General features: G+C 71.8%; 45 protein-coding genes (1 of these 45 running past the window's edge). 18 read left to right on the forward strand and 27 right to left on the reverse strand.

Annotated elements, in window-relative coordinates; translation table 11 throughout:
* Nucleotides 1-1,098: the 3' portion of a cytochrome P450 gene (locus tag ACIA8R_RS36530; protein WP_364090805.1), read on the forward strand. It extends 156 nt beyond the left edge of the window; only the last 1,098 of its 1,254 coding nucleotides appear in the window; the start codon falls outside the window, past its left edge; its stop codon occupies nt 1,096-1,098.
* Here ACIA8R_RS36530 and ACIA8R_RS36535 read toward each other — a convergent pair.
* Nucleotides 1,073-2,554, reverse strand: coding sequence for an FAD-dependent oxidoreductase (locus ACIA8R_RS36535; protein ID WP_397042290.1), 1,482 nt, complete (start codon nt 2,552-2,554; stop codon nt 1,073-1,075). The genes ACIA8R_RS36530 and ACIA8R_RS36535 overlap by 26 nt on opposite strands.
* A 51-nt stretch (nt 2,555-2,605) precedes the next feature.
* Between ACIA8R_RS36535 and ACIA8R_RS36540 the strand changes: the two genes are divergently transcribed.
* Nucleotides 2,606-3,292, forward strand: coding sequence for a TetR/AcrR family transcriptional regulator C-terminal domain-containing protein (locus tag ACIA8R_RS36540; RefSeq protein ID WP_397042291.1), 687 nt, complete (start codon nt 2,606-2,608; stop codon nt 3,290-3,292).
* Here ACIA8R_RS36540 and ACIA8R_RS36545 read toward each other — a convergent pair.
* Nucleotides 3,228-3,863, reverse strand: coding sequence for a TetR/AcrR family transcriptional regulator C-terminal domain-containing protein (locus ACIA8R_RS36545; RefSeq protein WP_397042292.1), 636 nt, complete (start codon nt 3,861-3,863; stop codon nt 3,228-3,230). The genes ACIA8R_RS36540 and ACIA8R_RS36545 overlap by 65 nt on opposite strands.
* 49 nt (nt 3,864-3,912) lie before the next feature.
* Here ACIA8R_RS36545 and ACIA8R_RS36550 point away from each other — a divergent pair, with 49 nt between their 5' ends.
* Nucleotides 3,913-4,317 carry an ester cyclase gene (locus ACIA8R_RS36550; RefSeq protein WP_397042293.1) on the forward strand — a complete coding sequence of 135 codons (405 nt, stop codon included), beginning with the start codon at nt 3,913-3,915 and terminating at the stop codon, nt 4,315-4,317.
* Nucleotides 4,318-4,347: 30 nt separating this feature from the next.
* Complete coding sequence (locus ACIA8R_RS36555; protein WP_364090790.1) at nt 4,348-5,205, forward strand: alpha/beta hydrolase; 858 nt, start codon at nt 4,348-4,350, stop codon at nt 5,203-5,205.
* Between the two features lie 86 nt (nt 5,206-5,291).
* Here ACIA8R_RS36555 and ACIA8R_RS36560 read toward each other — a convergent pair whose 3' ends face one another.
* Nucleotides 5,292-6,365: a methyltransferase domain-containing protein gene (locus ACIA8R_RS36560; RefSeq protein ID WP_397042294.1), complete on the reverse strand. Its 1,074-nt coding sequence runs from the start codon at nt 6,363-6,365 to the stop codon at nt 5,292-5,294.
* Between the two features lie 231 nt (nt 6,366-6,596).
* Here ACIA8R_RS36560 and ACIA8R_RS36565 point away from each other — a divergent pair, with 231 nt between their 5' ends.
* Complete coding sequence (locus tag ACIA8R_RS36565) at nt 6,597-7,838, forward strand: cytochrome P450 (RefSeq protein WP_397042295.1); 1,242 nt, start codon at nt 6,597-6,599, stop codon at nt 7,836-7,838.
* Between the two features lie 33 nt (nt 7,839-7,871).
* Here ACIA8R_RS36565 and ACIA8R_RS36570 read toward each other — a convergent pair whose 3' ends face one another.
* Entirely contained in the window at nt 7,872-9,509 is a 1,638-nt protein-coding gene (locus tag ACIA8R_RS36570) for a hypothetical protein (protein ID WP_397042296.1), read from the reverse strand.
* Nucleotides 9,510-10,055: 546 nt separating this feature from the next.
* Between ACIA8R_RS36570 and leuS the strand changes: the two genes are divergently transcribed.
* The gene (gene leuS / locus ACIA8R_RS36575) at nt 10,056-12,536 is read left to right on the forward strand and encodes a leucine--tRNA ligase (RefSeq protein WP_364090778.1); all 2,481 of its coding nucleotides are present in this window, start codon (nt 10,056-10,058) and stop codon (nt 12,534-12,536) included.
* 24 nt (nt 12,537-12,560) lie between these two features.
* Here the strand turns inward: leuS and ACIA8R_RS36580 are convergent, their stop codons facing one another.
* Complete coding sequence (locus tag ACIA8R_RS36580; RefSeq protein ID WP_357698660.1) at nt 12,561-13,529, reverse strand: TIGR03557 family F420-dependent LLM class oxidoreductase; 969 nt, start codon at nt 13,527-13,529, stop codon at nt 12,561-12,563.
* Nucleotides 13,530-13,578: 49 nt separating this feature from the next.
* The gene (locus ACIA8R_RS36585) at nt 13,579-14,001 is read right to left on the reverse strand and encodes a hypothetical protein (protein ID WP_397042297.1); all 423 of its coding nucleotides are present in this window, start codon (nt 13,999-14,001) and stop codon (nt 13,579-13,581) included.
* 156 nt (nt 14,002-14,157) lie between these two features.
* Between ACIA8R_RS36585 and ACIA8R_RS36590 the strand changes: the two genes are divergently transcribed.
* Complete coding sequence (locus ACIA8R_RS36590; protein ID WP_364090772.1) at nt 14,158-17,304, forward strand: PDZ domain-containing protein; 3,147 nt, start codon at nt 14,158-14,160, stop codon at nt 17,302-17,304.
* 57 nt (nt 17,305-17,361) lie between these two features.
* Here the strand turns inward: ACIA8R_RS36590 and ACIA8R_RS36595 are convergent, their stop codons facing one another.
* Together ACIA8R_RS36595 and lexA are read right to left on the reverse strand one after the other, a co-directional pair.
* Nucleotides 17,362-18,507 (reverse strand): MalY/PatB family protein, encoded by a 1,146-nt coding sequence (locus tag ACIA8R_RS36595; RefSeq protein ID WP_397042298.1) that lies wholly within the window; start codon nt 18,505-18,507, stop codon nt 17,362-17,364.
* 512 nt (nt 18,508-19,019) lie between these two features.
* Complete coding sequence (gene lexA / locus ACIA8R_RS36600; protein ID WP_352325993.1) at nt 19,020-19,727, reverse strand: transcriptional repressor LexA; 708 nt, start codon at nt 19,725-19,727, stop codon at nt 19,020-19,022.
* Between the two features lie 2,473 nt (nt 19,728-22,200).
* Between lexA and nrdR the strand changes: the two genes are divergently transcribed.
* Nucleotides 22,201-22,656 carry a transcriptional regulator NrdR gene (nrdR, locus tag ACIA8R_RS36605; RefSeq protein ID WP_103955744.1) on the forward strand — a complete coding sequence of 152 codons (456 nt, stop codon included), beginning with the start codon at nt 22,201-22,203 and terminating at the stop codon, nt 22,654-22,656.
* Nucleotides 22,653-25,463: a vitamin B12-dependent ribonucleotide reductase gene (locus ACIA8R_RS36610; RefSeq protein ID WP_364090763.1), complete on the forward strand. Its 2,811-nt coding sequence runs from the start codon at nt 22,653-22,655 to the stop codon at nt 25,461-25,463. Before nrdR ends, ACIA8R_RS36610 begins: the two co-directional genes overlap by 4 nt.
* 65 nt (nt 25,464-25,528) lie before the next feature.
* Here the strand turns inward: ACIA8R_RS36610 and ACIA8R_RS36615 are convergent, their stop codons facing one another.
* Together ACIA8R_RS36615 and ACIA8R_RS36620 are read right to left on the reverse strand one after the other, a co-directional pair.
* Nucleotides 25,529-26,413, reverse strand: coding sequence for a glycerophosphodiester phosphodiesterase (locus tag ACIA8R_RS36615; RefSeq protein WP_397042299.1), 885 nt, complete (start codon nt 26,411-26,413; stop codon nt 25,529-25,531).
* Between the two features lie 188 nt (nt 26,414-26,601).
* Nucleotides 26,602-29,163, reverse strand: coding sequence for a glycosyl hydrolase family 18 protein (locus ACIA8R_RS36620; RefSeq protein ID WP_397042300.1), 2,562 nt, complete (start codon nt 29,161-29,163; stop codon nt 26,602-26,604).
* A gap of 99 nt (nt 29,164-29,262) precedes the next feature.
* On the opposite strand from ACIA8R_RS36620, the gene ACIA8R_RS36625 reads away from it, so the two are divergent.
* Complete coding sequence (locus ACIA8R_RS36625) at nt 29,263-30,654, forward strand: MFS transporter (protein ID WP_364090753.1); 1,392 nt, start codon at nt 29,263-29,265, stop codon at nt 30,652-30,654.
* On the opposite strand, the gene ACIA8R_RS36630 is transcribed toward ACIA8R_RS36625, so the two are convergent.
* The 3 genes from ACIA8R_RS36630 to ACIA8R_RS36640 form a co-directional block, all read right to left on the reverse strand.
* Nucleotides 30,614-31,066, reverse strand: coding sequence for a pyridoxamine 5'-phosphate oxidase family protein (locus tag ACIA8R_RS36630; RefSeq protein ID WP_397042301.1), 453 nt, complete (start codon nt 31,064-31,066; stop codon nt 30,614-30,616). The genes ACIA8R_RS36625 and ACIA8R_RS36630 overlap by 41 nt on opposite strands.
* A gap of 62 nt (nt 31,067-31,128) precedes the next feature.
* A complete protein-coding gene (locus ACIA8R_RS36635) occupies nt 31,129-31,527 on the reverse strand; it encodes an ester cyclase (protein ID WP_364090747.1) in 399 nt (132 codons plus the stop codon).
* 29 nt (nt 31,528-31,556) lie between these two features.
* The gene (locus ACIA8R_RS36640) at nt 31,557-32,018 is read right to left on the reverse strand and encodes a hypothetical protein (protein ID WP_397042302.1); all 462 of its coding nucleotides are present in this window, start codon (nt 32,016-32,018) and stop codon (nt 31,557-31,559) included.
* 116 nt (nt 32,019-32,134) lie between these two features.
* Between ACIA8R_RS36640 and ACIA8R_RS36645 the strand changes: the two genes are divergently transcribed.
* Both ACIA8R_RS36645 and ACIA8R_RS36650 read left to right on the forward strand, forming a co-directional pair.
* The gene (locus tag ACIA8R_RS36645) at nt 32,135-33,340 is read left to right on the forward strand and encodes an amidohydrolase (RefSeq protein WP_364090741.1); all 1,206 of its coding nucleotides are present in this window, start codon (nt 32,135-32,137) and stop codon (nt 33,338-33,340) included.
* A 75-nt stretch (nt 33,341-33,415) separates the two neighbouring features.
* Nucleotides 33,416-34,501, forward strand: coding sequence for a PrsW family intramembrane metalloprotease (locus tag ACIA8R_RS36650; protein ID WP_364090738.1), 1,086 nt, complete (start codon nt 33,416-33,418; stop codon nt 34,499-34,501).
* A 56-nt stretch (nt 34,502-34,557) separates the two neighbouring features.
* Here the strand turns inward: ACIA8R_RS36650 and ACIA8R_RS36655 are convergent, their stop codons facing one another.
* Nucleotides 34,558-35,892, reverse strand: a complete 1,335-nt coding sequence (locus ACIA8R_RS36655) for an MFS transporter (protein WP_364090735.1) — start codon at nt 35,890-35,892, stop codon at nt 34,558-34,560.
* A gap of 54 nt (nt 35,893-35,946) precedes the next feature.
* Between ACIA8R_RS36655 and ACIA8R_RS36660 the strand changes: the two genes are divergently transcribed.
* Nucleotides 35,947-36,465: a helix-turn-helix domain-containing protein gene (locus ACIA8R_RS36660; protein WP_357698629.1), complete on the forward strand. Its 519-nt coding sequence runs from the start codon at nt 35,947-35,949 to the stop codon at nt 36,463-36,465.
* Between the two features lie 34 nt (nt 36,466-36,499).
* Nucleotides 36,500-37,120, forward strand: a complete 621-nt coding sequence (locus ACIA8R_RS36665) for a pyridoxamine 5'-phosphate oxidase family protein (RefSeq protein WP_364090732.1) — start codon at nt 36,500-36,502, stop codon at nt 37,118-37,120.
* Nucleotides 37,121-37,181: 61 nt separating this feature from the next.
* Here ACIA8R_RS36665 and ACIA8R_RS36670 read toward each other — a convergent pair whose 3' ends face one another.
* From ACIA8R_RS36670 to ACIA8R_RS36680, 3 genes are all read right to left on the reverse strand, one after another.
* On the reverse strand, nt 37,182-37,355 hold the full coding sequence (locus tag ACIA8R_RS36670) for a hypothetical protein (protein ID WP_364090729.1): 174 nt from the start codon (nt 37,353-37,355) through the stop codon (nt 37,182-37,184).
* Between the two features lie 170 nt (nt 37,356-37,525).
* Entirely contained in the window at nt 37,526-37,972 is a 447-nt protein-coding gene (locus ACIA8R_RS36675; protein ID WP_364090726.1) for a carboxymuconolactone decarboxylase family protein, read from the reverse strand.
* Between the two features lie 89 nt (nt 37,973-38,061).
* Nucleotides 38,062-38,535, reverse strand: coding sequence for a hypothetical protein (locus ACIA8R_RS36680; protein WP_397042303.1), 474 nt, complete (start codon nt 38,533-38,535; stop codon nt 38,062-38,064).
* A gap of 78 nt (nt 38,536-38,613) precedes the next feature.
* Between ACIA8R_RS36680 and ACIA8R_RS36685 the strand changes: the two genes are divergently transcribed.
* Entirely contained in the window at nt 38,614-39,720 is a 1,107-nt protein-coding gene (locus ACIA8R_RS36685) for an MFS transporter (protein WP_397042304.1), read from the forward strand.
* Nucleotides 39,721-39,799: 79 nt separating this feature from the next.
* Complete coding sequence (locus ACIA8R_RS36690; protein ID WP_357698615.1) at nt 39,800-40,051, forward strand: hypothetical protein; 252 nt, start codon at nt 39,800-39,802, stop codon at nt 40,049-40,051.
* 10 nt (nt 40,052-40,061) lie between these two features.
* Here ACIA8R_RS36690 and ACIA8R_RS36695 read toward each other — a convergent pair whose 3' ends face one another.
* The 8 genes from ACIA8R_RS36695 to ACIA8R_RS36730 form a co-directional block, all read right to left on the reverse strand.
* Nucleotides 40,062-41,165, reverse strand: coding sequence for a winged helix DNA-binding domain-containing protein (locus tag ACIA8R_RS36695; RefSeq protein ID WP_357698612.1), 1,104 nt, complete (start codon nt 41,163-41,165; stop codon nt 40,062-40,064).
* 187 nt (nt 41,166-41,352) lie between these two features.
* Nucleotides 41,353-43,047 (reverse strand): ABC transporter family substrate-binding protein, encoded by a 1,695-nt coding sequence (locus ACIA8R_RS36700; protein WP_357698609.1) that lies wholly within the window; start codon nt 43,045-43,047, stop codon nt 41,353-41,355.
* 19 nt (nt 43,048-43,066) lie between these two features.
* Complete coding sequence (locus ACIA8R_RS36705) at nt 43,067-45,097, reverse strand: dipeptide ABC transporter ATP-binding protein (protein WP_397042305.1); 2,031 nt, start codon at nt 45,095-45,097, stop codon at nt 43,067-43,069.
* Entirely contained in the window at nt 45,094-45,993 is a 900-nt protein-coding gene (locus ACIA8R_RS36710) for an ABC transporter permease (RefSeq protein WP_364091052.1), read from the reverse strand. The genes ACIA8R_RS36705 and ACIA8R_RS36710 overlap by 4 nt, the downstream gene beginning before the upstream one ends.
* Complete coding sequence (locus ACIA8R_RS36715) at nt 45,993-46,976, reverse strand: ABC transporter permease (protein WP_364090709.1); 984 nt, start codon at nt 46,974-46,976, stop codon at nt 45,993-45,995. Before ACIA8R_RS36715 ends, ACIA8R_RS36710 begins: the two co-directional genes overlap by 1 nt.
* Nucleotides 46,977-47,059: 83 nt before the next feature.
* A complete protein-coding gene (locus ACIA8R_RS36720) occupies nt 47,060-49,408 on the reverse strand; it encodes an AAA family ATPase (protein ID WP_364090705.1) in 2,349 nt (782 codons plus the stop codon).
* A 64-nt stretch (nt 49,409-49,472) separates the two neighbouring features.
* Nucleotides 49,473-50,369: a haloalkane dehalogenase gene (locus tag ACIA8R_RS36725; RefSeq protein WP_364090702.1), complete on the reverse strand. Its 897-nt coding sequence runs from the start codon at nt 50,367-50,369 to the stop codon at nt 49,473-49,475.
* 15 nt (nt 50,370-50,384) lie between these two features.
* On the reverse strand, nt 50,385-52,124 hold the full coding sequence (locus tag ACIA8R_RS36730) for a hypothetical protein (RefSeq protein WP_397042306.1): 1,740 nt from the start codon (nt 52,122-52,124) through the stop codon (nt 50,385-50,387).
* A 246-nt stretch (nt 52,125-52,370) separates the two neighbouring features.
* Here ACIA8R_RS36730 and ACIA8R_RS36735 point away from each other — a divergent pair, with 246 nt between their 5' ends.
* Nucleotides 52,371-53,900, forward strand: a complete 1,530-nt coding sequence (locus tag ACIA8R_RS36735; protein ID WP_364090693.1) for an MFS transporter — start codon at nt 52,371-52,373, stop codon at nt 53,898-53,900.
* A gap of 35 nt (nt 53,901-53,935) precedes the next feature.
* The gene (locus ACIA8R_RS36740) at nt 53,936-54,628 is read left to right on the forward strand and encodes a DoxX family membrane protein (RefSeq protein ID WP_397042307.1); all 693 of its coding nucleotides are present in this window, start codon (nt 53,936-53,938) and stop codon (nt 54,626-54,628) included.
* On the opposite strand, the gene ACIA8R_RS36745 is transcribed toward ACIA8R_RS36740, so the two are convergent.
* Entirely contained in the window at nt 54,614-55,552 is a 939-nt protein-coding gene (locus tag ACIA8R_RS36745) for a DMT family transporter (protein ID WP_397042308.1), read from the reverse strand. The two genes, ACIA8R_RS36740 and ACIA8R_RS36745, sit on opposite strands and share 15 nt — an antisense overlap.
* Before the next feature lie 51 nt (nt 55,553-55,603).
* Nucleotides 55,604-57,019: a Si-specific NAD(P)(+) transhydrogenase gene (sthA, locus tag ACIA8R_RS36750; protein WP_397042309.1), complete on the reverse strand. Its 1,416-nt coding sequence runs from the start codon at nt 57,017-57,019 to the stop codon at nt 55,604-55,606.
* Nucleotides 57,020-57,067 lie beyond the last annotated feature (48 nt).

Raw genomic sequence — 57,067 nt, forward strand, 5'->3', positions numbered from 1 at the left:
CACGCCCTCGTGCGGCACGCCGACGTGACCGAGGCCAGCAGGAACGCGGCCGTCTTCAGCAGCGAGCCGTGCTCCAACAGCATCCCCGACATGCCGCGCTGGCTCAGCGTCTACTTCGGTTCCATGATCAACATGGACGACCCCCGCCACGCCCGCCTGCGCAGGATCGTCTCCAGGGCCTTCACCCCGCGCATCCTGTCCAAGATGGAGGAGGACCTGGCCAGGGCCGCCGCCGAGATCGTGGACGAGGCGATCGAGCGGGGGCCGGACGACTTCGTGGCGCAGGTCGCCGCCCGGCTCCCCGTACGGGTCATCTGCGACATGATGGGCATCCCGCCGAAATTTCATGACCTCGTGTTGCGGCGGACCAACGTCATCCTCGGCAACGCCGACCCCGAGTACACCGGCATCGCCCCGAACTTCAGCCGCGTCAACGTCGCCCGCGGCCTGGCCAGGCTGCTGCACGCCGGCTACTCGCTGAACCGGATGGCCGCCCGCCTCGGCGACGAGCGCCGCAGACGGCCGACCGGCGACCTGGTCAGCCTGCTCGTGGGCGGCGAGGAGCGGCTCAGCCCGCAGGAGCTGGGCTCGTTCTTCATCCTGCTGGTGGTCGCCGGCAGCGAGACCACCCGCAACGCGATCGCCTACGGCCTGAAGCTGTTCACCGACCATCCCGGCCAGCGCGACCTGCTGCTGGCCGACTTCGACGCGCGCATCGGCAAGGCGTGCGACGAGATCGTGCGCTACGCGACCCCGGTGATCCAGTTCCGCCGCACGCTGACCCGGGACCACGAGCTGAACGGCGTGCCGTACAAGAAGGGCGACAAGGTGCTGCTCTTCTACAACTCGGCCAACCGCGACGAGTCCGTCTTCACCGACCCGGACGTCTTCGACATCACCCGCGACCCCAACCCGCACGTCGGCTTCGGCGGCCCGGGGCCCCACTACTGCCTGGGCGCCCACCTGGCACGCAGGGAGATGAGCGTGATGTTCCGCGAGCTGTTCACCCGCCTGCCCGGCATCCGGACGGCCGGTGAGCCCGACTTCCTGCTGTCGAACTTCATCAACGGCATCAAGCACCTGCCGTACACGTTCTGACCGCCTCGGCCAGGGCGTCGTCCTCGCCGCGCCAGGCCACGAACCCGTCCGGCCGCACCAGCACGGTCCCGTACGGCCAGCGCTCGACCACGTGCACCGGGACGCCGGGATCGGGCACCGGCGTCCCGGTGAACACGCTGAAATCGGGGCCGACCAGGTCGAGGGTGGAACGCTCGCCGATCCACACGTGCGGCAGCCGTGAGCCGGGCGAGCCGTCGAGGCAGAGCGTCACGTCCTCGGTCGAGGGCAGCCCCTCGGCCGCCGACGGGCCGCCGTAGCGGTAGCCGAGATGCACGATCGGGGCGTTGACCGCGCCCGCCGCCGCCCTGAGCCGGGCGGCCTCCGGGCCGTGGCCGAAGTGCATCCGCAGGTCCCGCATCCGCAGCAGCGACTGCTCCATCGCCAGCAGCGCGACCGGCCGCCGCTCGTCGTGGTAGCTCTCCAGCAGCGCGGGCGCCGACCAGCCGGACAACACCCGGGCCAGCTTCCAGGCCAGGTTGTGCGCGTCGGCGACCCCGGTGTTCAGCCCGAACGCGCCCGTCGGCGGCACGGCGTGCGCCGCGTCGCCGGCCAGGAAGACCCGCCCCTCCCGGAACCGGTCGGCGATCTGGCCGCGGGCCCGCCAGCCGAGCACGCTGACGATCTCGACCTTCAGCCCCGGGTCGCCGATCGCGGTCCTGAGCAGGTCGGGGCTCGGTTCCTGGGCGGTGTGGAAGACCCATTCGGTCGCGCCGTCGATCGCCATGAGCATCCCGGGCGCCTCAGGGTTGGTGATCTCGGCGAGCGCGAAGCCGTACTCGCCGGTCAGGTGGCTCAGGTCGGCGTGGAACATGACGTTGTGCAGCTCGGGGCCGAGCGCGCCGGGGCCGGTCACGCCGATGCCGAGCGTGGCGCGCACTCCGCTGCGCACGCCGTCCGCGGCGATCACGTAGCGGGCGCGCAGGGTGCGGGTGCCGTCCGGGCCGGACACGACCGCCGTCACGCCGTCGGCGTCCTGCTCCAGGGAGAGCAGCTCGGTGTCGTACGCGACCCGCGCGCCGCGCTCGCGGGCGGCGTCGAGCAGCACCCGGTCCAGCCGGTTCTGCGGGCAGACCCCGCGCAGCCGGGCCGGGGTGTAGGTCATCGTGTCGAACGCCTGCGTACGGGTGGGCAGACCGGCCGCGATCGCGGCGAGGTCGGCGGCGGCCAGGGTGTCAACGGTGATCTTGCCGAGGGTCGCGACGGACATGTCGACGGCCACCTCGTTCACGGCCTGCTCCAGGCCCGCCTCGCGGAGCAGCTCGACCGTCCGCGGGCCGAGGCCGGTGGCGCGGGGGTGCGCCCGTGGGCCTGGCTCGCGCTCGACGACCAGGGCGCGCACGCCGTGACGGGCGAGGAACACGGCCGCGCTCAGTCCGACGCTGCCACTGCCGACGATCAGGACGTCATGCGTTTGTGGGAACACTGTTTCCGTCATGGGAACACTGTAGCCACAGGCGTACGATGAAGGCCAGAGGGGGGGAGCCGGATGTCACTGGTCTGGAGTCGCGAGCCGTACGCGCCGAAGCGTCGGGCCCTGAGCGTCGAGGCGATCGTGCGGGCCGCGATCGCGGTGGCCGACGCCGAGGGCCTCGACGCGGTGTCCATGCGCCGGGTGGCGACCGAGGTCAAGTCGGGCACCACCTCGCTCTACCGCTACCTGGAGAACCGCGACGAACTGCTCGACCTGATGGTCGACGAGGTGTGGGGCGAGGGCGCTCCTGGCGAGCTGACCGGCGACTGGCGGGCCGACCTGGCCGGGGTGGCCCGTGACCAGCGCGCGGGCGTGCTGCGCCATCCGTGGCTGGCCGCGCTGATGACCAGCAGGCCGGCGCTCGGGCCCAACTCGCTGCGCCGGGTGGAGCACGCCCTGTCCGCCGTCCGGCCGCTGACCTCCGACATCACGCGGGCCGCCGCCGTGATCGGGGTGATCGGCGACTACGTGCTGGGCGCGGTGGCCAAGGAGCTGGCCGAGCAGGAGGCGCGGCGCCGTACGGGGTTGTCGGAGGAGGAGTGGCGGGCCGCGATCGGCCCCTACGTCCGCGAGGTGATGGCCGGTGGCGCCTATCCGGAGTTCAACCGGCGGGTGGCCGAGGCCGACGACCTGAGCTTCAGCGAGCAGTTCGAGTTCGGGCTGGCGTGCCTGCTGCGGGGGTTCGCGGAGCAAGTCCGCTGAGCAGGGCCTCGACGGCCAGGTCGAAGCGCTCCCGGTGGTCCTCGGGCGTGCCGAGGCCGTCGGCGACCGCCCGCGCCAGCACCGGATAGTCCGCCAGGTCCAGGTCGGGCTGCTCCGGGCTGTCCGGGCCCGCCTCGGCCAGCGTGTGCCCGATCACGAACGTGGACACCGCGTTGATCACGTGCAGCGCCTCCTTGGCGGTGAATCCCGCACGGGTCAGCGCGGCGGCGGCGCGTTCGACCATGCCCAGGGCGCCCGGCGTGGCCACCGGCCTGATCGCCACCACCGGCATGAGCGCGGGATGCCGCAGCAGCTCGGCCCTGATCGACTCGGCGAACGCCTTCGCCCATACCCGCCAGTGGCCCGACGGCTCGACGGTGACGCGGGAGAGCACCAGCTCGACCAGCCCGTCGAGGACCGCGTCCTTGTTCGGCACGTAGTAGTAGAGCGTCATCGCCTCCACGCCGAGCTCCTTGCCCAGCTTGCGCATCGACAGCCCGGCCGCGCCCTCGCGGTCGATGAGGTCGAGCGCCGCCTCCAGCACCCGCTCCCTTGACATCCGCTCTCTCATACACCGTAAGATACTCCCGTCTTACACCGTAAGAGAGAGGGTTCCGGTCGTGATCGCCGAGTTCTTCGCCGCCGTCAACGAACGCCGCCTCGACGACCTGGGCGCCTATCTGGCCCCCGACGTCGTCGACCACAACAAGATCATCTTCGGTGAGCCGGACGAGCCCGGCGCCGCCTTCGAGGGCATCCGGATGCAGCTCGACGCGTTCGACCCGTTCCACATCGAGGTCGAGGAGGTCGTCGCCGAGGGTGAGAAGCTGGTAGCCAGGATCCGCATGACCGGCACGCACTCCGGCACCCACCCGCGCATGCCCGTCCCCACCGGGCGCAGCTTCGAGGTCGAGGCGATCTTCCTGGTGACCCTGCGCGAAGGGCGCATCAGCGAGATCCGCGCGGTCAGCGACCGGCTGGGCCTGTTCCTCCAGCTCGGCTGGGACTGGCCGGAGGTCGACTGACGCCCACTTCTCCCCGCCGGAAGAGGGCGAATGCTAGGTTTCGCATTCATGGAGATCAGGACGATCCACGCCAACGGTGTGGAGTTCGCGTATCTGACCGTGGGGGAGGGGCCGCTGGCCCTGTGCCTGCACGGGTTCCCCGACACCGCCCACACCTGGCGGCACCTGATGCCCGAGCTGGCCGAACGCGGCTACCGCGCGGTCGCGCCGTTCAGTCGCGGCTACGCGCCCACCGAGGTCCCGGCCGACGGCGCGTACGAGGAGGCGGCCCTGGTCGCCGACGTGCGCGCGCTGCACGAGGAGCTGGGCGGCGGCGACGACGCCGTCATCGTCGGGCACGACTGGGGGGCCTTCCCCGCCTACGCCCTGGCCGGGCGCTTCCGCAGGGCCGTCACGCTCGCGGTGCCGCCGCCGGGCGCGCAGCTTCCCGGGCTGCTGGCCTACGAGCAGCTCAAGCGGTCGTTCTACATCTTCCTGTTCCAGACCGTGCTGGCCGAGAGCGCCGCCGCCGACCCGGCCTTCCTCGAACGGCTGTGGCGGGACTGGTCGCCCGGCTACGACCCGGCCGAGGACCTGGAGTTCGTCCGGCGCAGCCTCGGGGAGCCCGCCAACCTGGCGGCGGCCATCGGCTACTACCGCGCGGCGCTCGGCACCACACCCCCCTCGGGCCGCTACCCGGACGTCGACCCGGCCACCGCGGGCCCGGTCCTCTACCTGCACGGCGAACGGGACGGGTGCATGGGCGTGGAGATGGCCAAGGACGCGGCCGGGAGCCTGCCGCCGGGATCGCGGGCCGAGCAGGTGGCGGACGCGGGCCACTTCCTGCACCTGGAGCGGCCCGCGGAGGTCAACCGCCTCATCCTCGACTGGCTCGGCCCCGCCTCCTGAGCGCGGCGGTCACCGCGTGCCGCCCCGACAGGCTCATCCGGCCCGTCTCCTGAGCACGGCGATCACCGGGTGCAGCCCCGACAGGCTCACCTGGACCGCCTTCTGAGTACGGTGATCACCGGGTGCAGCCCCGACAGGCTCACCTGGACCGCCTCCTCGACCCCGAATCCGGCCGGCGTCCCACCGCCGGCGCCGGGATCGTCGTGGAGCAGCGCCACGGCCAGGCCGCCGGGTTCCAGCACCCGGCGCAGCTCCCGCCACAGCGGGTCCAGGCCGTGCCCGAGCAGGCCGCGCGGCGGCACCTGCCGTCCCCACGGCGGGTTCACCAGCACCCGCCGCACGCTCCCGTCCGCGACCGGGAGCCGTCCGGCGTCGGCGAGCCCCCAGCGGAACGGGCCGGGAGCGGTGGCGGGCAGGACCGCCCGCGCGTTCGCGGCCGCCGCCGCTACGGCGGCCGGATCGCGGTCGAACCCGGCGAGCCCGGCGTGCGGCGCGAGCGCGTGCGCCTCGATGAGCGTCGTTCCCGCACCGCAGCAGGGATCGAGCACGACGCCCCGGAAGTCCGCCGCGTCCAGCCCGGCCAGCCGGGCCATCGCGGCGGCCAGCGGCGGGTGCAGCGTGCCCGGGATCGAGGACGTCTTGTACGGCCTGCGGTGCAGCGGCCGGTCCCCGGCCCGCCGGGCGATCACCGCCAGGTCGCCCTCGATCGTCACCCGCCAGGCCATCGCGCCCGACGGCGGCCGGCCGCCGCCCCGCCGGGAGTGGTAGCGCAGCCGCCACGACCGGGCCAGCTCGTGGCCGACGGCGTCCTCGATGTCGTACCTGGTGTAGTTGCGGCGTCCTGCGAACGAGGCCGACACCTCCATGCCGGAGACGCCGGAAGAATCGGAAGGTCCGGACCCGTCGGGGGCGATCCCGCGGGCCGCCCGCGCCAGCCGGGCGAGCGCGGAGCGGCCGTGGCCGACCCCGTCCACCACGGCCGCGGCCAGCAGCACGTCGTCCGCCGTGCGCAACCCCAGGAGCCCGGCTCCGGGCCTGGTCTCGAACCACACCTCCCGACGACGGACGCCGACGACCGCCCCGAGACGGGTACGCCTGATCTCCGCCGCGACCAAGGGCTCGGTGCCACGCACCGCCCTGGCCACCGCCAAGGTGAGCAACTGTTCTTCTCCCACGTCGCGACCCGGGACGGCGACAGGCCGCCCCGCATCACCGGCGGTGGGTCAGCCCACGGCCCGCCGGCGGATCGCTAGCCGAGGAGGAAGAAGAACGTCATGCGCGGAACCCTACAAAGTCCCCGGCCCCAGGAACCACAGGTTTTTCCGGTGCTGCCACGTACGGTGTACGTGACAACCATTGACGTAAGTGGTCGCTTTCCGAATGATGGCCCTATGACCGTCCTGGACTTCGACCTTTCGGACCGGAACTTCTGGGCCAGGCCCATGAGCGAGCGCGAGGCGGCGTTCGACCGGTTGCGCGCCCGACAGACGCCGGCCTTCTTCGAGGAGATGGAGATGGCTGTCGCGCCCAAGGGGCCCGGCTACTACGCGCTGGCCAGGCACGCCGACATCCTGGAGGCGAGCCGCAACCCCGAGGTCTTCTGCTCCGGCGACGGCGGCGCGACGAACATCCCCGACATGCCCGCCGAGTTCACCGAGTACTTCGGCTCGATGATCAACATGGACGACCCCCGGCACGCCCGGCTGCGCAGGATCGTCTCCCGCGCGTTCACCCCCAAGATGATCAAACAGTTCGAGTCGGACGTCGAGGCCGCCGCCGTACGGATCGTCGACGACCTGGTGGCCGCCGGTCCCGGCGGCGACTTCGTCACCGACGTGGCCGCGCGCCTGCCCTTGAAGATCATCTGCGACATGATGGGCATCCCCGAGCGCGACTACCGGTTCGTCTTCGACCGCTCGAACATCATCCTGGGCGGCTTCGACCCCGAGTACACCGGCGACGACCTCGACCAGCTCGCCACCCGCCTGCTCACCGCCGGCATGGAGCTGCAGCAGCTCGTCCAGGACCTCGCCGCGCACCGCACCGCCAACCTCACGAACGACCTGACGTCCTCGCTGGTCAACGCCAACATCGACGGCGAGCGGCTGACGATGCAGGAGCTGGGGTCGTTCTTCATCCTGCTGGTGGTGGCCGGCAACGAGACCACCAGGAACGCCATCTCCTACGGCCTGCGCCTGCTCACCAAGAACCCCGACCAGCGCGCCCTGTGGCTGGAGGACGTCGAGGGCCGCGCCCCCGGGGCCGTGGAGGAGATCGTCCGGCTGGCCTCGCCGGTGAACTTCATGCGCCGCAAGGTCACCCGCGACCACGAGATGAACGGCCACCTCTATCGCCGGGGCGAGAAGGTGGTGCTGTTCTACTGGGCGGCGAACCGGGACGAGCGGGTGTTCGCCGACCCGTACCGCTTCGACATCACCCGCCACCCCAACCCGCACGTCGGCTTCGGCGGGCCCGGGCCGCACTTCTGCCTCGGCGCCCACCTGGCCCGGCGGGAGATCACGGTGATGTTCCGCGAGCTGCTGCGGCGGGTGCCGCAGATCGAGGGCGGCCGGCCCGACCGCCTGCACTCCTCGTTCATCAACGGGATCAAGCATATGGAGTGCACGTTCTGACCCGGGCGCCGCGGCGACGCCCGGGGCCCAGCGTTACTGCGCGCTCAGCTTGAGCTGGTTCATCACCGTACGGATGTCCGGGAGGAGCTGCTTGCCCTCGTCCGGGATCGACACGAACACGATCGCGGGCACGTCGCCGCCGGTGTTGACCGCCATCGTGACGATCGTGGCCTTGGCCGTGCCGGAGGTCATGGCGTACGCGATGAGGCGGCCGGTCGCGGTCCCGACCTTGATCGGCTGCTGCGCGATCTTCCTGACCTTGTTGCCGGCGGGGTAGAAGTCCTTGCGGGCCTGGAGCACCATGCGCTTGATGACCGGCTCCAGGTCGTCCTCCTGGTAGAGGGAGGACAGGTTCGCCGGGAGCGGCCCCGACATGACCTGGGCGAACTTCTCGGGCGCGACCTGCACGTACTGGCGGGTGTCGTAGCCGAAGGTGGACTTGACCGTGGCGCGCTGGTCGAGCTGCCAGGTGCCGCCCAGGCGGGGCAGGGAGACGCCGGCCGCCGCGTCCTCCACCCGCCCGGTCACCGGGGACGCCTTGCCCGGGTACTTGGGCAGGGCGGGGATCGTGGTGGACGGCTTGCCCGTGCCCCCCTTCGTGGGGCCGGCCGAGGCCGCGGGAGAGGAGGCCGTCTTGCTCTCCGGCGTGTCCTCGCCGGCCAGCGGGCCCGCGAGGAACGCCCACAGCAGCGCCGCGATCAGGGCGATCACGACCGAGCCGCCGAGCGCGTAGATCCAGATGGGCTTGCCCGGCTCGTCGTCCAGGGAGTCGCCCTCGTACTCGTCGCCGAAGACGTTGTTCCAGAGCTCCTGCTGGCGGTCGGGAGGCGGGGTGCGCGAGCCGCTGATCTGACCGGCCGTGACGAACCGGCGGTCGGGGTCGGAGGGGTCGCGGTTCAGGTTGGAGCCGGGGCGGTTCTGGTCGTCGGGGTGGCCGTCGGCGGGCCCGCCGGGCATGCCGGGGGCGCCGGGCATGCCGGGGCCCGTCGGTGGCGCGCCGACGTGGGCCGCCGCGAGCGGGCCGGGCTGCATCCCGTTGTCGCCGATCCCGATCATGGTGTCGGCCTGGCGGCCGCCGTACATGACGGTGTGCTCGTCGGCCGGGTGGGCGGGCGGCGCGCCGGGGCCGTCGAGCGGCGACGGCCCCGACCGGACGGGGGCGTCGAGCGGGCCGGGCGCGCGGCCCAGCGTGACGGTGTGGTCCAGCGGGTCGCCGGCGGGTGCGGAGGGGGCGGCCGAGGGGCTGTTGGGCCAGGGCGCGGGTGAGGAGAGGTTGGACCACGCGCCGGGGGACGGCGTCGGCGGCTGCGACCAGGCGGGCACCGGGTCCTGCGGCCGGACCGGCGACGACTGCTCCGGCCAGGAGACGGGGGCCTCCTGGCGGGGCGTCTCGGGCCAGCCCTGCTCCTGCCGCGGCGGCTCCGGCCAGGACGGCCGCGCCGGCTCCGGCCACGACGCGTCGCCGCCCTGCTGGTGCGAGCGCGGGTCGCTGCGCATGTCACTGCGCATGTCGTTGTGCATGTCACCGCGCGGGTCGTTGCGGGGGGAGCCGTTGCGCGGGGCGTCGGGCCAGGAGGCGTCGGCGCGCGGCGGTTCGGGCCAGGAGGGCGCCTGCGGCGCGTCGGGCCAGGACGGCTGGGCCTGGGCGGTCTCCGGCCACGACGTCGGCACGCCGGGGGGCTCCTGCCCGCCGGACGGCCAGGAGGAAGGTACGTCGTTGCGGACCTCCGGCCAGGACGGTGGCAGGTGCGACGCCCCGGAGCTCGAGGAATTCTCCGTTGCCATTGCTGCCGGCCCTCCCGAGGTTGTGTCCGGATGTGCCGCTATATCCGGATTTGACGTACCAGGCATGATCTCATGGGATTTTCCAGGAGATACGGCTGGTTTCGCAGCGAAACGAGCGAAGCCGTGCGGATCGGTTGGCGGATCCTGCAGCGGCAGGTCGCCCTCCGGTCGACTTGGCTCAGCTGGGTACACCACGCGACGACAGTATTCTAAAGGGACATATGAGGTCACAACGGATACATCACCATCAGGTCTCGCTGGACCTGAAGGGTCTATTGTGCCTGCGCCGGTCGTCCGAGTATCTGCATTCCGCGGAAGACGTGCGCTAGGCTTGACACATGCGTTCCGCGACCCTGCTTCTTAGCGGGCCGCGACGGCCCTGAGAGGTCTCGCCGTCGCGGCTACCCCTCGTCGTGCACGAGGGGTTTTCTTATGGGTCCGAGTCAAGCCAGAAGGACAGTAGCCGTGAGTGAGTACGACCCGCAGGCGCTGCAGGCCAAGTGGCAGCAGCGATGGGAGGAACAGGAGCCCTACCGGGCGAGCGAGGACGCGGCCGACCCCCGGGAGCGGCGCTACATGCTCGACATGTTCCCCTACCCGTCGGGCGACCTGCACATGGGCCACGGCGAGGTGTTCGCCATCGGCGACGTCGTCGCGCGCTACTGGATGCAGCAGGGCTACAACGTCCTGCACCCGATCGGCTGGGACTCCTTCGGCCTGCCCGCCGAGAACGCCGCGATCAAGCGCAACGCCCACCCCGCCGAGTGGACCTACGCCAACATCGAGACGCAGGCCAACTCCTTCCGGCGCTACGGCATCTCCTTCGACTGGTCGCGCCGCCTGCACACCAGCGACCCCGAGTACTACCGCTGGAACCAGTGGCTGTTCAACCGCTTCTTCGAGCGCGGCCTGGCCTACCGCAAGGGCGGCCTGGTCAACTGGTGCCCCAACGACCAGACGGTGCTGGCCAACGAGCAGGTCGTGGCGGGCAAGTGCGAGCGCTGCGGCGCCGACGTCATCCGCCGCGAGCTGACCCAGTGGTACTTCAAGATCACTGACTACGCCCAGCGCCTGCTGGACGACATGGAGCAGCTGACCGGCTGGCCCGAGCGCCTGCTGACCATGCAGCGCAACTGGATCGGCCGCTCCGAGGGCGCCGACGTGCTGTTCGAGATCGAGGGCCGCGACGAGCCGGTCCACGTCTACACCACGCGCCCCGACACCCTCTACGGCGCCACCTTCTTCGTCGTCGCGGTCGACGCCGCGCTGGCCGACGAGATCGTCACCGACGAGCAGCGTCCGGCCTTCGAGGCGTACCGCGCCGAGGTCGCCAAGCTGAGCGACATCGAGCGCCTGGCCACCGACAAGGAGAAGACCGGCGTCTTCCTGGGCCGCCACGCGGTCAACCCGGTCAACGGCGAGCGCATCCCGGTCTGGGCGGCCGACTACGTGCTGTCCGACTACGGCCACGGCGCGATCATGGCCGTGCCCGCCCACGACCAGCGCGACCTCGACTTCGCCCGGCGGTTCGAGCTGCCGGTCAAGGTCGTCGTCCACACCGGCCTGGCCGACCCCGGCGAGACCGGCGAGGCCACGCCCGGCGAGGGCACGCTGGTCAACTCCGGCCCGCTGGACGGCCTGACCAAGGTCGAGGCCATCGCCAAGATCATCGAGATCCTGGAGGTCGAGGGCCGGGGCACCGGCGCGGTCAACTTCCGGCTGCGCGACTGGCTGCTGTCCCGCCAGCGCTTCTGGGGCACGCCGATCCCGATCATCCACTGCGCCGACTGCGGCGAGGTGCCCGTCCCCGACGAGCAGCTGCCCGTCACGCTGCCCGACCTGCGCGGCGAGGCGCTGGCGCCCAAGGGCGTCTCCCCGCTGGCCAGCGCCACCGAGTGGGTCAACGTCGAGTGCCCCAAGTGCGGCGGGCCGGCCAAGCGCGACACCGACACGATGGACACGTTCGTCGACTCGTCCTGGTACTACCTGCGCTACACCTCGCCCGGCTACACCGACGGGCCGTTCGACCCCGAGCAGGTGCGCAAGTGGGGCCCGATCGACCAGTACGTCGGCGGCATCGAGCACGCCGTCCTCCACCTGCTGTACTCGCGCTTCTTCACCAAGGTCCTGCACGACATGGGCATGGTGAGCTTCACCGAGCCGTTCCTGCGCATGCTGAACCAGGGGCAGGTGATCAACGGCGGCAAGGCCATGTCGAAGTCCCTGGGCAACGGCATCGACCTGGGCCTGCAGATCGACGAGTTCGGCGTCGACGCCGTCCGCCTGACGATGATCTTCGCCGGTCCGCCGGAGGACGACATCGACTGGGCCGACGTCTCGCCGGCCGCCTCGCAGAAGTTCCTGGCCCGCGCGCTGCGCGTGATGTCGGAGGCGACCGCCGAGCCCGGCGTGTCGTTCGAGGGCGGCGACGCCGAGCTGCGCAAGGTCACCCACCGCACCATCGACGAGGTCACCAAGCTGGTCGAGTCGCAGCGCTTCAACGTCGCGGTGGCCCGCATGATGGAGCTGACCTCGGCCGCGCGCAAGGCCATCGACTCCGGTCCCGGCGCGGCCGACCCGGCGGTGCGCGAGGCCGCCGAGTCGCTGGCCGTCATGCTGTCGCTGGTGGCGCCCTACGTCGCCGAGGAGGGCTGGGAGCGCCTGGGCCGCACGGCTCCGGTCGCCTTCGCCGGCTGGCCGGTCGCCGACCCCGCGCTGCTGGTGCAGGAGTCGGTCACGTGCGTGGTGCAGGTGGCGGGCAAGGTGCGCGACCGGCTGGAGGTCGCCCCCGACATCTCCGAGGACGAGCTGCGGGCCCTGGCCCTGGCCTCCGACAAGGTGGCCGCCTACCTCCAGGGCGCGCCGCGCAAGGTGATCGTGCGCGCGCCCAAGCTGGTCAACATCGTCCCGTAGGCGAGGCCCCCGGGTCTCGTCCGGTCAGATCCGGCGCAGGGCCGGCAGGAGTTCCTTCTCCGCCCAGTCGAAGAACGGCTCCTGCTGGTCGTGCCCGATCTGCACGAGCGCCACGTGGGTGTATCCGGCGTCGGCGAACTTCTTGACGCCCTGCACGACCGCGTCCAGGTCGTCGCCGCACGGCACGCTCTTCGCGACGTCCTCGGGGCGTACCGAGCCGGCCGCGGCGGCGAAGTTCACCGGGCCGGGCAGCTCGGCCATGACCTTCCAGCCGCCGACGCCCGACCAGCGCCACAGCCGGTGCGCCCGCTCCTTGGCGGCCTCGGGGTCGGTGTCGTAGGCGATCGGCAGCTGACCGTAGACCGGCTTGCCGTGGCCGCCGGCCGCCTGGAACTGCTGCACCACCTCGGGCATCGGGTCGTTGACGACGAGCACGTCGCCCAGGTCGGCGGCGATCTCGGCCGACCTGCCGCCGGAGGCGGCGATGCCGATCGGCACCTGCTCCTCGGGCAGGTCGTAGAGCTTGGCGGAGTCGACGTCGAAGAACTCGCCCTGGTAGGTGACGTAGTCGCCGCTGAACAGCTCCTTGATGATCTGCACGGCCTCGGCGAACATCCGGTGCCTGGTGTCCACCGGCGGCCAGCCCTCGCCCACGACGTGCTCGTTGAGGTTCTCGCCGGCGCCCAGGCCCAGGGTGAACCGGCCCTCGCTCAGCACGCCCATCGTGGCCGCCTTCTGCGCCACCACCGCCGGGTGGTAGCGCATGATGGGGCAGGTCACGTACGTCATGAGCGGCAGGCGCTCGGTGACCTGCGCCGCCGCGCCCAGCACCGACCAGCAGTACGGCGAGTGGCCCATCTCCTCGATCCACGGGAAGTAGTGGTCGGAGATGACCGCGTAGTCGAAGCCGACGCGTTCGGCGGTGGCGGCGTAGTCCACCAGTTCGCGGGCCGGGGTCTGCTCGGACATCAAGGTGTAGCCGATTTGCACCATATGGTCGGGCTACCCATCTTCGTCCGCATTAGGGTCGGGCGTCCGGAGATCAATCGGCACTGCGGAGCTCCTCGATCACCAGCCCCAGGCCGATGGCCAGCAGCCAGAGGTCCTTGGACAGGCCGATGCCCTGCTGGGTCGGGCGCAGGCTGCCCTCCTCGCGCATGCCCGGCGTCCTGAGGTAGAGCCCGAGCAGGCCCGCCGCGAACGCGGTCAGCCCCGCGCCGGCCAGCAGCGACGGCACGAACGGCAGGACGAGCGCGGCCCCGAGGGCGAGCTCGCCCTTCGACAGCAGCCTGGTGAAGGCCACCGGGTCCAGGCCGCGCAGGAACGGGTACGTGCCCGAGGCCATGCCGTGCAGGCCGGCCGCCGTCTGCTCGTCGGCCTCGGCCTTGCCGAAGCCGGAGTTCAGGATGATGGCGGCGGCGGCCAGGCGGGGCGGGAGCTGGTGCGGGCGGGCGATGAATCTCATGATTCCTCACAGTGTGTGATTTGTGGCGTTCAGCTCCTTCCCTGCCGTTCCTCGCACATCCGGGGCATCGGACGGTCTTGGCTGTTCGCGTACGGTGGAGCGCTGCTGTGAGAGAAAATCTTTAGCTGGTTTGGTGTCTCGCATTAGTGTCTAGCTGTGACATATGGCGCATACCTGAGATACCCGCACCTGTCCGGTGACCTGGTCACCTTCGTCGCCGACGACGATGTCTGGCTCGCCCCCGTCGCCGGCGGCCGGGCCTGGCGCTTCACCGCCGACCGCGTGCCGGTCTCCTCCCCGCGGTTCTCGCCCGACGGCTCGCGCATCGCGTGGACCAGCGGCAAGGAGGGCGCCCCCGAGGTTTTCGCGGCCGAGCTCGACGGCCCCGAGGGCACGCGGCTGACGCACTGGGGCAACGCGATGACCGGCGTCCGCGGATGGGCCGGCGACGACGCCGTGCTCGCGATCAGCTCCACCGGGGAGGCGTCGCGCACCCGGCTCTGGGCGTACGCCGTCCCGCTCGACGGGGGGCCGGCGGCGCGGCTGCCGTACGGATGGGTCGGCGAGGCGGCCGTCAGCGGCTCGAAGGTGGCCACGGTGTCGCCGATCTGGCGCGAGCCGTCCCAGTGGAAGCGCTACAAGGGCGGCACGGCGGCCAAGATCTGGGTCGACGCCGAGGGCGACGGGGAGTTCACCAGGTTGTTCGCCGACAGCCCGGCCCAGTACTGGGCGATCAACTGGGTCGGCGACCGGATCGTCTACCTGTCCGACGTGGACGGCGCCGGGAACCTCTACTCGGCCCTCCCCGACGGCTCCGACGTGCGCCGGCACACCACCCACGACGAGTTCTACGCCCGCCACGCCACGAGCGACGGCCGGCGGGTGATCTACAGCCACGCCGGGGACCTGTGGCTGCTGGAGAGCCTGGACGCGGAGCCGTACAAACTGGACGTGAAGCTCGGCGGCCCGCGGCCGGGACGGGCGCGGCGGCCCGCGCCCACGCGCGTCGGGGGCTTCTCGCCGGACGCGACCGGTCGGGCCAGCGCGGTCGAGCTCCGCGGCACCGCGCACTGGGTGACCCACCGCGACGGGCCCGCGGGCGCGCTCCGGGTGGAACCCGGCGTGCGGGTGCGCCTGCCGCGCGCCCTCGGCGCCGACGGCCGGGCCGTGTGGGTCTCGGACGCCGGCGGCGAGGACGGCCTGGAGGTCGGCACCCCGGGCGGCGAGATCAGGACCCTGGCCGGCGGGCAGCTCGGCAGGGTGCTCGAACTGACCGCCGCGCCCGACGGCAAGCACGCGGCCGTGGCCACCCACGACGGGCGGCTGCTGGTCGTGGACCTGGAGTCGGGCGACCTGCGGGAGCTGGACCGCACCACGCAGGGCGACATCAGCGGGCTCACCTTCTCGCCGGACTCCGGCTGGCTGGCCTGGGTGCACCCCGACCACGAGCCGCTGTCGCAGATCAAGATGGGCCGCGTGGACGGCACGTCCGTGATCGACGTGACGCCGCTGCGCTTCTCCGACTACGACCCGATGTTCACCAAGGACGGCAAGCACCTGGCGTTCCTGTCGGTGCGCACGTTCGACCCGGTCTACGACGCGCACGTCTTCGACCTGTCGTTCCCGGCGGGCTGCCGGCCGTACATCGTGCCGCTGCAGGCCACCACGCCGTCGCCGTTCGACCCGTCGTTGCAGGGACGCGGGTTCAACGGGGAGGACGACAAGCCGGCCAAGGACGACAAGAAGGACGACGCGCCGCCGCGTACCGAGGTGGACCCCGAGGGGCTGGCCTCGCGGGTGGTGCCCGTCCCCGTGCCGGCGGGCCGCTACGGCAACCTCAGGACCGCCAAGGACGCGCTGCTGTGGCTCCGCCACCCCGTCACGGGCCAGCTCGGCGACGGCACCGAGCCGACGAGCGAGACCGTGCTCGAACGCTACGACCTCAAGAAGCGCGCCAAGGCCGAGCTGGGCAAGGAGGTGCGCGCCTTCGAGGTCAGCGGCGACGGCACCAGGCTCGTCACCAACGGCAAGAACGGGCTGCAGACGCGGGCGGCCGGCGAGGGCGACGAGGTCGTCACGATCGACCTCGACCGCATCACCGTCCAGATCGACCCGGTCGCCGAGTGGCTCCAGGGCTACCGCGAGGCCGGACGGCTCATGCGCGACCACTTCTGGCGCGAGGACATGGGCGGCCACGACTGGCAGGCCACGCTCGACCGGTACGAGCCGCTGGTCTCCCGCCTCGGCAGCCACTCCGAGCTGATCGACCTGCTGTGGGAGGTGCAGGGCGAGCTGGGCACCTCGCACGCCTACGCCAGGGGCCACGACGGCGTCACCGATCCGCGCCGCCGTCAGGGGCTGCTCGGCGCCGACCTGGCCAAGGACGAGGACGGGACGTGGCGGGTCGAGCGCATCCTGCCCGGTGAGACGTCCGACCACGCGGCCCGCTCGCCGCTGCTCGCGCCCGGCGTCGCGATCCGTCCCGGTGACGCGATCGTGGCGGTGGGCGGACGTCCGGTCGATCCGGTACGCGGCCCGCTCGCGCTGCTGTCCGGCACCGCCGACCAGCCCGTGGAGCTGACCGTGCGGCCCGCCGCCGGCGGCTCGCCGCGCAGGGTCGTCGTCACCCCGCTCGCCGACGACAGCCAGCTCCGCTACCACGACTGGGTGGAGAACCGGCGGGCCTTCGTCCGCGAGGCGTCCGGCGGCAGGCTCGGTTACCTGCACGTACCGGACATGGTGGCCACCGGGTGGGCGCAGTTCCACCGCGACCTGCGTACCGAGATGGCCTACGACGGGCTGGTCGTGGACGTGCGCGAGAACAGCGGCGGGCACCTGTCGGAGCTCGTGCTGGAGAAGCTGTCGCGCAGGGTCACCGGCTGGGCGCGGGCCCGCGGCTACGAGCCGATGCGCTACCCCGAGGACTCGCCCCGCGGGCCCATCGTGGCCGTCGCCGACGAGTTCGCCGGGTCCGACGGCGACATCGTCAGCGCCGGGATCAAGAACCGCGCCCTCGGCCCGCTGGTCGGCACCCGGACCTGGGGCGGCGTCATCGGCATCGACTCGCGCTACTCCCTCGTGGACGGGACCGTGGTGACCCAGCCGCGGTACGCGTTCTGGCTGGAGGGGCCGGGCTGGGGCGTGGAGAACCACGGCGTCGATCCTGACGTCGAGGTCGTGATCACGCCGCAGGACCGGGTGGCGGGCCGTGACCCGCAGCTGGAGAAGGCGGTCGAGCTGGCGCTCGCCGCCCTTGAGGAGCGCCCGGCCGCCACCGCGCCCGATCTGCCGCCGCTGGGCTGATCCTCCCGCCGAGGGGTGGCCCGTCCGGGCCGCCCCTCGGCCTGGCCGGGTCGTTCCTCAGCTCAGCCTGGTGAGGATCTCCGACAACATCGCCTCCGTCGTCGCGAAGTTCAGCCGTACGTAGTCCGCGCCGCCCGGCCCGAACGCCGCGCCGTCGTTGAGCCGCACCTTCGCCTCCCGCTCGATGACCTCGGCCGTGCCCGGCCGTCCGGTGTGCAGCCACGCCAGGTAGGTGGCCTGCGGGACCCGGTACCCGAACCGGTCCGGCAGCCGCTCGGCGATCAGGCGGCGGTTGCGGTCGAGCAGCGCCCTGGTCCTGTCCAGCCAGGCGTCACCGTGCCGCCAGGCCGCGACCGTGGCCTCCACCCCGAGCAGGTTCGCCGACCCGAACAGGAACGGCGGCTGCGCCGCCACGGCCGCGCGCACCTCGGCGGGGCCGATGTGGGCGACCGAGCAGCGGATTCCGCCCAGGTTGAACGCCTTCGTCGCCGAGGTGAGGGTGACCGTGCGCTCGGGGAGGATCGTGGCGAAGGGGATGTGCCGGTGCGGTTCGTACGTGAGGTCGGCGTGGATCTCGTCGGCCAGGACCAGCAGGTCGTGGCGCTCAACGTGCTCGGCCAGCCCTTCCAGCTCGGCGCGGGTGAACACGCGGCCCGTCGGGTTCTGCGGGTTGACCAGCAGGAGCACCCGGCAGCCGGACAGGTCGGGCACCTCGAACCGCCACGCGTCGCCGTCCGGTTCGAGCTGGATGGGGACGAGCGGGCGTTCCATGGTGTCGAGGGTGGTCAGGAACGGGTGGTAGGCGGGGGTGTGCAGCGCGACGCCGTCACCGGGCCTGGTCCAGAGGTGCAGCAGCACCTGGAGGGCCTGGTTGATGTCGCTGAACGTGTGGACGTACGAGGGGTCGGCGGCCCAGCCGTGGCGGGCGGCCATGCGCTCGGCGAACGCCTCGGCCAGGGGGCCGCTCTGCGGCTGGTCGAGCCAGGTCGGGTAGCCGAGGTCGCCGGCGGCGCGGCGGGTCAGGGCCTCGATCACCTCGGGGGCGGTGGAGAGGTCCATGTCGGCGATCCAGGCCGGGATGACCCCGGGGGCGGGGAGTGCCCACTTGAGACCGTCATGCGTCTCTTTGAGGTCCTGCATCTCCTTGGAGACGTTGGTCTCTTTGGGGGCATGCGTCTCTTTTGGGGGGTTCGTGTCGGTCACGGGCACATTCTAGGAGTTTGCGGCGTGGCAGGGCCGTGGGGCATGACGCCGTGCCCGCGCGGTTGTTACCCGTGGTTGGTACCGGTGGCTGGTACCGGTGGTTGGTGGGCGCGGTGGGTGCCCGATGGTGGCTGTGGTCGGTGGTCGTCGGTGGCCGTCGTGGAGGCGTTTGTGGCTGCGCCGGCGGAAGCGGGGCTCGTTGGAGCGGGCGCGCTACCGGTCGTCTTTCGCCTTTGGGGCGCCCTGTCGCGGCATGCGTGATGGGCCCGGCCGTGTTGCTGCTGTCCGGGCCTGGAGGGGCGCGAGCGGGCCACGCGGCGCCGCCCTCCCCGGTGAGGCCGGGTGAAGGGCCCCGCCGGGGAGGGCGGCGTCAGGTGCGTGCGACCTGCGAGGAATCGCCAGATGGCGCGAGCGACCGCCGCCCCCGTACGAGGGAGGCCGGATCGTATGGAAGTCGGACGGCGGCCGCGACCCCCTGTGGAGGAGGGCGGCTGCCGGTCGGCGACGGAGTGCTAGAGGCGACGGAGGACGGCCACCACCTTGCCCAGAACGCTGGCCTCGTCGCCGGGAATGGGCTCGTAGTTCGGGTTGTGAGGCACCAGCCACACGTGCCCGTCCTTGCGCTTGAACGTCTTGACCGTGGCCTCGCCCTCGATCATGGCGGCCACGATGTCGCCGCTCTCGGCGACCGGCTGCTGGCGGACGACCACCCAGTCGCCGTCGGCGATGGCGGCCTCGATCATCGAGTCACCGGCGACCTGGAGCAGGAAGAGCGTGCCCTCGCCGACGAGCTGCTTGGGAAGGGCGAAGACGTCCTCCACGCTCTCCTCGGCCAGGATCGGGCCACCGGCGGCGATGCGGCCCACGAGCGGCACGTAGGCGGCGGTCGGCCGGCTCACGGGCGCCTCGTCGTCGGTCGCGTCGGGGTCGACCCACAGCACGGGCTCGCCGGGCAGGCGCACCTCCAGGGCGCGCGGCCGATGCGGGTCGCGCCGCAGGTAGCCCTTGCGCTGCAGGGCGGTCAACTGGTGCGACACGCTGGACGTGCTCGTCAGCTGCACGGCCTCGCCGATCTCGCGCATCGAGGGCGGGTAGCCGCGCTGCTGCACCGAATCGCGGATCACTTCGAGGATCTTGCGCTGCCTGGGCGTCAGGCCCAGGGAGTCGCGTCGGCGCACCGCGAGGTCTGTGACCCCGTTCGCGTCTTCCCGCTCGCTCATGCTCTTCCTCCTCGCCTGGCGGCGGCCCGCCTCACCGGCGAACCTCCCGGTCCGTGGTCTTGATGTCGCACACAGCGACCGTATCGCTGTTGAAGATCATCTTCAAACAATTGTTCGAGTCTTCCTCGAAATTGTTGCCAGCGTGGTGTACAACATCGTACGGGAGTTCGATCGACACCGTGTTCGATTTGCTGATCATATTTTGGCCGCTTCCTCGGGCCAGACGGCGGGAGGTCAATCGTGCGAACGATCCCGAGCACCGACACGACCAGCGAAGACGTCAACCGGCTCACTCTCATCGCCGACGCCACCCGGGGGCGGGGCCGACGGGGGGACGACCCGCGTACGGGCTCCGGCCGGCACGAGAACCGGGCAGAACGGCCCGCGCCCGATTCGAACACCCGGCGGCGCCGTGCCGGCGGCTCCGGTGGCGCCGCGCGCGGCTCGGACCGCCCCCGTCTGTGGCTGGTCCCCTCGCCGCGCCCCGACGCGGACGCGGACACCGACCGGGCGGGGGCGCGGGACGGCGCGGAACCCCGCCTCACCGACGCCACGCTCACCGGCCGCCGCCACGCGGGCCGGGGCGTCGCTGCCGGGACGGACGTCACCCAGCTCCACGACCGACCGCCCGAGACCGCCTCCGCCGAACGCGAGCGGGGTTCGGGCCGACGGGCAGGGCGTCTGGCGCGGGGGCGCGAGGGGCGTCGTCCAGGGGCGGACGTGGCCGAGAAGCGAGGGGCCGGGGAGGCTCCGCGCGGCAAACAGCGCCGACGGCCACCCGAAGCACGCCGACGACGTCCGGAGGGCGAGGCGGAGGCGACGGAGACACGAGGCCGGGCGGCACGACAGACAGGACGGGCCTCGGCGGACCTGCCGGACGGCCGTCGGGAACGACGCCCGGACCCCCGAGGCGACCGCCCATGGGGACGGCGCCGCCCGGGCGAGCCCGTGAGCCGACTCGACGCTCGAAGGCGCCGCTCCGGTGACAGGGCGGCCGAGCAGACGGAGACGCAGGGGCGGCGTCGGGAGGAGACGGGCGGTCGGCTCGACACGCAGAGGCGAGGCCCGGGACAGACGGCGGAGCGGTTCGGGCGGCGGAGAAGGCGTTCGGGCGAGCCTTCTGACGGGGATCGGGGGCAGGTGGCGGGGCGGTTCGGGCGGCGGAGAGGGCGTTCGGGCGAGGCTGTGCAGCGGGGGCAGGTGCTGGCCGGGCCGGGGGGTTCGGGGCGTCGGGCGGCGCGAGGGGATGGGAGTTCCGGTGGGGGAGAGGTTCACGGGGGGCGTGAGGTGCTGGGGCGTGTCGTGGGGGTCGGAAGTGCTCGGGCCGGTAACGGCGGAGGGCGTGTGTGGAGTCGTCGGGCGTTGCGGCGGCCGGGGCGTGGCGTCGGAGTGATCGTGCGGAGTGGAGGGGGCAAGGCTCCCGCTCCTCCGGTGCGGCTGACCCGGCGGGGGCGGATCGTGCTCGTGGTGGGCATGGTGTTGCTGTCCTTGGGCGGGTTCTGGCTGGGGACGCGGGCGGCTGGGCATGCGGCCGCGGGTGCCGTGGTGCCTGGCCGTGCGGGGGTGTCGTCGGTGGAAGCCGTTCTGGGGGCCGGAGTGTGGGGGATCGCGGACGCGCGGTGACCGGCGGTGGGGCGGGGGCGCCTTGGCGGGTTGCCCGGCGCTCCGTCCCGGCGCCAGGCTGCACGTCCCTCCGCGCCGCCGACCGCCCACCGGCCGACCGTTGACGGCTGACCGCTGGGGGTCGGGGCCGGTCGGGCCGGTCTCGTCCGGAGCGCTGAGCCGCCGGTCCCGCCACCTCCGACGGGGGCGTCTGGGAGGGGTGAACTGACCGCGCCGCATCGCCTGTTCGCTTCTGGACGGGACAGGTCGGGCGCGTTCGCCTCCGGTGGTGACCTCTGGGAGGGGTGGGCCGGTCCCCTTCGCCTTCGCCGGTGGCCTCTGGGAGGGGCACGCCGGTCTCGCCCGCCGCCTCTGGGCGGGGCGGTCCTGTTGCGTCAAGGGGCCGGTTCCGGTGGGTGTGCGTGGGAGCAGGGCTGATCTGTGGTGGTGGCGGGTGCGGAGGTTCTTGTGGGGATTTCGGGGGTAGGGGGGAGGGTCTTTCGGGAGCCGTGGGAGGTGGGGGGAGGGTGTGGGCTCCGGTACCTTTGTGGGGCCTGTTTGGGCTGGTCGCCGTCGGGTGACGGAGGGCGGCCGGCGCGGGCGCGCGGGGGCCTGGCCGGGGGCGACACGCCCGGGGCCTGTGTGACTGAGGGGCTGATCAGCGACTTCGGCTCCACGGTGCCGCTCAACTTGCGTTCATGGTCGCGCGCTTCTACGGTTGGACCACAACATCTAGTAGTTACACCGATGTCGGTTCACCACACCTTGTGTTTCCGTGACCGCACCATGGCGAGCCGTGGGGCGTGCGCGAGCGTACCGCGGCGAGGGTTTTACGCGTGTGGTGTGCCGTGCAGGTCAAGGAGGCGAAGCCGTGCACTGTCCGTTCTGTCGCCACCCTGACACCAGGGTCATCGACAGCCGGTCCACGGACGACGGCGCGGCCATCCGGCGCCGCCGTACCTGTCCCGAGTGCGGGCGCAGGTTCACCACGCAGGAGACCGTCCTGCTGATGGTGAGCAAACGCAGCGGGGTGACGGAGCCGTTCTCGCGGGACAAGGTCGTCGCGGGCGTGCGGCGGGCCTGTCAGGGCAGGCCGGTCAGTGAGGACTCGCTGGCGCAGCTCGGGCAGCGCGTCGAGGAGGCCATCCGGGCCAAGGGCGCGGCCGAGCTGCCGTCGAACGAGGTGGGCCTGGCGATCCTCGGTCCGCTCCGGGAGCTGGACGAGGTGGCCTACCTGCGATTCGCATCGGTTTATCGCGGTTTCGAGAGCCTGGCGGACTTCGAAGCCGAGATCTCACAGTTGAAGGCGGAGAAGGGGGAGTCATGACGGACACGGCCAGCGGTTCAGTGGCGCGCGGGGGAAAGAGGCCGCGTAAGGGGTTGCGGATGAAGCGGATCTTCACCAAGCCCGGCGTGCACCCGTATGACGAGGTCCAGTGGGAGCGCCGTGACGTCGTGATGACGAACTGGCGCGACGGCTCGATCAACTTCGAGCAGCGGGGCGTCGAGTTCCCCGAGTCCTGGTCGGTGAACGCGGCCAACATCGTGACCACCAAGTACTTCCGCGGCGCCGTGGGCACGCCGCAGCGCGAGTGGAGCCTGAAGCAGCTCGTCGACCGGGTCGTCGGCGTCTACACCAGGACGGGCATCGAGCACGGCTACTTCGCCAGCGACGAGGACGCCGAGATCTTCGACCACGAGCTCAAGCACGCGCTGGTCCACCAGGTCTTCGCGTTCAACTCGCCGGTCTGGTTCAACGTGGGCACCGCGTCGCCGCAGCAGGTCAGCGCGTGTTTCATCCTCTCCGTGGACGACCAGATGGAGTCGATCCTGGAGTGGTACAAGGAAGAGGGCGTGATCTTCAAGGGCGGTTCGGGGTCGGGGGTCAACCTGTCCCGCATCCGTTCGTCCAAGGAGCTGCTCTCCAGCGGCGGCACGGCCAGCGGCCCGGTCAGCTTCATGCGCGGCGCGGACGCCTCCGCGGGCACGATCAAGTCGGGCGGCGCGACGCGCCGGGCGGCCAAGATGGTCGTGCTCGACGTCGACCACCCCGACATCGAGGAGTTCATCGAGACCAAGGCGCGCGAAGAGGACAAGGTTCGCGCCCTGCGTGACGCCGGTTTCGACATGGACCTGGGCGGCAAGGACATCGTCTCCGTCCAGTACCAGAACGCCAACAACTCGGTGCGCGTCTCCGACGAGTTCATGAAGGCGGTGGAGAAGGGCGACGAGTTCGGCCTGCGCGCCCGCCTGACCGGCGAGATCATCGAGAAGGTCGACGCCAAGGACCTGTTCCGCAAGATGGCCAAGGCCGCCTGGGAGTGCGCCGACCCGGGTGTGCAGTACGACGACACGATCAACGACTGGCACACCACGCCGGAGACCGGCCGGATCACCGCCAGCAACCCGTGCTCCGAGTACGTGCACCTGGACAACTCCTCGTGCAACCTGGCCAGCATCAACCTGCTGAAGTTCCTGAAGGACGACAACACCTTCAACGTCGCCGACTTCGTCAAGCTGACCGAGCTGATCATCACCGCGATGGACATCTCGATCACCTTCGCCGACTTCCCGACCGAGCGGATCGGCGAGACCACGCGGGCCTACCGCCAGCTCGGCATCGGCTACGCCAACCTGGGCGCGCTGCTCATGGCCACGGGCCACGCCTACGACTCCGACGGCGGCCGCGCGGTGGCCGGGGCGATCACGTCGCTGATGACCGGTGTGTCCTACCGACGCAGCGCCGAGCTGGCCGGCGTGGTGGGGGCGTACGACGGTTATGCCCGCAACGCCGAGCCGCACAAGCGGGTCATGCGCAAGCACGCCGCGGCCAACGACAACCTGCGCACGGTCGGCACCATGGACGCGAAGATCCACGCCGAGGCGTCGCGCCAGTGGTCGGAGTGCCTGAAGGTCGGCGAGAAGAACGGCTACCGCAACGCCCAGGCCAGCCTGCTCGCCCCCACCGGCACCATCGGCCTGATGATGGACTGCGACACCACCGGCATCGAGCCCGACCTCGCGCTGGTCAAGTTCAAGAAGCTGGTCGGCGGCGGCTCGATGCAGATCGTCAACCAGACGATCCCGCGGGCGCTCAAGCAGCTCGGCTACCAGCAGGAGCAGATCGAGGCCATCGTCGAGTACATCGGCGAGCACAGCCACGTCGTCGACGCCCCCGGCCTGCGCAAGGAGCACTACGAGGTGTTCGACTGCGCGATGGGCGAGCGGGCCATCGCGCCGATGGGCCACGTGCGGATGATGGCGGCGACCCAGCCGTTCCTGTCCGGCGCGATCTCCAAGACGGTCAACCTGCCGGAGTCGGCCTCGATCGACGACATCGAGCAGGTCTACCTGGAGGGCTGGAAGCTCGGCCTGAAGGCGCTGGCCGTCTACCGCGACAACTGCAAGGTCGGCCAGCCGCTGTCGGCCGGCAACGGCGCCAAGAAGGACGAGCCGAAGGCCGTCGAGGCCGAGCCCGAGGTCAAGGTCATCGAGGTCAACCGGCCGACCCGGCGGCGCATGCCCAACCAGCGTCCCAGCATGACCACCCGTTTCACCGTGGGCGGGGCCAAGGGCTACATGACCGCTTCGTCCTACCCTGACGACGGGCTCGGCGAGGTCTTCCTCAAGATGTCCAAGCAGGGCTCGACGCTGGCGGGCGTCATGGACGCCTTCTCGGTGGCGATCTCCATCGGCCTCCAGTACGGGGTGCCGCTGGAGACGTACATGAGCAAGTTCGTCAACATGCGGTTCGAGCCGGCGGGCATGACGGACGACCCGGACATCCGGATGGCCACGTCGGTGATGGACTACATCTTCCGACGTCTGGCCCTCGACCACCTGCCCTACGACGAGCGGGCGGCCCTCGGCATCTTCTCGGCGGCCGAGCGCGCCGCGCAGCAGCGCGGCGAGGACCCGGCGGCGCTGCAGGAGGCGGTCGACCGCGAGGCGCTGGCCCAGTCGGCGCCGATCGAGGAGAAGCCGAAGCCGGAGCCGGTCAAGGAGCTGACGCTGGAGAGCCACCAGCGGTTCACCGCCGACGCGCCGCTCTGCATGACCTGCGGCACCAAGATGCGGCCCGCCGGAAGCTGCTACGTCTGCGAGGGCTGCGGCTCGACCAGCGGTTGCAGCTGATCCGAGTTGCTGAGCTGAGCTGAGGGGGATCCGGGAACGGGTCCCCCTCAGCGGCGTTCGCGGGGTCAGGTCTCGGTCAGCACGTCGCGCAGGACGTCGGGCCGGTCGGTGATGATGCCGTCCACCTGGTACGTCAGCAGGCGGCGCATGACGTCGGGGCTGTCGACCGTCCAGGCGAAGACCTTCATGCCGTGGTCGTGGACGAGCCGCACGTACGAAGGGGTGATCCCGGCGTACGGCGGGTTGACGTATGTCGCGAACCTGGACAGGCCGGACAGCGTGTCGGCGTCCGGCGTGCCGAGCAGCCCGATCGGCACCTCGGGCAGCAGCCGGTGGAAGGCGCGCATCGAGTCCCAGTCGAACGACTGCGCCACCAGCCGCCCCGGCATGAGCCAGACGGGATCGGCGCGCAGCGCGCGGACGATGCGTTCCTCGATGCCCGGGTAGAGCCGGGGCTCCTTGACCTCCATCAGCAGGCCGACGCGGGAACCGGCCATCGCGCGCAGCGCCTCCTGGAGGGTCGGGACCCGTTCGCCGGTGTACTCCCGGTCGAACCAGGAACCCGCGTCCAGCCTGCGGATCTGCGCGAGCGTGAGGTCGCGCACCCGCCAGGGGGCCAGCTCGGGCAGGACGTGCTCGACGTCGGTGGTCCGGGTGAGGGTGGTGTCGTGCATCAGGACCAGCTCGTGGTCCTTGGTCTCCTGGACGTCCAGCTCGAACATGGCGGCCCCCTGGCGGGCGGCGAGCTGGAAGGCGGCGACGGTGTTCTCCGGCGCGTACGCCGACGCGCCCCGATGGGCGACGTCGACCACAGTGCCGACCACAGTGCCGACCACAGTGCCGACCACAGTGCCGACCACAGTGCCGACCGCAGTGCCGACCGCGGCGGCGGGTGGTGAGGCCAGGGCCAGGAGGACGAGGGGCAGGGACAGGGCGAGTCGCCGGAACATGGATCTCCTCGGTTGGGGGAGGGGACCGACAAACCCGACCATGACAAGGCCGGATGACCGCGAGTTGAGGGCTCGGTAACGGAGTGGTGCCCGCCGGATGAGACTTTGACACCGCGGGCGGCAAGGCTTCTGGGACACGCGTGAGGGGCGGGTCGCCCGTGGCGGCCCGCCCCTCCGGTGTGCAGGTGTTACCTGAGGCCACCGTCCAGCGCGGTGGTGAGGACGCCGGTGTCACCCGACATCTCCCAGATCATCGCGCCCAGCAGCCCCTTGCTCTTGAGCCAGGCGGTCTTCTTACCGATCGACCAGGCGTCGTCGAACGACCACCACTGGCCGTTGTTGCCGGTGTAGCAGTAGGTGGCGACGGCCACCTCGTCATGGCGGACCGTGCAGCCGGGCACCATGGCGAGCAGGTTGCTGTAGCCGCGGGTGCCCGCCTCCTCCTGGAACTGGCCGGGAGCCGCGCCGTGCGCGTCCTGCCACTCGCCGGCCTTGCCGCCGTCGGTCACCTGCTGCCAGCCGCGGCCGTAGTAGGCCAGGCCGATGGTGAGCTTGCGCGGGTTGACGCCGGCCTGGAGGTAGACGTCGACGGCCTTCTCCACGCTGAAGTCCGGGTTGTACGGGCTGTCCGCGTCGAGGTACAGGTTGCCCTGGTGGCCGGTGCGGTTCGGCTCCCAGGAGTTGTCGCTGCCCGCGCCGTGGAAGTCGTAGCCCTGGATGTTGAAGATGTCCAGCGACTTGGCCACCTCGGGCAGGTCCCAGCCGGCGGCGATCTTGGCCGGGTCGGCCGGGGTGAACGCCGTGAGCTGGTACCGCTTGCCGGTCGTCGTCGTCAGCGCGTCGAGCTGGCGGCGGAACTCGGCGATGAGCAGCGTGTTGTTGGCCTTGTCGTTGGCGCCCACGTGGTTGCCCGCGTGTCCTTCGGCGCCCGGCCACTCCCAGTCGAGGTCGATGCCGTCGAAGATGCCGGCGGCCGTGCCCGGCCCGCCCTTGCCGTTGTAGTCGGGCAGGTTGCCCTTGATGTAGGTGTCGATGCAGGAGGACACGAACTTCTTGCGCGAGGCGTCGGTCGCCGCCACGTCGGAGAAGTACTTGGAGTACGTCCAGCCGCCGAGCGAGATCAGCACCTTGAGGTTCGGGTACTTCGCCTTGAGCTTCTTGAGCTGGTTGAAGTTGCCCTGGAGCTTCTCCCAGCCGGTGTCGGCGACGCCGTCGACCGACTGGGCGGAGCTGAACGGCCTGCCGTAGTCGGCCTCGGCGTCACCGGCGCCGTCGCCCTGGTTCGGGTCCTGCGGGTCGGACGTGGTGCCCTTGGTGACGCCCTGCAGGCAGGTCAGGTTCTTGGAGTCGATGTTGGCGAAGGCGTAGTTGATGTGGGTCAGCTTCGCCGCGTTCCCGGTGGTGTCGAGGTTGCGGACGAAGTACTGGCGGCCGTAGATGCCCCACTGCACGAAGTAGCCGACGCGGGCGTACCCGGTCTCGACGATGTCCGACGTCGTCACCTTCACCGGGGTGGAGGCGGCGGAGAGGTTGTCGTACAGGTCGCGGGCCTTGACCGTGAAGGTGTACTCGGTCGAGGGGGACAGGCCGGAGACGACCGCCGTGGTGCCCGTGACGGTCGTGGCCAGGGTCGAGCCGACGAAGACGTCGTAGTTGGCGACGCCGGTGTTGTCGGTGGAGGCGGTCCAGGCCAGCGAGACGCTGCTGGACGACTTGGCCGTGCTGCGCAGGCCCGACGGCACCGAGGGCGCCTGCGAGTCGTCGGCCGGGTTGCGGGTGGTCACCTTCAGCGGCGCGGAGGCGGCCGACAGCGTGCCCTTGCGGTCCTTGGCCTTGACGGTGAAGGTGTACTCGGTGTTCGGCGTCAGGCCGGAGACGGTGCCGGAGGTCTCGGTGACCGAGGCGGCCAGGGCCGTGCCGTTGTAGATCTCGTACCCGACGATGGGGAGGCTGCCCTGGGTGGCGGCGTCCCAGGCGAGCGAGACGGTCTTGGTGGTCTTGACCGGCGAGCGCAGGTTCCCGGGGGCGCCGGGCGGCACGTCGGGGGTGCCGTCGCAGTTGACGTCGTTGATCCGGCAGCTCGTCGGCTCGGCGTTGGCGGAGCTCACGGTGAAGCTCGGGCTGTAGGGCTCGGTGGTCGCGCCCGCGTTCACGGTGGTGTTGTAGTGGACGGGGGTCAGCGTGACCGTCCGCCCGCTCTGGGTGAGCGAGCCGTTCTGGGCGTTGCTCGCGGTGACGCCGGCGGGCAGGTCGAAGACGATCGACCAGCCGGTCAGCGCCGTCGTGCTGTTGTTGGCGACGATGAACTTGGCGGAGGTGCCGCTGACGTCGTACGTGGCGCTGACCGGGGGCTTGGCGGGCGGGTCACCGCCGGTGCCGTCGCAGTTGGCGCCGTTGATCAGGCAGCTCGTCGGCTGGACGGCCGAGCTCAGCGTGACCTTGGGGCTGTAGGGCTCGGTGTTCTTCCCCGCCTGCACGGTGTTGATGTAGAAAGCGGGGGTGAGCGTCACCTTGGTGCCGTTCTGGCGGATGGTGGCGTTCTGGGGGTTGCTCGCGGTGACCCCGGACGGCAGCTCGAAGACGATCGACCAGCCGCTGACGGCGGTCGTGCCCGGGTTGCTCACCAGGAAGGTGCCCATGTTCCCGGAGAGGGAGAACGTGGCGATGAGGCGGCTCGCGGCCTGTGCGGGAAGGGTGCACATGCCGATGATCACGAGAACAGCGATCAGGGGGGTGACTAATCGGCGCACGTCAAGGACCTTTCATTAAAGAAAGTTTCCTAACAATTACGCGGATCGTAAGCCCGTCCCACTGAACTTGCAAGAGCCTGTCTGATCTAGCCTGACAAGATGAGAGGGGTGCTGCCGGTCCTGCTGTCGGCGTGGTTCATGGCCCAGTTCGACTTCTTCGTGGTCAACGTGGCCGCGCCCGCCGTCGAGCACGACCTGAACGCCGGACCGGCGGCCCTGGAGCTGATCGTCGCCGGGTACGCCTTCACGTACGCGGCCGGCATGATCACCGGCGGCCGGCTCGGCGACCGCTACGGCTACCGTCGCCTGTTCGTCCACGGGGTGGCCGGTTTCACCGTCGCCTCGGTGTTGTGCGGCCTGGCCCCCGGAGCGGCCTGGCTGGTGGCCGCCCGCCTGCTCCAGGGCCTGGCGGGCGCCGTCATGGTGCCCCAGGTGCTGGCCATGATCTCGGCCGTCTACCCGCCGGAGCGGCGCGGCCGCGCCATCGGCTGGTACGGCGCCGCCGGCGGCCTCGGCTCCATCGCCGGCCAGGTGCTCGGCGGCCTGCTGCTCACCGCCGACGTGCTCGGCCTCGGCTGGCGGGTCATCTTCCTGATCAACCTGCCGGTCGGCCTGGTCGTCGTGCCGCTGGCCCGCCGGCTGCTGCCCGAGGCCGACCGTCGCGAGCCCGTCGCGTTCGACCTGCCGGGCGCGGCCGGGCTCGCCGCCGGGCTGGCGCTGCTGCTGGTGCCGCTCGGCCTGGGCAACAGCCTGGGCTGGCCCGCCTGGACGTGGGCCGCCATGGCGGCGAGCGCGCCGGTGTTCGCGCTGACCTGGTGGTGGCAGCGGGCCCTGGCCGCCCGCGGCGGGCAGCCGGTGCTCGACCTCGGCCTGCTCAAGGTCCACTCCTACCTGGCGGGCGTGGCGGCGATCGTCGCGTTCATGGCGTACTTCGCCTCGTTCATGTTCACGCTGACGCTGCTGCTGCAGAACGGGCTCGGGCTCACCGCGTTCCAGGCGGGGCTGGCGTTCGCACCGATGGGCGTGCTGTTCACCGTGACCTCGCTGCTGGGCACCCGCCTGGTCAGCCGGTACGGGCTCGTCGTCGTCATGGTGGGCGGCCTGGTCACCGCCCTGGGGCTGGCGCTGCTGGTGGTGGGGGCCGGGCGCGGGCTGCCGTACATCATGGTCGCGCTCGTGCTCGTGGGCTCGGGCAACGGCCTGGTCCTGCCCCGGCTCATCGGCGCCGCGCTGGTGGAGGTCGCGCCGCACCAGGCCGGCATCGGGTCGGGGGTGCTCAGCACGGCGCAGCAGTTCGCCGGCGCGGGCGGCGTCGCCGTGATCGGGGCGGTCTACTTCGCGGTCGCCGAGGGCGGCCACCACGCGCGGGCCATGCGCTGGTCGGCCGCCATCGACCTGGCGCTGATCCTGCTCGTGGTCGCGATGGTGGCCTACAACCGGCGGCGCGCCGTCAGGAGGGCGTCGGCAGCAGGGTCCCGTAGAGCCGCCTGACCCTGATCCTGACCACCAGCCGGCGGTCGGCGACCATGCGGTGCAGGAACGCCAGCTCGCCCCCGGCGTCGCCGAACGACGGCTGCATGGCCAGCAGCTCCAGCCCCACCTCGTCACCCGGCCGGTCGCTCACGGGGGACAGCTCGGCCTCGCCCTCGGCGACGGCGTAGGAGCCGAAGTCGTCGCTGGCGACGTAGAGCGCGCAGCGGGCGTCCTTGTGCAGGCGGCGTACCGTGAGCCGGTCGGCGACGGTCGAGATCCGCACCACCCGGGGCCTGGGGTCCCAGGTGTAGACCACGGTGGACAGTTGCGGGGGGCCGCCTGAGCCGTTGGTGGCGAGCGCGCCGAAGCGCTGGCCGGCGAGCAGCGCCGACAGAGCCTCCTCGGGCAGCTCCAGCGGCTGTGCCCCCATCGCCCCCATACCGCCCATTGCCTCCTGTGACATCCCTCGACCCCCGTCGTGATGCGGAGCTGTCAGCCTATCCCGAGTTGTCGGGAGAGTGACTGTGCGTCGGAGATCACCCAATATTCGGAGAATCGTCCGTCCGTCGCACGCAGGAGGTCGTGCCCGGAGAACGAGATCCGGGTGCCCGGCGGGGCGCTCGCGCCGGGCAGGCCGCCCCGGTAGGCGCCGCTGAACGTCCACCGGGCGGCGACCAGGTCACCGTCGACGGCCGGGCCCACGTCGAGCGTGACCCGGACGTCGTCGAACGGCTCGCGGCCCTGCCGGATCGCCTCGGCCAGCCCTTCGGGGCCGCGCACGTCCTGGCCGGGCCAGTGGCCGACGAATTCCCGGGTGACCAGGTCGGGCGCGAGGGAGAGGTCGCCGTTCCACAGTTCGAGCAGCCAGCGCTCGTACAGTTCGGTCAGCATGGCGGTACGCCTACCCCCGCGCGACGGGCTCAGCCGCAGTTGCCCCAGCTGGTACGGCCACCGCCGGCGATGGACCCGCTGGTCGCCTGGATCGTGCCCCAGTACTGCACGCAGGCGTTCTTGGCCCAGTACTTGACCGGCCCGGCGTACTGCCCGAACTTGCCGGCGTCTATGCGCACGATCGAGTCCTGCTTCTGGTTGCGCGCCTTGTGCATGACGGTGAGCCTGGCGCTCATCTGCGTCTTCGAGCCGATGAAGCGCGACTTGACCGTGACGACGCAGTTCTCGCCGGTGCCGCGGTTGTAGAGCAGGTAGACCGTGCCGTAACGCTCGCCTCTCTGGGTCTTGACGGGCCTCGTGCCGTCGGAGACGAGCCCGAAGCCGGAGCCGCAGATGCTCTGCGGGCTGCTCGCGGTTGTGGCCTCCGCCGGGGCCGCGAGCACGCCGCTGAAGGCGATCGCAGCCGTGAGAAGGATTGCCTTTGACGGCATACGCACTAGTACGTCCCTTTCGGTTGGCCTTGACTCAAGATCTCGACAAGCATGCCCGAAACTCGGTTATCGGTCCAGTTTTATGGAGGAAAGCATGGCGACTGTAGGTTTCCGCTATGACTCTCGCCATCATCAACGGATATGTCGTACCGGTTGACGGGGATCCCATCGAGGGCGGCACCGTCCTGGTCGACGACGGGAAGATCGTCACGGTGGGGCGGGACGTGCCGATCCCCGGCTCGGCCACCGTCGTGGACGCGGGCGGCGGCTGGGTGCTCCCCGGTTTCGTCGAGGCGCACGGCCACCTCGGCGTGTACGAGGAGGCCGAGGGCTGGGCCGGCAACGACACCAACGAGATGACCGACCCCAACGGCGCCCGGCTGCGCGCCCTCGACGCCATCAACCCGGCCGACCAGGGCTTCGCCGACGCGCTGTCCGGCGGCGTCACCACGGCCGTGATCAAGCCGGGGTCCGGCAACCCGATCGGCGGGCAGACGGTCGCGGTCAAGTGCTGGGGCAGGTCCGTCGACGAGATGCTGGTCAGACAGCCGGTGAGCGTGAAGAGCGCGCTGGGGGAGAACCCCAAACGCGTCTACGGCGACCAGAAGAAGCTGCCCTCCACCCGGCAGGGCGTGGCCGCGGTGATCCGCGACGCGCTCATGAAGGCGCAGGACTACAGGGCGAAGAAGGCCGCGGCCGAGCGCGAGGACAAGCCGTTCGACCGCGACGGCACGCTGGAGATCCTGGCCCGGGTGCTCGACGGCGAGCTGCCGTGGTGCCAGCACGCCCACCGCGCCGACGACATCGCCACCGCGCTGCGCCTGGCCGACGAGTTCGGCTACCGGCTGATCCTCAACCACGGCACCGAGGGCCACCTGCTGGCCGACACGCTGGCCGAGCGGAACGTGCCGGTCATCATCGGCCCGCTGTTCACCAGCCGGTCGAAGGTCGAGCTGCGGCAGCGCGCCCTGCGCAACCCGGGCATCCTCGCGCGGGCCGGGGTCGAGCTGGCGATCACCACCGACCATCCGGTGGTCCCCATCCACTTCCTCGTCCACCAGGCCACCCTCGCGGTCAAGGAGGGGCTCGACCGGGACACCGCGCTGCGCTCGATCACCGTCAACCCGGCCCGCATCATGGGCCTCGACGACCGGGTGGGCTCGCTCCGGCCCGGCCTCGACGGCGACGTGGTCATCTGGTCCGGCGACCCCCTCGACGTGATGAGCCGGGCGCTGCGGGTGTTCATCGCCGGGCGCGAGGTGTACTCCTACGTGGACGGGGAATCCGTCGTCGCCGATCCCTATTACCGCGAGTCACGGTGATGTAAGCGACTGTCAAGTGCGCGACGGCCGGGAACGCTCATAGTAGGTGCACTGAGTCGGAGAAAGGCGCCCCCCATGACAGCTCCGCAGTTCGCCAGGAGACCCAGCAAGGCGCTCCTGATCGGCCTGGTGGTCTCAGGCGTCCTCGCGCTGATCGTCCTCGGTCTCATGCTGCGCAAGGGAGGGCCGGTCGGGTTCGGGCTGTCGGCCGTGCTGGGGCTGGCGCCGCTGCCGGTGCTGCTGGCCGCCGTGCTCTCGCTCGACCGGCTGGAGCCCGAGCCGAAGCTGCACCTCGCCTTCGCCTTCGCGTGGGGCGCGGGCCTGGCGATCGTGCTGGGCGTCGGGCTGACGCTGGCCGGGCAGGCGCTGTTCCTGCGGGCCGGGTACGGCGCCCAGCTCGTCAACGACGTCGGCACCGTGTTCCTGGCCCCGGTGATCGAGGAGGCGCTGAAGGGCTCGGCGCTGCTGCTGCTCCTGCGCCGGAAACAGGAGATCGACGGCCTGACCGACGGCATCGTCTACGCCTCCATGGCGGGTCTCGGCTTCGCCGCCGTGGAGAACATCGGCTACTACCTGATCGCGTTCGGCCAGGACGGCACCGGCGCCGCGGTGCGGCTGTTCGTGCTCAGGGGGCTGATCGACCCGCTCGGCCATCCCATCTACACCTCGATGATCGGCCTCGGCGTCGCCTACGCGCTCACCCGCCGCACGCCCGCCAGGTTCGCCGCGATCCCGCTCGGCTACCTGGGCGCGGTCGTGCTGCACGGGCTCTGGAACGGCGCCGCCTCCACCCAGTCGCTGGCCTGGCTGGGCGCGGCGTACCTGGTGATCATGGTGGCGCTGGTCCTGCTCATCGTGGTCACCGTCGTCGAACGCCGTCAGCTCGTCTCGAAGATGGGCGTCTACCTGCCCGGCTACGGCAGCACCGGCCTGGTCACGGCGGACGACCTCACGATGCTCAGCACGCTCAAGGCGCGCAAGGCGGCCCGCAAGTGGGCCAGGGGGGCCGGGCTCGGCCGCGCGATGAGCGACTACCAGCAGGCCGCGACCGAACTGACCGTGCTGCACCTGCGGGCCGAACGCCAGGGCATGGACCCGGGCCGGTTCGAGACGGAACGCGCCGCCCTGCTCACCTCCATGGCCCACGCCCGCCGCTGGTAGCGGGGGCGGGCTCACGGGTGGGTGAGCAGCGCGGCGGGGGCCGTGACGGGTCAGGTTCACGGGCGGGTGAGCAGCGCGGCCAGGGCCGTGGCCGCGCTCAGCACGATGCAGGCCGCCACCGCCACCGTCGCCCCCTGCTCCACACCGAACGCGCCGACGACCGCCGCCACGCCGGCCGCGCCCAGGGAGGAGCCGACGTACCGGGCGGTGTTGTTGGCGCCCGACCCCATGCTGACCCGGTGGGCCGGCACGCTCTCGATCGCCAGATGGGTGATCGAGGAGTTGATCAGCCCTGACCCGGCGCCGCTCACCACCAGCCCGGCCACGACCAGCGGCAGGTCCAGCGAGCCGCCCACGCCCAGCAGGCCCGCGAACCCGAGCGCGGTCAGGCCGAGGCCGAGGGCCAGCCGGGCGGCGGTGCGCAGGCGTACCAGCCGGGACAGCAGCGACACCGCGAACGACGTGCCCGACCAGAGGCAGAACAGCAGACCGGTCTGCAACGGCGTCAGCGCGTGCGCGGTCTGCAGCACGGTCGGCAGGTAGCTGAGCAGGCCCACGACCGCCGCCCCGACGACCAGCGCGCCGCCGGTGGCGACCAGGAACACCGGCCGTCCGAACAGCTCCAGGTCGAGCAGCGGCTCCGGCCGCCGGCGCTCCACCGCCACGAACGCCGCCACCAGCACCGCCGCCAGCACGAACGCCCCGATCACCACCGGACGCCCCCACCCGGCACGCCCTTCGGTCACGCCCGCGACCAGCGCCCCGACGCCCAGGCTGAGCAGCAGCACGCCCGGCACGTCGAACCGGCGCGGCGCGGGGGAGCGCGACTCGTCCAGCAAGCGTGCCGACGCCGCCGCCAGGACGACCGCGCCGGCCGACAACACCCAGTAGACCGCCCGCCAGCTCACCGCCATGGCCAGCGCGCCGGAGACCAGCGGGCCCACCGCCGTGCCCAGCCCGATCATGGCGCCGTAGAGTCCCGTGGCCCGCACCCGCGCGGCGCCGGAGGGGTAGGCATGGCCGACGATGCCCAGGCTGGCGGCCAGCATCGCCGCGCTCGCCCCGCCCTGCACCAGCCTGGCCAGCACGAACACCGGCACCGACGTGCTCAGCGCGGCCGCCACCCCGGCGACCGCCAGCACCGCCGACCCCCACACCAGCACCCGCCTGCGCCCGTGGTCGTCGGCCAGCCCGCCGGAGACCAGCAGCAGCGCCGACAGCCCGAGCGAGATCCCGCCCAGCATCCACACCGGCCCCGTCGCCCCCGCGCCCAGGGACGCGGCCGTCTGCGGCAACGTCACCATCGGGACCGTGTAGTTCGTCAGCACCAGCAGGGGCGCCGAGGACGCCACGGCGAGCGTGCCCGGCCGGACCCGAGTCAGTTCGGTCATTGAACTCATTCGCGCAACGTACCACGGTTCGATGAATGAACTAACATGGGTTCCATGGCGCTCGGCAAGAACTACGAAGGCCAGGACTGCTCGCTGGCCAGGGCCCTGGAAGTGATCGGCGAACGGTGGACGCTCCTGGTGGTCCGCGACGCCATGTACGGCGTACGCCGCTACGGCGACTTCCTCGCCCACCTCGACATCCCCAGGGCGGTCCTGTCCCAGCGGCTCGGCGCGCTGGTCGAGGTCGGCGTCCTGGTCAAGAGCCGCTACCAGGACAACCCGCCCCGCGACGAGTACGTCCTGACCGCCGTGGGCCGCGAGCTGTGGGTCCCCCTGCTGGCCCTGTCCCAGTGGGGCGAGCGCAACCTCGGCGGGGCCGGGCCGCGCCGCCTGTTCCACCACGTGACCTGCGGCGCCCGGCTCGACCCCGTGTCCCGGTGCCCGTCGTGCGGCACGGTCGTCGGGGTGGAGGAGATCGAGGTGCGCCCCGGCCCCGGCCTGGAGCACAACAGGGACGACCCGGTCAGCATGGTGTTGCGTGAGCCCCACAGGATGCTCGCTCCGGTCTCCTGACAGAATCGGGCGGTAACCCCCGAAAGGAGATCAGATGAGCTGGGCGGAGATCGGGTCCGAGGAGGAGTTGCGGGAACTGCTGGGCGAGGTGATGCCGCGGGCCGCGACCAAGGAGCGGGTCCGGCTGCACGCTCGCGACCGCGACTGGCTGGCGGCGTCACCGCTCTGCCTGATCGCCACGTCCGACGACAAGGGCAACTGCGACGTCTCGCCCAAGGGTGACCCGGCCGGGTTCGTCCACGTCGTCGACGACACCACGATCGCCATTCCGGACCGTCCGGGGAACCGCCGGGCCGACGGGTTCCACAACGTCCTGAGGAACCCGCACGTCGGGCTGATCTTCGTGGTCCCCGGCCGCAACGAGACCCTGCGCGTCAACGGCCGTGCCCGGCTCGTGCGCGAGGCGCCGTTCTTCGACGAGATGATCGTCAAGGGCCACCGGCCGCGGCTCGCCCTGGTGGTGGAGATCGAGCAGATCTTCTTCCACTGCGCCAAGGCGTTCATGCGCTCGCAGCTCTGGACGCCCGACTCCTGGAACCCCTCCGCCCTGCCCTCGCACGCCAAGCTGATCAAGGAGGTCCAGGTCGTGGAGGAGACGCTGGAGCAGTTGGAGTCGTACTACAGCGAGTCCTACGCCAAGAGGCTCTACGGCTGATCCGTACGGCCGGCGGGGGGAGCCGGTGCCGTCGGACCTCGGGAGTGCGGGATCGTGCGGGTCAGGCGGCGGGCGTCGGCCCGCCGGGGAAGTGGAGCACGTTCTGGCCGCTGTAGGCCCGCAGGTCGATCACCTTGGGGTCGGCGGCCACGGTGCTTCTGCGGCGGGCCGCCGCCCGGATGTCGCGGATCTTGTGCCTGGCGACGTGCGGTGGCACGACCGCAAGCCTCTTCATGTGAGCCCCCCGTGATGTTCCTGTTACCTCTGTTATCTACCGATACAGCCGTAAGTTCGCTGTAAAGGGTAGCTAATAGGGCAACTTTCGCCCCGAGGGGGTGCACAGATCCGGCTCGGCCGGCGGCTGCGGACGTCTCGTGCTCGTGGATCCCAGGACTCTGACGCGCGTCAGGTCCCCGGAACCAGGCGGGCGGTCACGCCGACGCGGTTCCAGGCGTTGATCATCGCGATGGAGACGACAAGCGCGGCGAGCTGCTTCTCGTCATAGTGCTCGGCCGCCTGCTCCCACACCTCGTCCGGCACGGTCTCGCCGCGGTCGGCCAGGCGGGTCGCCTCCTCGGTCAGCGCCAGGGCCGCCCGCTCGGCGGGGGTGAAGACCGTGGCCTCCCGCCAAGCCGCGACCGACCACAGCCGCTCGTCGCTCTCCCCGGCCTTCTTCATGTCCCTGCTGTGCATGTGCACGCAGTAGCCGCAGCCGTTGATCTGGCTGGCCCGCAGCTTGACCAGCTCGATCGTGGCCGCGGGCAGGTCGCTGCCGTGCATGTACGCCTCCACCGCCAGGAACCCCCGGTACGCCTCCGGGGCGAGCTTGGCGATGTCGATGCGCTGGGTCATGGTGATCCTCCCTGTGTCGTTCGCTTCCATGACACAGGACGAGGCGGCCCCGCGCGATGTGACAGCTCCGGGATGGGAATTCTCTGGTCTCAGCCCGCGCAGTTGCCCCAGGAGTTGCGGCCGCCCCACGCCTCGACGCGGTTGTCCGGGGTGCGCGTCCAACCCGCGTACTTCACGCACTTCCAGCTACCGTCGATGTGGCCGGTCTCGGCGTAGAAGCGGTAACGCTGCACGTCCTCGCTCCGGCCGCCGCCGCGGACCTCGATGGAGGCGCCGGTGACCGTAGGGGTGCCGCGGTAGGCGATCTTGATCGCCGCGACGCAGTTCTTGCCGGCGCGCTTGTTGTACATCAGGTAGACGTGTCCGAGAACCGCTCCGTCGCGCGTCTTCATCGCGCGGTGGCCGTCCCGCACCCGCTGGTAGCCCGCGCCGCAGACGCGCTCGGGCGTCTCGGCGGAGGAAGCGGCGGAGGCGGAGGTGGCCGAGGCGGCGTAGGCGGAGGAGGGGACGGCGGCGATACCGGCGGCGACCAGACCGGCCGCGATGACCGTGCGCGTCAGCACGATATTCCCTTCGGCGGGGGATAAAAGGACGTCGTCGATCTTTACCGAGACTTGACCGTAATTCAAGGGGGTTGGTGAATGCCGCTCATCGCGGTGTCCGCCGTCTGGGCCGTGTTCTGGGGAGCCTGGTCGGCCCTGCTGCCGGCGGTCAAGCTGGAGCTGGGCCTCTCGGCGGCGCAGCTCGGCGCGGCGCTGAGCGCCGTGCCGATCGGAGCCCTGCCCGCGATGGCGCTGACCGGCCGGCTGGCCCGCGGACGCGAGCGCCGGGCCCTCATGGCGGCGACCGCGCTGTTCGGGCTCACCGTGGCGGGGCTCGCCGCCGTCACCGGGCCCTGGCAGCTCGCGGCCGCGCTGCTGCTGCTCGGCGCGGCCAGCGGCGCGCTCGACGTCACGCTCAACCTGACCACGGGACGCGTCGAGCGCGAGAGCGGCCGGCGGCTCTTCCAGGTGGTGCACGCGGCCTTCCCAGTCGCGGTCATCGTGGCCGCCCCGCTCGCCGGCCTGGCCCGGTCGCTCGGGGTGCACACCGGGACCGTGCTCGTGGTGATCGGGCTGATGGTGGCGGCGACGTCCCTGTCGCTGCCGGCCCTGCCCGTCGGACGCGGCCGGCCCGCGCCCTCCGGCGACCCCCGCGCGGGACACCGGCTGTGGGGGCTCGCGCTGCTGCTCGGGACGCTGGCCGGCTGCGTGCTGGTGATCGAGAACGCGGTGGAGCAGTGGTCGGTGCTCCTGCTGGAGGAGCACCGGGACGCCACGCCCCTGACGGCCAGCCTCGCGCCCTCGGTCTACATGGCCGCGCTCACGGCCGGCCGGATCGCCGCACATACGCTGCCCCCGGTGCCGCTGCGCGCGTTGTACCTGGTCGCCGGGGCGGGCGGCGCGGCCGGGATCGCCCTGGCCGGGCTCGGCGGCGGCGTGCCGCTGTCCATGGCGGGCTTCGCCCTGACCGGGCTGACGCTAGGGCCGCTGGTGCCCGCCCTGCTCAGCCGTGCGGCCGCCGACGACCCCACCGGGACGCTGGTGTGGGGCGTGTCCACCGTCTCCTACACCGGGTTCGTCGTCAGCCCGCTGCTGGTGGCGGGCCTGACCGGGCCGTTCGGGCTGCCCGTCGCGCTCGCCGCGCTCGGCCTGCTGGGGCTGCCGCTGATCGCACGCTTCGCCGTCATCGAGGGTGAATCAGCCTGAATATGGTGCTTCGTTGGGGAAAGCGCACCACGGATCCGGGTATTGCCCGAGGTGATCGGACCGTGAAGAGGGGATCACCATGGCCGTCTGCGACAACTGCGGCAACGACTACGACATGGCCTTCGAGGTGCACGCGCAGGGCGCGGTGCACACCTTCGACTGCTTCCAGTGCGCGATCGAGGCCATGGCGCCGATCTGCGAGCACTGCGGCACCAAGGTCATCGGCCACGGCGTGCAGTCGGGCGAGCACTGGTACTGCTGCGCCCACTGCGCCCGCGAGGAGGGCAACAAGGGCATCGTCGACCGGGTGATGGCGAGCACGTCCGCCTGACCCGCGGGCGCTACGCCTCCTTGAGATCCAGCAGCGACCGCATGCGGCTCAGGGAGCGGTCGAGCGCGTCCTGAGGCACCGGGGCGGCGAGGTCGAGCGTGATGGCGCCGCCCTTGGCCTCCCAGACGCCGGCCACCCGCCCCTCGTGCACCACCACGGGCGAGATCCAGCCCGCCTGACGGCTGACCTTCGGCTTGAGCGGCGGCGGGACGAGCGGGGCGAGGGTACGCGGCGCGCCCAGGATGAACTGGTCGAAGCCCGGCAGCAGGTGGACGTCCGCCGAGGGCCGGGTGGCGGCCAGGTCGTCGGCGTGCTCGGCCAGCGCGTGGAGAACCGTGCCGTCGTCGGCCCTGATTTCCACCAGCTCGGGGGCCAGCCCCTTGACCCACCCCCTGAGCACCGCCTTCCTGGCCACGCCGCCGAACAGCCAGGTGTCGAACATCTCCGGCGTGGCCGGCCCATGGGCGCCCAGGAACGCCCGCAGCACCCGCACCCCGGCCTCTTCCTGGTCGGGGAGCACCCCCGGCCAGCCCGGGACCCACGATCGCGGCGCGGTGAAGGTGACCTTGCCCTCGCGGGGCGGCCCGTAGCACAGCTCGCCCAGGCGGCTCAGCGGCTTGAGCAGTGCCCCCCACCCGGACGTCAGCGCCTCGCGCAGATGGGCCTGCCCGGTCAGCGCCACGACCTCCTCGACCAGCTCCTCGCGGGTCAGCGGCGCGCCCTTCAACGCCTCAGGGACGGCCTCGATGACGGCCTCGATCTCGGCGGCGGTCACGCCGTGGCCGCGCTGCCAGGAGCCCTTCTCCCAGAAGCGCAGCGTGCTCAGCGCCGCGCACAGGCCGGCCAGCTCGTCGGCGGGCACCAGGTGGAGGGTGCCGCGCATGAGCCAGGTCTTGACCAGGGCACGGTCGGCCCACAGGGCCTGGTCGATCTCGCCGGGGACGGGCCGGGCGCTCCGGACCGCCACCGCGAGCTGGGCCGAGGAGGCGACCTGCGCCTGCACCCCGCACAGCCGGCGCACCACCGAGACCGCGTCAGGCCCGTCGGCCGCCGCCACGAACTGCCTGCGCAGCCGCCAGGCGAGGATCTGCGGCCAGGTGAGGTCCATCGTCATGCGTCACTTCTACCGTCTCCCACCGACAGTCCGCACATCCGCGCTCTTCGCGGCCGTTCCGGTCGCCTTCGCCGTCGCCTTCCTCCCGCAGTCCGTCGACCCGCCGCCCGCCGCCGGGTGGACGTGGCGACGGGCGGGATCTTCATCGGGCTCGGCGTGAAGCCGGCCGTGGAGCGCTGGGCGCGGGTCAGCCGGTGAAGCCGATGTCCTCGTAGCGCAGGTCGTAGAAGCCGCGCGCGCCGACGTTGGCCAGGGTCTGCCTGGCCGCCACGTTCTGCGGACGCTGGTAGAGCGGCAAAACGTTGACCAGCTTCCAGATCAGCCCGTCGGCCTCGTTCGTCTGGGTGCGGGCCGCCGCCGGGTCGAGGTTCTGGGCCGCCTTGTCCATGGCCTGGTCGATCTCCGGCGAGCCAGTCCGGCCGAAGTTGGCGTTCCAGGTCTTGCCGTTCGCTGAGTTCGCGTAGATCCCGTAGCTGCTCGAAATCGGATAGGGCGTGCCGATGTAGGCGAAGGGCGTGATGTCGAAGTTGCCGGGGATGACGTACTTGGTGAAGAAGTCGTCGCTCGGCACCGCCTTGATCGTGAGCTTCACCCCGATCTGGGCCAGCATGTTCTGGGCCAGCTCACCCTCCGACTTGCTCAGCTGCACCCCCGACGGCACCACGAACCGCAGGTCGAGCGGCTGCCCGTTCTTCTGCCTGACGGCTCCGTTCAGCTTCCAGCCGGCCGCGTCGAGCATCTGCTTGGCGCGGTCAGGGTTGTAGACGCCGAGACTTCCGGCGTTGTCCAGGTATCCCTCCTGGGTGTTCATGAAGAAGTGGTTGTTCAGCGGCTCGATCGGCCAGTCGAGCCCCTGGAGGTCGGACTGCGCGATGGCCTGCCGGTTGATGCCAAGCTGGATGGCCTGCCGCACGTTGACGTCCTTGAGCAGCTCGCTCGACCCGTTGAAGGTGAAGTGCCGGAAGTCGGGCCCGGCGGCCTGGCGCACCTGCGCGCCCTGCGTGGACCTGGCCCGCGCGTAGTCGGGCGCGGAGGGCCCGACGTCGATGAGGTCGAGCTCCCCGTTGCTGAACGCGCCGATCAGCGAGTCCTGCTCCGAGGCCCGGTAGATGATCTGGTCGAGCTTGGCCCGGTCGCCCCACCAGGTGTCGTCCCGGACGATCGTGATGGTCTTGGCCGTCTGGTCGAAGCCCTTGAACTTGAACGGCCCGGCGGTCACCGGGATCTTGTTCAGCCAGGAGGTGTTGAAGGCCTGCGGGGTCCGGTTCGTCGCGGCCGGCAGCAGCGGCCCGAACAGCGACTGCCAGTCGCCGAACGGCTTGACGAAGGTGACCTTCACCTCGTGGTCGTCCTTGCCCCGTTCGACCTTCTCGATGTCCTGGTAGCCGGTGGCCGAGACGATGTGGAAGTCGGGGTTGCGGCCGTTGAGCGCCTGCCACTGGGCCTGGTAGTCGGCCCACGTGATCGGCTGCCCGTCCGACCACTTGGCCTTGGGGTTGAGGGTGTACGTGACGACCTGCTTCGGGCTCTGGTCGGTGACCTTGGCGTCGAGCACGTAGTCGCGGTCGACGGTGATCTCCGCCTTCTCGTCGGAGACGAACGGCGAGGGCAGCAGCGCGTTGCTGATCACGGCCGCCACCGCCAGATTGCCGTCGACGTGGTTCCTGTTCCACTGGCTGGGGAACTCGTTGATGCCCCAGCGCAGCGTGCCGCCGTCCTTGACCTTGTCGCGCGGCTGCGGGTTGATGTCGAAGGCCCTGATGGTCTTGTGCGCACCTTGCGTGCCGCTCGTCGAGCCGCCCCCCGAGCCGCCGCCGCCACAGCTCACCAGCGACAGCGAGCCCGTCACGGCGACGGCCACGACAAGACGTGAAGCTTTCATCGAGCGCATTCCTCCTGATCTAGACGACGTCGAGCCTCTCGGCGTAATGGCAGGCCGCCCCCTGGTCGTCGGCCACCGGCAGCACCTCCGGCTCGACGCCCACGCACAGCGCGCGCTCGTCGTCGGTGAGCACCGAGCGGAACTTCGGGCACCGGGTGCGGAAGCGGCAGCCCGTCGGAGGGTGGGCCGGGCTGGGCAGGTCGCCTTCGAGCAGGATGCGCTCGCGTACGCGCTCACGGGCCGGGTCGGGCAGCGGGATCGCCGACAGCAGGGCCTGCGTGTACGGATGCGCCGGAGCCCCGTAGACCGCGTCGACCTGCCCGATCTCGGCGATCCTGCCCAGGTACATGACTGCCACCCGGTCGGCGATGTACCGCACCACGGCCAGGTCGTGCGCGACGAACAGGTACGACAGCCCGAGCCTGTCACGCAGCGAGCCCAGCAGGTTGATGACCCCTGCCTGGATCGACACGTCGAGCGCCGAGACCGGCTCGTCCAGCACCAGCAGCCTGGGCTCCAGCGCCAGCGCCCTGGCGATGCCGATGCGCTGCCGCTGCCCGCCGGAGAAGTCCTGCGGGTAGCGGGCGGCGTGCGCCGGGTCGAGGCCGACCAGCGCGAGCAGCTCGCCCACCCGCCGGGCCGGCCGCCGCTGCCCGTGGGTGCGCAGCGGCTCGGCCAGGATGTCGTAGACCGTCATGCGCGGGTCGAGGGAGGCCATCGGGTCCTGGAAGACCACCTGCATGTCCCGCCGGACCGCGGTGCGCTCGGCGCCGTCGAGGCGGGCGGTGTCGCGGCCGAGCACGACCACGCGCCCCTCCTGCGGCGGGACGAGCTCCAGGATCTGGGTGAGCGTGGTGGTCTTGCCGCTGCCCGACTCGCCGACCAGTCCCAGGGTCTCGCCCCGGCGGATGTCGAAGCTGACGCCGGCCACGGCGTGCACCGTGCCGACCCGGCGCTTGAACAGCGCCCCCTTGAGCAGCGGGAAGTCCTTGACCAGTCCGTCGACCTCCAGCACCGTCTGCTCGCCGCGGACCGCGGGCGCGACGGGCTCCAGGGCCGCGTGACGGCCGGGGGCCTCGGGGCGGACGACCTCCCAGCGGATGCACGCCGCCCGGTGGCCCACCCCCACGTCGAACAGCGGAGGCTCGGCCTCGTCGCACGCGTCGATCTTCAGCGGGCAGCGCGGCGCGAACGGGCAGCCGGGCGGCAGCGCGGCGGGGGAGGGCGGGTTCCCGGCGATCGGGACCAGCGGCTGCCGCCCGCCGCGGTCGACCCGCGGGATCGAGGCCAGCAGCCCCGCCGTGTACGGCATGCGCATCCGGTAGTAGATGTCGTCGACGTCGCCCACCTCGACCGGGCGGCCGGCGTACATGACCAGGACCCGGTCGGCGAACCCGGCCACCACGCCGAGATCGTGCGTGATCATGATGATCGCCGCGCCGGTCTCCCGCTGGGCCTTCTTCAGCAGCTCCAGCACCTGCGCCTGGATGGTCACGTCGAGCGCGGTGGTGGGCTCGTCGCAGATGATCACGTCGGGGTCGTTGGCGATGGCCATCGCGATCATCACGCGCTGCCGCATGCCGCCGGAGAACTCGTGCGGGAAGGCCAGCGCCCGCTCGCTCGGCGACGGGATGCCGACCAGCTCCAGCAGCTCGACGGCCTTGACCGCGGCGTTCTCCTTGCTCACCCGCTGATGGACGCGGACGGCCTCGGCGATCTGGTCGCCCACCCGGTAGACCGGCGTGAGCGCCGACAGGGGGTCCTGGAACACCATCGACACGGTCTTGCCGCGGAAGCGGGTCAGCTCCCGCTCGGGGGCGCCGACCAGCTCCTTGCCGTGCAGGCGCACCGACCCGGTCACCCGGGCGCTCGGCGGCAGCAGGCCCATGACGGCGGCCGAGGTGACCGACTTGCCCGACCCGGACTCGCCCACGATGCCCAGCACCTCACCCGGGCTCACCGAGTAACTGACCCCGCGCACCGCGCGTACGTCACCGAAGGACACGTGGAGGTCGCTGACCTCCAGGACCGGGTTCGCCGCGGGCCTCATCGCCGCGCCGCCGGGTCGAAGGCGTCGCGCAGCGCGTCGCCGATGAGGTTGACCGCCAGCACGGTCACCACCAGCAGCCCGGCCACGAACCAGAACGTCCACGGCGCGTAGACCGCCGTGCGCGAGCCGTCGGCGATCAGCGTGCCGAAGGAGACGTCGGGCGGCTGGATGCCGAACCCGAAGTACGACAGCGAGGTCTCGGTCAGGATGGCCGCGCTGACATTGAGCGTGGCGTCGACGATGAGCAGCGAGGACAGGTTGGGGATGACGTGCCGGAAGATGATCCGCACCGGCGGCACGCCCATGAAGCGGGCGGCCTGGATGTACTCGCGCTCCTTCAGCGAGATCGTCATCCCCCGGACGATCTTCGAGGTCACCATCCACAGGAACAGCGCCAGCATGATCACGAACAGCACCCACTGCCCGGCCCCGAACAGCGGCGACATGATCGCCAGGATGAGGAAGGCGGGCAGCACGAGCAGCAGGTCGGTGATCCAGCTCAGCGCCCGGTCGGTCCAGCCCAGGAAGTAGCCGGAGAAGGCGCCCACCACGGCCGCGACCGCGGTGGAGACCAGCGCCGCCAGCAGGCCCACGATCAGCGACTTCTGCATGCCGCGCAGGGTCACCGCGTAGACGTCGGCGCCCGTCTGGAGCGTTCCGAACCAGTGCTGGGCCGAGGGCGGCTGCAGGAACGCCGTGAAGTCCTTGTCGGTGTAGGACCACCGGCTGAACAGCGGCCCGACGAACGCCAGCAGGAACATCAGCGCCAGCACCGCGAACCCGACCAGCCCCTGCGGCGAGCGGAAGAAGCGGCCGGCCACCACCCGCAGCCGCGACGGCGCCCGGCCCAGGTCGCCGGTCAGCTCCTCCGCCAGCTCCTCCTCCGAGAGCGTCATCACGCCCGCACCCTCGGATCGAGTGCGGCGTGCAGCAGGTCGGAGGCGAGCGCGGCGCACAGCACGGCCACGGCGGCCAGGAAGGAGATCGCCGCCACGGTGTTGACGTCGTTGGTGAAGATCGAGTTGATCAGCTGCTCGCCCAGCCCGTGCCAGCCGAAGATCTTCTCGGTGAAGGTGGCCCCGGTCAGCAGGCTGCCGAACGTGAAGGCGAAGTAGGTGGCCACCGGGATCAGCGCGGTGCGCAGCGCGTGCCGGGTCAGCGCCTTGCGCCTGCTCAGCCCCTTGGCCCTGGCCGTACGGACGAAGTCGGCGCCGAGCACGTCGAGCATCATGTTGCGCTGGTAGCGGCTGAAGATCGCGACCAGGCCCACGGACAGCGAGATCGTCGGCAGGATCAGGTGTTGCAGCCGGTCGAGCGCGTACCCCCAGAAGCCGGTCTCCAGGCCGGCGCTGTACTCGCCGCTGACCAGCAGCACCTGGCGGCCGAAGACGTTGTCGTTGGCCCAGGCGCCGGCCAGGATCAGCATGTTGGCCAGCACCACGACCGGCACCGCGAGCACGACGAACGACAGGCCCGTCGAGAGCCGGTCGAACCAGCCGTACTGCCTGACCGCCGCGTACGCGCCCACCAGCACCCCCAGCAGGCTCCCGAAGAGCAGCCCCAGGATCACCAGCCGGAACGTGACCCCCATCCGCCGCCTGAGGTCCTCGTTGACGGGCGAGCCGGTGACCGTCTTGCCGAAGTCGCCGTGCAGCACCCCCGACGCCCACGTGGCGTAGCGCTGCAGCAGCGGGGTCTTGTCGTTGAGGTTGAGCGCGGTGAGCTGGGCGTCGACGACGGCGGGCGGCGGCTTGGGGGTGCGGTCGGCGTAGTTGGAACGCGGGTCGAGCGCCCCGGCGGCCAGCAGGTACGCCAGGCTCGCGGCCACGCCGACCAGCACCACGTAGTTGAGCAGCCTGCGGGCCAGGAACCCCGCCATCGTCCCCCTCCCGGACGCACACGATAGGTAGTCATACTGCTACAGGCGGCAGCATCGTGGCGCGCGGAAATGCCAAAGAGGGGTTAACGTCCGGAAAGTTCGTCCACGGCGGTGCGCACGTCGTCGCTGGTGATCGTCGTGAGGTCGGCGGAGCTGGCCGACCCGCCGCCCGACGCCTGGGCGGCCAGGCGCACGTCGCGGCGCATCGCGGCCCGCTCGAACAGCGACCGGGCGAAGCGGCCGTTGCCCAGGCCGTCGATCAGCCGCTCCTCGCACACCCAGGCGAACACCTCGTCGAGGTCGCGCAGGGCCTGCTCGTCGAAGTTGTCGCCGGCCTTGGCCGCCAGCAGCACCGCGATCTGCGACAGCTCGCGCGGGGAGTAGCTGGGGAAGGCCACGCGCTGGTTGAACCGGCTGGCCAGGCCGGGGTTGGTGGCCAGGAAGGAGTCCATCTCGCGCGGGTAGCCGGCCAGTACGATGACCAGCCGGTCGCGGTCGTCCTCGGCCCGTTTGAGCAAGGTCTGGACGGCCTCCGAGCCGAAGGCGTCGCCGCCCGCGTAGCCGGGGTTGACCAGGCTGTAGGCCTCGTCGATGAACAGCACGCCGCCGAGCGCCCGGTCGACCAGCTCGTTGGTCTTGATCGCGGTGGCGCCGAGGTGCTGGCCGACCAGGTCGGCGCGATGGGCCTCGACGACGTCGGGCCTGGCCAGCAGGCCGAGCGCGGCGAAGACGCGGCCGAGCACCCGCGCGACGGTGGTCTTGCCCGTGCCGGGCGGCCCGGCGAACACGAAGTGGCGCATCTGCGGCGGCGTGGGCAGCCCGCGCTCCTGCCGCATGCGGGCCACCTGGAGCTGGGCGGCGATGGCGTGCACCTGCCGCTTGACCGGCTCCAGACCGGCCATCGTGTCGAGGTCGGCCAGCGCCTCCTCCAGCGTGGGCGTGGCCACGTAGCCGCGGAAGCGGGCGGTCAGCTCCTCGAACGCCTTCGTCACGTCGGGCGTGGTGGTGGTCACCAGGTCCTGTGTGGTCGGGGTGCCGCCGGCGCCCACCACCCGGACGTCCCTGGCCTGCGCGGCGGCCTCGACCAGGCTGCGCACGAACCGGGCGTTGCCCAGCTCGTCGACCAGGCCGCGCCGCTGGACGTCTTCGAAGAGGCCGAGCAGGGCGCGCCCGGTGTCGGGGCCCATCGTGTCGCCCCTGCGCCGCTGGAGCACCTCGGTGATCTCGGCCAGCTCGGGGGCCGAGTAGCTGGGGAAGCGCACGCGGGTGGCGAACCGGCTGGCCAGGCCGGGGTTGCTGGACAGGAACCCGGCCATCTCCTGCTCGTAGCCGGCCAGGATGATGATCAGGCGCTCGCGGTCGTCCTCGGCCCGCTTGAGCAGGGTCTGCACGGCCTCGGCGCCGAACCTGTCGGGCTGGCCGTCGGAGGAGTTGACCAGGCCGTAGGCCTCGTCGATGAACAGCACGCCGCCGAGCGCCCGGTCGACCAGCTCGTTGGTCTTGATCGCGGTCGCGCCCAGGAACTCGCCCACCAGGTCGGCCCGCTGCGCCTCGACCACGTAGGGGGTCTCCAGCAGGCCGAACGCGTAGAAGATCTTGGCCAGCGCGCGGGCCACGCTGGTCTTGCCGGTGCCCGGCGGGCCGACGAAGACGAAATGCCTGGTCGGGCGTTCGGCGGTGTAGCCGGCCTCGGCCCGCAGCCGGGTGGCCTCGATGGAGGCGGCGATCGAGCGGACCTGCTCCTTGACCGGCGCCAGCCCGATCATGCCCTCCAGCTCGGCCAGCGCGTCCTCGACGGAGATCTGCGGCGGCGCCCCCGCCTTGTCGGCCTGCTGCTCGGGACGGCTCTCACGGGCGCGCACGCGCACCTGCTGCTCCTCGGCGGACAGCTCGGCCTTGGCCCGGCGCGCCTGGAGGAACCGGTAGACCAGCATGACGACGGCCGCCGCGCAGGCGCCCCAGAGCGCGGCGGCGGCCGACAGGAAGGAGAGCCCGAAGGCCAGCACCCCGGCGGGCACGAGCGCCGCCAGCGTGCTCACCCACGGCGTGACCCAGCGGATGAGGTGGGAGGCGGCGGCCACGGGCAGGGCCAGCGCGACCATCGCGTGCAGTGCCACGGATCCGGGCGGGAAACGCCAGGAGAACAGCGGCAGCACCAGCACGACCCAGCCGGCCACGACCAGCGCCGTCGCGGCGGCCCGCGGGAAGCGCATGGTCAGCGCCACGAAGGCGAGCGCCAGCAGGACGAGGGGGAACGTCGTCAGCAGATCCCAGCCGAGCGCCGCGCCCACGCCCATGGCGGCGATGAGCAGCACGGCGTAGAGCACCCGGCGCACGGCCGGGGGAATCTGGAAATATCGCAGCCTCACCTGCTCGAACAGATCCCGCGCCGCGTCCCGCCCCGCGGCCTGGGCCCTGTCGGACTCACGCATCACGCCTCCCCGGTCCGCCCCCGGTTATACCGCACCCGACCGACGATTGGGCGGGCCTGACACGCTAGGTGGAGGTCACGAAACGGGCGATCAAACGTCCGAATTCGGGGCCGGCGTCCTCCTGGAGGAAGTGTCCGGCGCCGGCGATCACCGGATGGGACAGCCCGGCCGTGCCCGCGACGGCCTTGAGCATGATGGGCGCCATGCCGGCGGTGATGGGGTCGCCGTCGGAGAAGGCCACCAGGAACGGGCGGTCGAGCGTCGTGAGGATCTGCCAGGCAGTGCGGTTGGCGGGCGCGGCGGGGTCGTCGGGCGTGACCGGCACGAGACCGGGCATGACACGCGGGCCCGCTTTGTACGACTCGTCCGGGAACGGCGCGTCGTAGGCCGCCCGCACCTCGTCACTGAGCCGCGTCCGGCAGCCGGCCTGGACCAGGCGGGCGATGTCCAGCGTGGGGGCCGCGGCGACGGTGTCCTTGAAGCGGTGCCAGACGTCGGGCATGGGAATGTCACCCGAGGGCAACCCCGTGTTGGCGGCCACGATCCTGGCCACGCGTTCCGGGTGCTCGGCGGCGATGCGCAGCCCGATCAGCCCGCCCCAGTCCTGGCCGACGACGGTGACGCCGTCCAGGCCGAGCGCGTCGAACAGCAGCGCGCGGGTCCACTCCACGTGCCTGGCGTAGGTGTGCTCGGCCGGGTCCACCGGTTTGTCCGAGCGGCCGAAGCCGATCAGGTCGGGGGCGATCGCGCGCAGCCCGGCCGCGGCCAGCTCGCGCATGACGTGGCGGTAGAGGAAGGACCAGCTCGGCTCGCCGTGCAGCAGGACGACCGGCTCGCCGTCCGCGGGGCCCGCCTCGACGTAGGCCATGCGCGGGCCGTCCGGCAGGTCGGCGTGGCGGGGCTCGTAGGGGAAGTCGGGCAGGCCGGCGAAGCGCTCTTCGGGGGTTCGCAGAGTCCGCATAGAACAAAACTCTAGTCACCGTCGCTGGTGCCGGCCGGGGAACTCGCCGACGAGCACCTGCTTGGGGGTGACGCGCAGGACGTCGGGGCCGGGCCGGGCGATGCCCCGTACCTCGACCCAGAACCGCCGTTGCAGCGGGTCGGCCGCGAACACCGCGACGCGCGGGTCGGCCTCGACGCCCTCCCACGCCTCGGGCCCGGCGATCAGCCGCAGCTCGCCGGAGGAGGTGACGGACCCGGCCGCGCCGACGACCCGGGGGCCCATGGGGTCGCCGTAGGCCAGGACGAGGCTCCTGGCGTAGGAGAACGCCTGGCGTACCTCCGAGGGCAGCGCCACCGAGGGCGCGCCGCCCATGGGCAGATCGCACATGACGAGGGAGGCCCGCCAGGGCCCCGGCGCGCCGTGCCACCACGAGCGCAGGGCGCGCACCGCGTACACCGCCATCGCCGCGCCCAGCGCGCCCAGTCCCGTCCGCCAGCCCCAGGCCGACCCCAGCGCGCCCCCCACGGCGCAGCCGAGGGCGGCGAGCGCCACCAGGCAGCCCGCGGCCAGGAGCCACCCGTCGCCCCTGCCGCGGGCGCGCAGCCAGGCCCGCACCATCGGGAACGGCACCGCCACCGCGGCCACCGCGGCCCTGGGCTCGACCACCAGCGCCCCGCCCACCAGCGGCACCAGCACCGACCAGGTCCTGACGAGGACGATCCACAACGTCACGCCGGCGTTCCTGGCCGCCGTGCGCTCGCCCGGGACGGACCCCAGCTCGGCCAGCGCGGGCAGCGGCCGCCCCCGCCACGCCTCCGCCAGCACCCGCACGACCGCCAGCGCCGGCCACATCAGCACCACGATCCCGGCCAGCCCCGCCCAGACCGGATCCAGCCAGGACGGCGCCGCCGGCACCGTGCCCAGCAGCAGCCAGGCCGCGAACGCCGGCACCGACAGCCCCGCCGACACCACGGCCGCGCCCAGCCATGGATCACGCCCGGCCATGGCAGGCACGTACGCCCACACCCCCACCCGCCGCGCCTGCCGGACCGTCAGCGGCACCAGCGCGGCCAGCGCGGCGAACCCGCCCGCCCGGGCCCACGCCGCCGCGTCGAGGGCGAGCGCGGCCGCCGCGACGGCGATCACGGCCAGGGCGAGCAGCAGCCTGACCTGGCGGGCCCAGACCTCCAGCGCCCGCCTGGCCCGTCCCGTCTGGCGCGGGTCGACCGGCCAGGCCGGGTCGTGGTGCGGGCGCGGCCGGTCCCAGCGCAGCAGGCACAGGGCCAGGTTCACGCGGGCCTGCGGATGGGCCGGTGCCCTGGCCAGCGCGGCGCGGTAGGCCCGCTCGGCCTCCGGATGGTCGTCGCGCAGCAGCGCCAGGTCACCGAGCAGGACCTCGGGATCGGCCTCCTCGGGCGCGAACCGCGCGGCCAGGACGGCGTCGGAGACCGCCTCGGACCAGCGGCCGGGGATCCGGCGGGCGATGGAGGCCAGGCGCACGCGCGCGGACCAGGAGCCGGGGGCGAGGTCCGCCGCGCGCTCGGCCGGGGGAAGGGCGTCGGCGTCGCGGCCCAGGCGCTCGTGGGCCAGGCTGACGAGGCGGTGGGCCCATTCGTCGCCGGGGTCGAGGTCGGCCGCCCGGCGCGCGGCCTCCAACGCCGACTCGGGACGGCCGGCGTTCAGCCTGGTCAGAGCCTCGGTGCACCACTCGCGTGGGGACTTATCGGAAATATCGTCTTTCCCGGCACGTCCATCGTTCCCCACGGCTCCCATGATCCGGCGACGGATGCGCGATGGATAGATACGGACATATTGCTGTATCTCTCTAGAGAGGTGGGGGCCGTCGTGGATCGGCCGATACCGCTATGCCAGGCGCCTGGCATGGCCTAAGCTGCCACGCAAGCCGGAGTGGAGAGCCGCGGCAGGAGAGGGCACGAGATCGCCCCCCGCGAGTTCCGCCGCTTTCGACCATTCTGCAGGTGCAGGCCCAGGTGACCGGATCGGCCTGCGAGGAGGCCCATGACCGTCACACAGGCCGCACCCCTCGTACGGCGTGCCGATCGCCTGCCTCGGGACAACCGCTGGGCCGTCCTCGTCCTGCTCTGCCTGAGCCTGCTGCTGATCACGGTCGACGCCACCGTCCTGCACATCGCGGTGCCCGCGCTCACGGCCGCGCTGGAGCCGTCCGCCGTCCAGCTCCTGTGGATCATCGACATCTACTCGCTCGTCGTCGCGCCGCTGCTCATCGTGTTCGGCACGCTCGGCGACCGCTACGGGCGCAAACGGCTGGTCCTGGGCGGCTTCGTGCTGTTCGGCCTGGCCTCGGCGGGGGCGGCGTTCGCGCCCACGCCGCTGACCCTGATCCTGGCCAGGGCGCTGCTCGGCGTCGGCGGCGCCATGATCATGCCGGCCACGCTCTCGCTGATCCGCCAGGTGTTCACCGACCGGCGCGAGCGGGCTGTCGCGCTCGGCGTCTGGAGCGCGGTCGCGGCGGCCGGGGCGGCGGTCGGCCCGCTGATCGGCGGCGTGCTGGTCGGCGTCTGGTGGGGCGCGGTCTTCCTGATCAACGTGCCGATCCTGCTGGTGCTGCTGCCCCTGGCCGTCCGGCTGCTGCCGGAGTCGCCGCTGCGCAGGGAACGCCCCTGGGACTCCCCGAGCGCCGTGCTGTCGGTGCTCGGCCTGCTGGCACTGGCCTTCGGGCTGAAGGAGGCCGGGTCGGGGAGCCTGCTGCCGTTCTGGGCCTCGGTGCTGGTGTTCCTCGCAGGGGCGGGGCTGCTGGTCGCGTTCGTACGCCGCCAGTCCCGCCTGCCTGCTCCGCTGCTGGAGCTGGCCCTGTTCCGGCGGCGCGAGTTCACCACCGGCGTGGCCGGCGTGCTGCTGGGCGTGTTCGCGCTGGTCGGCCTCCAGCTCATGCTGGCCCAGTACCTCCAGCTCGTGCTGGGCGACAGCCCGCTGCGCGCGGCGGTCAGGATGTTGCCGCTGGTGCTGTCGGCGATCACCGGCGGGCTCGCGGCGGCCCACCTCCTGCCCAGGATCGGCATGCGCGCCACCATGAGCGGCGGCCTCGGGCTCGTCGCGCTGGCCCTGACGCCCACGCTCAGCTGGGGCGTCGAGGGCCATCCCGTGATGCTGGCGGTCTGCTTCGTGGGCATCGGGTTCGGCGTGCAGGTGGCGCTGCTGGCCGCCTCCGACACGATCATGTCCTCGGTCCCCGAGTCCCGCGCCGGCGGGGCCGCGGCCATCGAGGAGACCGCGTACGAGCTGGGCGCGGGCCTCGGCGTCGCCGTACTCGGCACGATCACCACGATCGCCTACGCGCCCGCGCTGCCCGCCGTGCCCGGAGTGTCCGCGGGCGGCATGGACCAGGCGCGGCAGTCGCTGGCCGGAGCCGCCCACGTCGCCCGCGAGATCGGCGGCAGCACCGGCGACGCGCTGCTCGACGCCGCACGCTGGGCCTTCGTCAACGCCCTGCACACGACCGTGGTCGTGAGCGTCGTCCTGCTGAGCCTGACCGCCGTCGCGGTGGCCATGCTGCTCAGCCGTGATTGAGGTGTGCCATGGCCCGATCAGGGCAGACAAGTACCGTGAAACAGGCCCTGCGTGATGTCGCCGCCTTAGTCGCCCGCGTCGGGGTGGGCGGCATCTTCTTCGCCAACGGCTGGACCAAGCTGGAGGACGGGCTCACCGCCACCGGCGCGAAGTTCCTCCAGCAGGGCGCCCCGGCACCCGGCGCATGGGCCACGGTCACCATGCTCACCGAGCTGATCGGCGGCGCGCTGCTGATCGCCGGGCTGGGCGTCGCCGTCACCGGGCTGATCCTGTTCGCCGAGGCGCTCGGCGTCTTCCTGGTCGCCCCGCCGCTCAACCTCATCAGCCTGAACGAGCTGATCCTCCTCGGAACGGCCTCCATCCTGCTCGCCGTCGTGGGCGCGGGGCGGCTGTCGGTCGACCACATGGTCGTGATCCGCAGGCGGGAGTCGGAGGCGGCCGACGAGTTCGCCGCCGACGCCGAGGCCGACCGGGTGCTCGCCTCGCTGCGCGACTCCGACGCGCCCGCGCGGCAGTCGAAGCCGGCCGAGGACGCCGCGCCGCGGGCCGAGGACGTCCCCTCGCCCATGGCGGACACCGCGCCGCACCCCCGGCCCCGTACGCGGCCCGTCAAGCCGCCGGCGGCCGAGGAGCCCGCGCCCGATCCGGCGCCGGTCCCGGGCGACACGCTGGTGGCCGGCCGCAAGAAGCCCGCGCCCCGCGGCCGGCGTCCCTCATCGGAGGGCTGAGCGGGCGGGCACGCGCAGCGCGCCCTGGGTGAGCGCGATGGCCAGCAGGATGACCAGCGCGCCCACCGGCTGGTTCCAGGTGATCGTCTCGTCGAGCAGCAGCACGCCCGAGATCACCGCGAACACCGGCAGCAGGTACGTCACCGTCGAGGTCGTCGTCACGCCCGCCATGGTCTGCACCCGGTACAGCAGCAGGTAGGCCACGCCCGTGCCGAGCCCGCCGAGGCCCAGCATGCTCCACCAGACCTCGGCGGGCGCCGCGGTGTCCGCCAGCGGCACGCCCGCCACCAGCGTGATCACCGCGAGCTGGGCCGCGCCCGTCAGGAGCTGCCCGGCGGCCAGCACCACCGGCGGCTCGGGACGCCGCCCGGTGATGAACCGCCCCATGTACGCCCCGCCGATCCCGTAGCAGAGCGCCGCGCCGAAGCAGGCCAGGCTGCCGCCGAGCTGCCCGCCCGCCATGGGCTGCCACACCCCGAGCACCACCATGACGCCCGCGAACCCGAGGCCGAGCCCGGCCGCCCGCGCGGCGGTCGCCCGTTCGGCGCGCAGCACCAGGGTGAAGGCCAGCGTGCACAGGGGCGTGGTGGCGTTCCAGATGGCGGCGACGACCGAGGAGACGTACTGCTCGCCGTAGGCGAACAGGGTGAAGGGCAGCGTGGTGAGCACGACGGAGGCGATCTGGAAGTGCCCCCACAGCCGCGGGTCGCGGGGGAGCGCTCGCCGGGTGACCGCGAGCGCGATCAGCAGGGTGGCCGCGCCGACCGCCATGCGGCCGAACGACACCTGCAGCGGATGCAGCGCCCCCACGGCGATCTTGATGAAGAAGAAACTGTTGCCCCAGATGGCGGCCAGCAGCAGGAACGCGGGCAGCCACCTCCCCGCGGCCTCGCTGCGCACGTACGCCTCCCGTAGATGAACCACCGAGGAGCGTAGCGACCAGGACCGACATTTCTGAAATGTGCGGGGATAAGGTCACGTGTCGGCCGTGAGCCGGGCCACCACCCGCATCTTGTTCATCGCGTCCAGCGCCGCCACCTTGTACGACTCCGCCAGCGTCGGATAGTTGAACACCGCGTTGACCAGGTAGTCGACGGTCCCGCCGCAGCCCATCACCGTCTGGCCGATGTGCACCAGCTCGGTCGCGCCCGTGCCGAACACGTGCACGCCCAGCAGCCGCCGGTCCTCGGAGGAGACCAGCAGCTTGAGCATCCCGTACGAGTCGCCGATGATCTGCCCCCTGGCCAGCTCCCGGTAGCGCGAGATGCCCACCTCGAACGGGATCCGGTCGCGGGTCAGCTCGTCCTCCGACTTCCCGACGAAGCTGATCTCCGGGATGGTGTAGATGCCGATGGGCGGCAGCTCCCGCAGCTCCTCCACGGGCTCTCCGCAGGCGTGCTGGGCGGCCACCCGGCCCTGCTCCATCGAGGTGGCGGCCAGCGCGGGGAAGCCGATCACGTCCCCGACCGCGTAGATGTGCGGCACGGCCGTGGCGTAGTGCTCGTCCACCCGGATCCTGCCGCGGTCGTCGGCGGCCAGCCCGGCGGCCTCCAGGTTCAGCTCGGCCGTCCTGCCCTGGCGGCCCGCCGAGTACATGACGCAGTCGGCGGGGATGCGCTTGCCGCTCTCCAGCAGGGTCAGCGCGCCGCGCGGGCGGCGTTCGACGGCGGCGACATGCTCGCCGAAGCGGAAGGTCACCGCCAGGTCGCGCAGGTGGTACTTGAGCGCCTCCACGATCTCCAGGTCGCAGAACTCCAGCATGCGCTCACGCCGTTCGACCACGGTCACCTTGGTGCCGAGGGCGGCGAACATGGAGGCGTACTCGATGCCGATGACCCCGGCGCCGACGACCACCATGGTCTCGGGCACCCGGTCCAGGTGCAGGATCGCGTCGGAGTCGATGACCGTGCGCTCGTCGAACTGCACGCTGTCCGGGCGGGCGGGGGAGGTGCCGGTGGCGATCACGATCCGGTCCGCGGTGACCTTGCGCTCCTCCTCGCCGCTGATCCCGACGGTGTGCGGGTCGAGGAAACGTCCGGTGCCGGGCAGGACCGTGACGTGGTTGCGGGCGAGCTGGCTGCGGATCACCTGGACCTCGCGGCCGATCACGTGCTGGGTGCGCATCCCGAGGTCGGCGACCGTGATCTCGTCCTTGACGCGGTAGCTGGCGCCGTACAGCTCGCGCTGGTTCAGGCCCGTGAGGTAGAGGACCGCCTCGCGCAGCGTCTTGGAGGGGATCGTGCCGGTGTTGATGCAGACGCCGCCGATCATGTTCCGCTTCTCGACGACGGCCACCCGCCTGCCCAGCTTCGCCGCCGCGATGGCCGCCTTCTGCCCGCCGGGACCGGAACCGAGCACCAACACGTCGTAATCCGCCACATGGTCCGCCACAGGGTCCAGTGTGGGCGCGCAGGGGTTACCGGCGGAAGCCCCGTCGGC

Origin of the sequence: Nonomuraea sp. NPDC051191 (assembly GCF_044455665.1) — a bacterium.
Lineage (GTDB): Bacteria > Actinomycetota > Actinomycetes > Streptosporangiales > Streptosporangiaceae > Nonomuraea.

Excerpts from the sequence above, each read along its gene's own strand:
- ACIA8R_RS36535 (WP_397042290.1), bottom strand. The coding sequence starts at position 2,554 with ATGACGGAAACAGTGTTCCCACAAACGCATGACGTCCTGATCGTCGGC.
- ACIA8R_RS36540 (WP_397042291.1), top strand. The coding sequence starts at position 2,606 with ATGTCACTGGTCTGGAGTCGCGAGCCGTACGCGCCGAAGCGTCGGGCC.
- ACIA8R_RS36545 (WP_397042292.1), bottom strand. The coding sequence starts at position 3,863 with ATGAGAGAGCGGATGTCAAGGGAGCGGGTGCTGGAGGCGGCGCTCGAC.
- ACIA8R_RS36555 (WP_364090790.1), top strand. The coding sequence starts at position 4,348 with ATGCTAGGTTTCGCATTCATGGAGATCAGGACGATCCACGCCAACGGT.
- ACIA8R_RS36565 (WP_397042295.1), top strand. The coding sequence starts at position 6,597 with ATGACCGTCCTGGACTTCGACCTTTCGGACCGGAACTTCTGGGCCAGG.
- leuS (WP_364090778.1), top strand. The coding sequence starts at position 10,056 with ATGGGTCCGAGTCAAGCCAGAAGGACAGTAGCCGTGAGTGAGTACGAC.
- ACIA8R_RS36580 (WP_357698660.1), bottom strand. The coding sequence starts at position 13,529 with ATGGTGCAAATCGGCTACACCTTGATGTCCGAGCAGACCCCGGCCCGC.
- ACIA8R_RS36585 (WP_397042297.1), bottom strand. The coding sequence starts at position 14,001 with ATGAGATTCATCGCCCGCCCGCACCAGCTCCCGCCCCGCCTGGCCGCC.
- lexA (WP_352325993.1), bottom strand. The coding sequence starts at position 19,727 with ATGAGCGAGCGGGAAGACGCGAACGGGGTCACAGACCTCGCGGTGCGC.
- ACIA8R_RS36610 (WP_364090763.1), top strand. The coding sequence starts at position 22,653 with ATGACGGACACGGCCAGCGGTTCAGTGGCGCGCGGGGGAAAGAGGCCG.
- ACIA8R_RS36615 (WP_397042299.1), bottom strand. The coding sequence starts at position 26,413 with ATGTTCCGGCGACTCGCCCTGTCCCTGCCCCTCGTCCTCCTGGCCCTG.
- ACIA8R_RS36625 (WP_364090753.1), top strand. The coding sequence starts at position 29,263 with ATGAGAGGGGTGCTGCCGGTCCTGCTGTCGGCGTGGTTCATGGCCCAG.
- ACIA8R_RS36630 (WP_397042301.1), bottom strand. The coding sequence starts at position 31,066 with ATGGGGGCACAGCCGCTGGAGCTGCCCGAGGAGGCTCTGTCGGCGCTG.
- ACIA8R_RS36635 (WP_364090747.1), bottom strand. The coding sequence starts at position 31,527 with ATGCTGACCGAACTGTACGAGCGCTGGCTGCTCGAACTGTGGAACGGC.
- ACIA8R_RS36640 (WP_397042302.1), bottom strand. The coding sequence starts at position 32,018 with ATGCCGTCAAAGGCAATCCTTCTCACGGCTGCGATCGCCTTCAGCGGC.
- ACIA8R_RS36645 (WP_364090741.1), top strand. The coding sequence starts at position 32,135 with ATGACTCTCGCCATCATCAACGGATATGTCGTACCGGTTGACGGGGAT.
- ACIA8R_RS36650 (WP_364090738.1), top strand. The coding sequence starts at position 33,416 with ATGACAGCTCCGCAGTTCGCCAGGAGACCCAGCAAGGCGCTCCTGATC.
- ACIA8R_RS36655 (WP_364090735.1), bottom strand. The coding sequence starts at position 35,892 with ATGACCGAACTGACTCGGGTCCGGCCGGGCACGCTCGCCGTGGCGTCC.
- ACIA8R_RS36660 (WP_357698629.1), top strand. The coding sequence starts at position 35,947 with ATGGCGCTCGGCAAGAACTACGAAGGCCAGGACTGCTCGCTGGCCAGG.
- ACIA8R_RS36665 (WP_364090732.1), top strand. The coding sequence starts at position 36,500 with ATGAGCTGGGCGGAGATCGGGTCCGAGGAGGAGTTGCGGGAACTGCTG.
- ACIA8R_RS36670 (WP_364090729.1), bottom strand. The coding sequence starts at position 37,355 with ATGAAGAGGCTTGCGGTCGTGCCACCGCACGTCGCCAGGCACAAGATC.
- ACIA8R_RS36675 (WP_364090726.1), bottom strand. The coding sequence starts at position 37,972 with ATGACCCAGCGCATCGACATCGCCAAGCTCGCCCCGGAGGCGTACCGG.
- ACIA8R_RS36685 (WP_397042304.1), top strand. The coding sequence starts at position 38,614 with ATGCCGCTCATCGCGGTGTCCGCCGTCTGGGCCGTGTTCTGGGGAGCC.
- ACIA8R_RS36690 (WP_357698615.1), top strand. The coding sequence starts at position 39,800 with ATGGCCGTCTGCGACAACTGCGGCAACGACTACGACATGGCCTTCGAG.
- ACIA8R_RS36695 (WP_357698612.1), bottom strand. The coding sequence starts at position 41,165 with ATGACGATGGACCTCACCTGGCCGCAGATCCTCGCCTGGCGGCTGCGC.
- ACIA8R_RS36700 (WP_357698609.1), bottom strand. The coding sequence starts at position 43,047 with ATGAAAGCTTCACGTCTTGTCGTGGCCGTCGCCGTGACGGGCTCGCTG.
- ACIA8R_RS36705 (WP_397042305.1), bottom strand. The coding sequence starts at position 45,097 with ATGAGGCCCGCGGCGAACCCGGTCCTGGAGGTCAGCGACCTCCACGTG.
- ACIA8R_RS36710 (WP_364091052.1), bottom strand. The coding sequence starts at position 45,993 with ATGACGCTCTCGGAGGAGGAGCTGGCGGAGGAGCTGACCGGCGACCTG.
- ACIA8R_RS36715 (WP_364090709.1), bottom strand. The coding sequence starts at position 46,976 with ATGGCGGGGTTCCTGGCCCGCAGGCTGCTCAACTACGTGGTGCTGGTC.
- ACIA8R_RS36720 (WP_364090705.1), bottom strand. The coding sequence starts at position 49,408 with ATGCGTGAGTCCGACAGGGCCCAGGCCGCGGGGCGGGACGCGGCGCGG.
- ACIA8R_RS36725 (WP_364090702.1), bottom strand. The coding sequence starts at position 50,369 with ATGCGGACTCTGCGAACCCCCGAAGAGCGCTTCGCCGGCCTGCCCGAC.
- ACIA8R_RS36730 (WP_397042306.1), bottom strand. The coding sequence starts at position 52,124 with ATGGGAGCCGTGGGGAACGATGGACGTGCCGGGAAAGACGATATTTCC.
- ACIA8R_RS36735 (WP_364090693.1), top strand. The coding sequence starts at position 52,371 with ATGACCGTCACACAGGCCGCACCCCTCGTACGGCGTGCCGATCGCCTG.